This window comes from Rothia sp. HMSC072B03 (genome assembly GCF_001809565.1).
Taxonomy (GTDB): Bacteria; Actinomycetota; Actinomycetes; order Actinomycetales; family Micrococcaceae; genus Rothia; species Rothia mucilaginosa_A.
The window spans coordinates 385,570-431,492 of the sequence record NZ_KV797970.1 but is presented as its reverse complement, the minus strand read 5'-3'; the positions used below and the strand labels follow the sequence as shown (position 1 = coordinate 431,492).

Here is a 45,923-nt window from a genome sequence, read left to right as displayed (position 1 = left end):
CCGTCGCCGTACCCCTCCTGTATCCTTGAAGGCGTGGAATGGATTCAAGCGATTATTTTGGGCTTCGTTCAGGGCCTGACAGAGTTTCTGCCGATTTCGTCATCGGCGCATCTGAACATTGTTGGCCAGATCCTGCCGGAGAAGGCCGACCCGGGCGCCGCGTTTACCGCAATCACCCAGCTGGGTACTGAGACCGCGGTTCTGATCTTCTTCTGGCGCGATATTGTGCGCATTGTGAAGGCGTGGTTTGGTGCTCTTGCCGGCCGCGTGCCGCGTAACGATCCGGACGCCCGCATGGGTTGGCTGATTATTATCGGCTCTCTGCCTATCGGCATTTTGGGTCTGCTGCTGGAGGACTACATCGACACGCAGTTCCGTAGCCTGTGGATTGTAGCGACCATGCTGATTGTGTTCGCCGTGTTCCTGGGTCTTGCGGACCGTTTTGGCCGCGAGCAGCGTGAGCTGAAGGACCTGACGTTCCGTCACGGCCTGCTGTACGGTTGCGCGCAGGCGCTGGCGCTGATCCCGGGTGTTTCCCGTTCGGGCGGTACGATTACCGCGGGTCTGTTCATGGGTTACACCCGTGAGGCCGCGGCGCGTTACTCGTTCCTGCTGGCCATGCCCGCCGTGTTCATGTCCGGTCTGTACAAGACCTTCAAGGTGGTCACCGGTGAGGAGGCCACCGGCTTCTACGGTATTCCCTCGACCATCGTGGCTACTCTGGTCGCGTTTGTGGTGGGTTACCTGATGATTGGCTGGTTCCTGAAGTACGTGTCGTCGAAGTCCTACGGCATCTTCATCTGGTACCGCATTGCCCTGGGTATCCTGATTTTTGTGGGTCTGGGTACCGGCGTGCTGAACGCAACTTCTTCGGCCTTCTAAGGCTTTAGCCCTCAGCGTGATATGACATACCCGTCCGTGAGTTTCTCACGGGCGGGTATTCTTATTGGAGTAGATTTTTTGGCACCCGCATGCCTTGAGGTTGGGCGGCGGGTGTGGCGCGTCCACCGGTTGTGGGCGTTTTTACGGAAAGGAAACCCATGCGAGCTTGGGATGCCCCCGCCTCTGTGACTCTGCCCGGTCAGGCCTCGTTGCCGCGTATTTTTGATACTTCTGCCGGTGAGATTGTTCAGGTTCAGGAGGATAAGGCGGCGAGCCTGTACGTTTGCGGTATCACCCCGTACGACGCGACGCATATGGGTCATGCCTCCACCTATGTTGCTTTTGACTTGCTGCACCGCGCCTGGCTGGATGCGGGCGTGCCGGTGACGTACGTTCAGAACGTGACCGATGTGGACGACCCGCTGCTTGAGCGTGCGACCGCGACGAACGTTGATTGGCGTGAGCTGGCTGAGGATCAGACTGAGCTGTTCCGCACCGACATGAAGGCACTGAACGTGATTCCGCCGGCGCACTATGTGGGTGTCGTGGAGTCCATTGAGTGGCTGTTCCCGCTGATTGAGGATTTGCTGCGCCGCGGCCTGGCGTACCGCGTGCCCGGTTTCACGGATGAGCAGGGTGTGGTGCATCCTGACGGTGACGTGTACCTGGATTTGAAGGCTGTGCGTGAGCTGCCCGCGAACGCTGAGGGCTACTCGTGGGCACCGGGCGAGGTCTGCCACTTGACCCGTGATGAGATGCTGGAGATTTTCGCTGAGCGCGGCGGCGACCCGAACCGTGCCGGTAAGCGTGACGCACTGGATCCGCTGCTGTGGCGTGTTGAGCGTGAGGGCGAGCCGAGCTGGGATGCCGGCGAGCTGGGCGCAGGCCGCCCGGGCTGGCATATTGAGTGCACGATGATTGCCCGCCGTTTTGTGGATGGTTCGCTGACCGTTCAGGCTGGCGGTAACGACCTGACGTTCCCGCACCATGATTTGGGTGCGGGCCATTCGTGGGCTGTGTCTGCACGCCCGCACGCTAAGCATTACGCGCACACCGGCATGGTCGGTTTGGACGGCCACAAGATGAGCAAGTCCCGCGGTAACCTGGTGCTGGTTTCGCGTCTGCGTGCGGCCGGTGAGGATGCGAACGCGGTGCGCCTGGCGATTATGGGTCAGCATTACCGTTCGGATTGGTTCTGGACCGACGAGCTACTCGAGCACGCGAAGGCCCGCCTGGACACCTACCGTCATGCGGTGTCGGTGGCTGAGGGCCGTGAGGGTTCCGAAGGCGTCACCGATGAGGCGGCTGTTGAGCTGCTGGCCGCTGTGCGTGAGGCGCTCAGCGAGGACCTGAACGCACCGGCGGCACTGGCTGCCGTGGATGCGTGGGCCGTGAAGGCTCTGGCGGACACCACCGTCGGCGGTGGCGCGCTGGTGCGTGACATCCTGGCGGCACGCCTGGGCGTGGTCCTCTAAGATGGCTTCTATAGCAACGCCCGGCTAGGACGAGACAGCGCGGGGGGGGGCGGCGCTACGGCATACGGCCGTGGCGCCGCCCCTCGCGCTTTTCTGTGTTCACTCCGTGCACGCCGTAACCTCCGGTAGAATGAGTAGAGATTTTTTGCTGGAAACGCTCTCCCCGCCGAGAGGACCCAGCCCGTCAGCACAGACCCACCCGAGGAGAACCACCCCGTGAGCAGCGGCACCCCCATCCCCACCGGCGCAATCAACCGCCGCGGCCCCTTCCGCCCCGGCGAGCGCGTCCAGATTACCGACGAACGCGGCCGCATCACCACCATCACCCTCGCCGAAGGCGGCGAATACCACTCCCACAAGGGCTTCCTCAAGCACGACGACCTCATCGGCGCACCCGAAGGCACCGTCATCGCCAATACTCACGGCATCCTCTACCAGGCACTGCGCCCCCTCTACAAGGACTTCGTTCTCTCCATGCCGCGCGGCGCAGCCGTCGTCTACCCCAAGGACGCCGCCCAGATCATCGTCAAGGCAGACATCTTCCCCGGCGCGCGCGTCGTCGAGGCCGGCGTTGGCTCCGGTGCACTGTCCATCGCCCTACTGCGTGCGGTCGGCGACTACGGATGCGTGCACTCCTTCGAGCGTCGTGAAGAGTTCGCCGACGTCGCCCGCGGCAACATTGAAACCATGTTCGGTGGCCCCCACCCGGCATGGAAGCTGAGCATCGGCGACCTGCAGGACACCCTGCCGCAGGTCGAAGAGCCCGGCAGCGTCGACCGCGTTGTGCTCGACATGCTCGCGCCCTGGGAGTGCCTGGACGCCGTGGCGGAGGCGCTCGCACCCGGCGGCGTGCTCATCTGCTATGTTGCGACCGTGACCCAGATGTCGCGCCTGGTTGAGGGCCTGCGCCTGGACGGCCGCTTTACCGAACCCGAGTGCGACGAGACCATTGTGCGCGGCTGGCACGTGGAGGGCCTGGCGGTCCGCCCCGACCACCGCATGGTGGCGCACACCGCGTTCCTGATTGTGGCTCGCCGCCTGGCCGACGGTGCGGTGCGCCTGGCGCCGAAGCGTCGCGCCTCCAAGACGGACTTCTCCGAGGATGATATGAACGCGTGGATTCCCATGAACGTGGGTGAGCGCGAGGTGACCGATAAGAAGATTCGCCGCGCCGCACGCGATGCGAAGAACCTTGCCGCGCACGCCGCCCGCGCGAACGAGATTGCGCTGGAGCAGAACGGTACCGCGCAAAACGGCCTGGAGCCTGAGAAGACCGCCGAGGCTACGCAGAGCACTGAGGCCGCGCAGGATGTCGAGGCCGCTGAATAATTCATACGGGCACGCGGGGGCACGGGTATCAGCCGGTGCCCCCGCGGAGCGCCCGCAGGTTTTGTTCTCGAGCCGCCGCGCACGCCGCCCCCGGCCAACCCTCTGAACATTGAAACGCCGGGGCATGAGCCCCGAACCGCCGGAAAAATCTAAAACCGCCGGGATGAGCGGGGAATAGCTGAGAACTGCTGGGTCAGCATGTGAGCCCGCAGAGAATTTGGCGCCCCGAACCCCGGCCGAGCCGCGCGTTCTCGATAGACTGAAAGTACCAACCCCGTCCTCGATGCGGCCCTGACGGAGCCCGCGCATCGAGGCAGCCGAAGGGCCCGCCAGCAACAGCCCGACCCGCCCGGACACGCATAGGAGAGACCGTGACCCCCCACGAATCCGCAGACCGCAACGGAACCCCGCAGCACGGCACCGCGCACAGTGCCGCATCCGCCGCGCCGCACTACTCCGCCGCGTTCGGTTCGACCTCCCTGCCCGGTTCCCAGCCGGTCAGCGCGCAGGAGTACGACGCCGTGTTGCGCCGCCTCACCGCCGCCGAGGCAACCCGCGATAATATGAGCCGCCAGATTCGCGGCGCGGGGGAGAAGAACCGCAAGCTCGTCGAGGCCATCACCAGCATGCGCTACCAGGTGGAGCGTCTGCGCGCCTCCCTCTCGCAGAACGTCATGCCGCCGCTGAACTCGGCGATTGTGCTGGCCGTGCACGAGGGCCAGACCATGACCTACGAGCAGGTTGCCGACGATAAGACCCCCGCCGAGATTGACACCTACCTGGACGTGCAGGTTGGCGGCCGCCTCATGCGTATTCCGGTGTCCCCGCTGATTGACCTGTCCACCCTCACCCCCGGCATGACGGTGCTCCTCAACGACAAGTCCGAGGCCGTGGTCGCCCTGGACACCGAGCCCTTCGGCGACGTGGTGACCGTGCGCGAGGTGCTCGACGGCGAGCGCGTGCTGGTCGATACCTCCTCGGGCGCCCAGCAGGTGGCGCGAGTGGCTGGCTCTCTCGACGTTGAGCAGCTGCGCACCGGCGACGCGGTGACCCTCGATACGCGCACCCGCATGATTACCTCGCAGGTGCCCGCCTCCCGCTCGCAGGAGCTCGTGCTTGAGGAAATCCCGGACGTCACCTACAGCCAAATCGGTGGCCTGGGCGCGCAGATCGAGCAGATTCGCGACGCGGTGGAGCTGCCCTACCTGCACCCCGAGATTTTCGAGCGCTACCACCTGGCACCGCCCAAGGGTATTCTGCTCTACGGCCCTCCCGGTAACGGTAAGACCATGATTGCTAAGGCCGTGGCGAACTCCCTGGCCGCCCGCGCCGCCGCACTGAACCCGGGGTCGAATACCCGCGGCTACTTCCTGAACATTAAGGGCCCCGAGCTGCTCGATAAGTTCGTGGGCGAGACCGAGCGCCAGATTCGCGATATTTTCGTGGCCGCCCGCGAGAAGGCTGAGGCTGGACACCCGGTCGTCGTGTTCTTTGACGAGATGGAGTCGCTGTTCCGTATGCGCGGTTCGGGTCGTTCCTCCGATATCGAGACGACCATCGTGCCGCAGCTGCTGGCCGAAATTGACGGCGTGGAGTCACTGCAGAACGTCATCGTGATTGGCGCGACCAACCGTGAGGACCTCATCGACGCCGCCGTGATGCGCCCTGGCCGCCTGGACCTGAAGATTCGCATTAACCGCCCGGACGCCGCCGGTGCCGCCGAAATCTTCGGCCTGTACCTGACCGAGGACCTGCCGCTAGACGCTGCAGAGGTGGCCGCCGCCGGATCCGTCCGCGCCGCCCTGACCTCGATGATTGCCGCCGCAACGGGCCAGCTGTACGCGCGTACCCCCTCCACCGCGTACGCCGTGGCGACCGTGGATTCCTCCATGATTGTGGGCTCTTCGAACGCCGCGACCGGCCACCTCTCCACGCACACGCTCTACCGCGGCGACTTCGCCTCGGGTGCGGTGATTCGCAATATTGTGGACCGCGCGAAGAAGGCCGCGATTAAGGAGCAGCTGCAGGCGCTGACCGCCGCCGGTGCTTCCGGTGCGGCCGAGGTAAACGGCGCGGCGGGTGTGGGTATTGGCACCCGCCACCTGCTGGAGGCGGTACGCGCCGAGTTTGAGGATCAGGTGGATTTGCCGCCTCTGCCCGATATCGAGGATGCGCTCACCGTCGCCGGTGTGCGCGGCCGCCTCGTGTCGGTGGAACCGGCCCGCTAAACCGCCTTTACACGCATGAGCCGGGTCGCGCTCATCCGGCACTCACCGAGCGCTTATCCCGCGACACAACCGGCATTACCGCAGGTCCAGAATTTATATAGGAACCCTTCAGGAGAACCCCATGAACTCCACACCCAGCTACGGCGTGCACCGCATCATGGGCGCCGAAACCGAATACGGCGTCATCGCACCCTCCGCGCCGGGCACCAACCCGACCGTGCTGTCGGCGCTGGTGGTCAACACCTACGCCAAGCTCGCCTTCCGCCGCGGCGAGGCCTTCCGCGAGCAGCTGCAGCGCCGCGCCCTGGCCGCCGAGCTCGTCGCCGAGGAGGCCCGCCAGGCCGAGAACTACTCGACCGAACCCAGCGCCCCCGCTGCACCCGAGGGCCAGTGGCTGGGGGAGTCCGAGTCGCCCCTGCGCGACGCCTTCGGCCGGGTTCAGGACGCCTCCACCGCCCACTCGAGCCAGATGACGCACACCCGCACCGAGCTGACCAGCCAGGACATCGCCCTGGAGATTATGCGCGAGGCGGGTGTGCAGGCACCGGGTGAGCCGGCCGAGCCGCGCAGCGCCCTGGATGCGCTCGCCGGCGTGCACGGCCGCGGCGGTTTCCCGGAGCGTCTGGACTGGGACCGCGTGACCATGAACGCGATTCTGCCCAATGGTGCGCGCCTGTATGTGGATCATGCGCATCCGGAGTACTCGTCGCCGGAGGTTCTGACCCCCGCCGATGCGGTGCTCTATGACGCTGCCGGTGACGCGCTGGCGTACGAGTCGCTGGTGGAGCTGGGCAATCACGCGCAGGATTTGCCGCAGGTGAAGCTGTACAAGAACAACACCGATTCGAAGGGTCAGTCCTACGGCGCGCACGAGAACTACCTGATTAGCCGCGAGGTTCCGTTTGAGCAGGTGGCGGATGCGCTCCTGCCGTTCTTCGCCACGCGCGCGATTTTCACGGGTGCGGGCCGCGTGGGTATCGGCACGCACGGTGAGGTTCCTGGCTTCCAGATTAGTTCGCGCGCCGATTTCTTTGAGCGCACGATTGGCCTGGAGACCACGATTCGCCGTCCGATTGTGAATACGCGCGATGAGCCGCATGCGGATGAGTCGAAGTACCGCCGCCTGCACGTGATTCCGGCGGATGCGAACCTCTCGCACTACTCGAACCTGTTGAAGTTCGGCACGGCGGCGCTGGTTATGAACCTGATTGAGTCGCACAGCGAGCAGCACCCGGTGCTGCCGGGTGTGCGTCTGTCCGACCCGGTGGCGGCGATGCACGCGGTCAGCCACGATTTGTCGCTGTCGGTTCAGCTGCCGCTGGCTCCTTCTTCGGCGACCCTGCCGAACCCGGTGTCGACGAGCGGTTCGGCGAGCGCCCTGCAGATTCAGCGCGCCTACTACGAGGCGTCCCGCGTGCACGAGGAGTCGAACCCGGCGGGTGTGGATGCGGCGACCGCGCAGATTCTCGACCTGTGGGGCGAGGTGCTGGATGCCCTGGAGACCAACCCGCTCTCGCTGGCGGACCGTCTGGATTGGGTGGCGAAGTACGCGCTGGTGCGCGGCTACGTTGAGAAGGGCGTGGATTACGCGAACCCGAAGCTGAAGGCGCTGGATTTGCAGTACGCTGATATTGATCCGTCGAAGAGCCTGTACCATCGTCTGGTGGCGCGCGGGCGCATGCGCACGCTGTTCTCTGCGGAGCAGGTGGAGCGTGCGGTGTCTGAGCCGCCGCGTGAGACGCGCGCGTTTTTGCGCGGCACACTGATGTCCCGCTGGCCCGAGGAGATTCTGGGTATTAACTGGGATACGGTTTCGTGCCGTGGCCGCTATTCGAAGGAGCCGACCCGCTTTACGATGATGGAGCCGACCCGCTACGGTGCCGCCGAGGTGGAGCCGCTGCTGGAGGAGGCAAACCATTCGGATGCGCTGCTGAACGGCCTGCGCTAGGGCGCGGGGCAGTGTCGGGGTTTGGGCCCGCCGCGGGGCGTTTCAGCCCCCAAACCCACATGAACTCACATTCCGTCCCGGGGCTGATACCTCCATTCGGAAGGATGAAAACCACAAAACCCACAAAACCCACAAAACCCACTGAGGCGGTGCATCTGGTGCACCCGCAAACCGGTGGCGCAACCCGCGCCGACCGGCACCACCGCCACAGACCAACTAACCAAACTAACTAACCTAACCAACCTCAAGGAGAGAACCATGAGCCGCGAACGCATTAACGCGCAGCAGACCGAAACCACCGCCGCCGAGCAGGAGCAGGAACTGACCCTCGCCGCCTCCCACGTGGTTTCTGACGTGAGCGAGGTCGACGACCTGCTCGACGAAATCGACGGCCTGCTGGCCGAGAACGCTGAGGACTTCGTGACCGGCTTCGTCCAGAAGGGCGGCGAGTAACCGACGCACCCCGCGCCGGGTCATCATCATGGAACACCGCATTTTCGGCATTGAGAGCGAATTCGGGCTCAGCTACGTCCCGCACGGCATGGGCCGGCTGAGCATCGAAGAATCCGCCGCCGCCCTCTTCAAGCCCGTACTGGACCAGTGGCGTTCGACGAACGTCTTCCTGCCCAACGGCGGCCGCCTCTACCTGGACGTCGGCTCGCACCCCGAATACGCCTCCGCCGAATGTAGCAGCATCGACGAGCTGCTCGCACAGGAACGCGCCGGCGAGCTGCTCTTCGCCGACCTGGCGCGCACCGCCCGCAAGCGCCTGCTCGCCGGTTCCGAGGGCCGCCCCCTCGACGGTGAACTGTACCTGTTCAAGAACAACGTGGATTCGGCGGGCAACTCCTACGGAAGCCACGAGAACTACCTGATTAGCCGCAAGCTACAGTTCAACGACCTGATTGCCCAGCTCGTGCCGTTCCTGGTGACCCGCCAGATTCTGGTCGGCGCCGGTAAGACCCACCCGCAGGGCGGCCCGGTGCCCGGTTCGACCGACCCGGCCTCCAGCACGGGCGTGCCCTCGTACTCGTTCTCGCAGCGTGCCGACCACATTTGGGAGGCGGCATCCACCTCAACCTCGCGCGCTCGCCCGCTCATTAACACCCGTGACGAGCCGCACGCCGACGCCTCGAAGTTCCGTCGCATGCACGTCATCAACGGCGACTCAAACATGGCCGAGCCGACCGTGCTGCTGAAGATTGCCAGCACCGACCTGGTGCTGCGCATGCTCGAGGACCGCTTCCCGGTCACGAGCCTGGATATTGTGTCCGTCCCGGCGGCCCTGCGCGCCATCAGCCACGATCTGACCGGCACCGCGACCTTCCAGACCACCGACGGGCAGTACTACACGGCCCTGAGCGTGCAGCGCCACTACCTGGATGCGGCCCGCCAGTACGTGCAGCAGTACGGCGCGCACCACCGCCACGTGGACTACGCCCTGGACCTGTGGCAGCGCACCCTGGACGCCATCGAGTCCGGCGACTACAGCGGCATCGACACCGAAATCGACTGGGCCATCAAGAAGAAGCTTCTGGATGCGTACATCGCCCGCGCCCGCGCGGCAGGCCAGCCCGCCGACTACGGTAGCCCCCGCATCCGCCAGCTGGATTTGGCTTACCACGACATCGATCCGGACCGTAGCGTCTTCCACGCCCTGGTTCGCCGCGGTGCGGTCAAGCGCATCCTGCCCGAGGGTGCCGCAGAGGCCGCGAAGACCGAGCCGCCGGCAACCCGCGCCACCCAGCGCTCGCGCTTCATTAACGCGGCGGTTGCGGCGGGGGAGCAGTTCACCGTGGATTGGGTGCATCTGAAGCTCAACGCGTACCCGCAGCACACGCTGGTGTGCAAGGACCCGTTCGCGACCGACAGCGAGGGCCTGCAGGAGGTGCTGAGCCTTCTGGAAGGCAAGGCGCGTCAGCACCGCGAGGCGGCTTTCCCGCCGCCCTGCTAGGCAAGCCCTGTTAGGCGAACTCTGCTCGGGAAATACGTGAGGGGGCGTTTGCTCCGGCGAACGCCCCCAACCCCGCAGACACGCTTCAACCCTGCGGATACTCCGTCCGCGCACAGCCTGCCCACAGCCGCGGACGGTAGCATGAGACCGCCCAAACCCCGTACCTGTAAACTATTCTGAAGGCGCGCGCATTATCCGGCGCGCACACAACCAGAGGATATATCATGACCAAACGCTCACCCCTAACCTATATCGGCGTCGGAGGCGTCGCCCTTGCGCTCGCTCTCAGCGCATGCGCCCCCAAGGCCGGTCCCAACGACGACCTCTCCGGCGTCAAGTACACCCTCAAGAGCGCCACCGCGGAGCCCGAGGTGTCCTTCGCGACCCCCTTCGCCGCATCCACCCCCACCGCGCACGTGATTGAGACCGGTAACGGCGACTCCATTAACGATGGCGATTTCGTGCTCGTCGAGGCGGCCGTGTTCAACGGTGCTAACGGCAAGGTGGCCGGTTCCACCTACTCCAGCGAACCGATTCTGCTGCCCATCAACGACCAGCTCAAGCAGGCAGCCCCCGAGGTGTACGAGAAGCTCAAGGAGATCAAGGTTGGCGGCTCCTTCTCCTACAGCACCAACATCCTGCAGCAGCGCACCGCCTCCGGCACGCCCACCGCCTCGACCGCGTCCCCGGGTACCGCAACCAACGTTGAGGTGTACACCGTCAAGGCTAAGCTACCCAAGTACGCCACCGGCACCGCTCAGCCCGCCGACCCGTCCCTGCCCTCCTTCACCCTGGACGAGTCCACCGGCAAGGCTGAAATCAAGCTGCCCGACACCAAGCAGGACGTCACCGAGCTGACCGCTAAGACCCTCATCGAGGGCACCGGCCCCGAGGTGAAGGCTACCGACACCATCTACGTGCGCTACCTCGGTGTGCAGTACTCCGACGGCAAGGTCTTCGACGGCAACTACGAGAAGATCCCCGCGGCGCTGTCCCTGCAGGGCGTTATTAAGGGCTGGACCGCCGGCCTGACCGGCAAGAAGGTCGGCTCCCGCGTTGAGCTGATTATCCCGGCAGACCAGGCGTACGGCAACGAGTCCGCCAACGGTTCCACCCCGACCGGCACCCTCGTGTTCGTCGTGGATATCCTGGGCGCCGAGGAGAACCCGCAGACCCTGCAACGGGCTCAGGCCGCTTCCGCCGCCGCTGCCTCCGCATCGGCTTCGGGCGCCTCCACAGATGCGGCCACCGCAACCCCGGCGCCCTCGGCTACCGCGCAGTAAACCAGGGAACGCTACCCACGTTTTCAACCGCGCTCGCCGCCCACATGAGATGGGCGGCGAGCGCACCCCACCATTTCGAATCACTTCGAATCAATCAAAGGAGACCACCATGTCTTTCGGCCAGCGTAATCTCGACCGCGAAAAGCCCGAAATCGATTTCCCCGAGGGCGACGCCCCCACCGAGCTGGTCATCACCGACCTGATTGAGGGCACCGGCGCCGAGGTCGTTCCCGGTTCCCGCGTGCTCACCCACTACGTCGGCGTGGCCTTCTCTACCGGCGAGGAGTTCGACGCGTCCTGGAACCGCGGCGAGCCGCTGCCGTTCCAGGTGGGCGTTGGCCAGGTCATCCGCGGCTGGGATGAAGGTCTGCTCGGCATGAAGGTCGGCGGCCGTCGTCGCCTGGAGATTCCCGCCGACATGGCCTACGGTGACCGTGGCGCGGGTTCGGTCATTAAGCCCGGCGAGTCCCTGATTTTCGTGGTGGACCTGCTCGACGTTCGCTAAGGACTAGCCAGGTTCTCACGTTTCTCGCGTAAGAGATACTCGGCCCGGCGCCTCACCCTCGACGGGGGAGAGGCGCCGGGCTTTTGCGCACCGGGGATGCGTGTTGATGGCGCGCGCCGGTGGGCTTTCTATACCGGCTCGCCCTTCCTACGGCTCTTCCGTATCCCTCCCGTAACCGTCCCGCAGCCGTCCCGCAGCCGTCCCGCACGCTCAACGAGTGCCGCGGAACACACACGGTATGATGGAACCATGTCCACCGCAGCTCAGCTTTTCATGACCCTGAACCGCCTCGCCACCGTCGCCGAGGCGCCCGACGAAGCCACCCGTCGCAACGGCATCAGCCGCGACGAGTTCCTCAGCCTCCTGGGCATCAAGACCTCCGCCCCCGGGGCCGCGCTCTCCGAGGCGAGCGAACGCGCCTTCGAACGCGCCAAGCAGACCCTGCGCGACGCCGGCGCGCGCATCACCCACTTCACCACCGACACCTCCGGACGCTACCGCCTCAACGCAGAAGCCCCCGACTCGCTGACCGCGTGGAACCCCACCGCCGAAGAATTCCGCCTCCTCAACGCCGAGCTGCGCGGCTGGGAAGGCACCGAACTGCAGGACGAGGCCTACCGCATCCTGCGCAAGATTGCGCTCACGAGCGAACACCTCACCGACGAGGCGCTCACCGCGGCTAACGTCACCCGAATCGAAGAGATCAAACGGGACAACCAGCCGCCCCTCACCAAAACCGTCAAGCAGCGCGCCCGCGACCTGCACGCCTACCGCGAGCACATCCAGCGCCTGCACTTCAGCGACGACCCGCACCTCTACGAGCTCTTCACCGCCTACGCCCAGCGCAAGACCCTCAACTTCACCTATCAGGGCAGCGGTGGAGACATCAAAACCTACGAGAAGGTCAGCGTTGCCGGCCTCATCTACAGCTACGGGTCTTGGTACCTCGTCGCGCACTTTCCCCTCGGCGACAAAACCCCCGAAGAGCGCAAGACCTACACTTACCGCACCGACCGCATCCGAAGCCTCGACGTGTTCTCAAGCATCGACCCCGCACCCATCAACCCCGCCTACGAGGCCCGCACCCGCCTCAAGAAAATCAGCGGCTACGAAGAGACTCTCGCCGTCCTCGATCCCAACCCCGGCGCCGAGGACCCCGCCGCACCCTTCACCGTGCCCTCCTATGGCGCCGTAGACAGCGCCATCGACGCCACCTGCGCCGGCTGGCTCATCCAGCCGCACCACGACGCGAACCCCGCATCCGGCAAGACCCTGACCGGCCGCCAGCAGGACAGCCACGCCGCCCAGCGGGAACTTTTGCGTGAGCTCATCGCCCTGCACACCGGCGAACCCGAAACCCCCGCCAAGTGGTTCCCCACAACCCAGCGTTCCCGCAACGACGCCCTCGACGATCTCGACGACCTCATCCTCGCGCTGCACCGCGCCGAACGCTGGGCCGACGTCCACGGCGAGACGCCCATGCCCCTCAACAAGCTCAACCCCCTCTACCGCGTCGACAACAACAACGCAGCCAAGCTCGACAAAATTATCAACGCCATCTACGAAGACTTCGACGAGGTACCCTTCTACTCTGAGGCTAAGGATCCCGACGCAGCCAACCCTGCCCGTCTCAACCTGCTCCCCGAATTCAGCGATGGCGCCGCGTCCCTCACCCTGCTCAACTACGCCCGCCTCACCGACACCGAGCTGGCAATCCTCGTCTTCACGCTCTCCGCAGCCGACCTGATGTACTCGGGTGACCCGCGATCGGCCGCGATTCTCGCCGCGCTCGCGGAGGCCTACCCGCGCACCACCGACTACGCGAAGCACCTGCTCTTCGCACCCGAGGACCCCCTGTTGCAGGAGGCGCGCGCCGCCCTCGCCAGCGGACGCGCCCTCACCATCACCTACGGCACCCGCGCCGCGGAACGCGTCGTCGACCCGGTAGCGCTCACCCTGCACCGTGACCGCCTCTACCTGCACGCGTGGTGCCGCGCCAGCGAGGCACGCCACCTCGCTACGCTGTCTGAGGACGCCGCCGCAGAGAGCCCTGCCGCCGAGGAGGCAAAGCCCGCGAGCGCGGCGGGGGAGAGCGCCTCCACCAATTCCACCAGCGCCGAGCCCACCCCCGTCGAACCCGTCTTCTGGCGCAACTTCCGCCTCACCCGTATCAGCAGCTACGCGCCCGCAGGCGAAGCACAGCCGCACTACATCGGCCCCAACCACGACAGCACCGTCAACGACTGGCACGCCAAGCAGCACAAAACCACCACCAACCCCAGCGTCGATCTGCGCATCCACCCCACCGACCACACCCCCGGCGGCGAAACCCTCGAAAACCTCACCGCAACCTACAAGCGCCGCAGCGCCGAGCACGCCCGAAAAGGCACCAAAACCACCCACGTCCGCGTGCACTACAACAACATCGCTGGCGCCGGGGATAAGAACATCATCGACACCGTCATTGCACACCGCGGATCCCTCGAAATCACCGGGCCCGCGCACCTGCGCGCCGCCCTCCTCGAGCACCTCACCGCCCTCGCCAACGCCAACCCCGCTTCGCCCAGAGAAAACTAGACCCTACACCCATCCGCAAAAACACGACTAAAACCCCCAGAACACATCAACACCCCACCAAAACAACACCTCAAAACTTGTATAATGGTGCCCATGTCTTGGTGGTTCTGGATTTTGCTATGGGGCGCGCTCATCATCTGCTCGCTCCTCTACTTGGCATGGTTCACCTACAAAGCACTCACTCGCGGTTTCACGCTACTCGACGAAACCGTTACCTGGGTCGAGTCAATCGAGGGACAATTCGACACCGCGCAAGCAAACGCCACTCGAAAACTCCCGCGAGACACCACCCTCGGGGTATTCACACCCATCACCGAGGCATACAATAACTACGAACAAGGCAAACAGACACGCAGGTCTGAGCGGATCAAGCGACGGGTCTCCCGACGAGATCGACTCGGCCAACCTCAAAACATCGGAGACCTGCTCTAACCAGAAAGGCACACCATGGGCCAGATTTTCAGCCACCCCGCGACCATCATCGTCGTCATCCTCCTCGTCGTCCTGCTCTTCGGCGCCCCCAAGCTCCCCGGCATGGCACGTAGCCTCGGCCAGTCCATGCGCATCTTCAAGACCGAGGTCGAAGGCCTCAAGAACGACGCCAAGAGCGACCCCAAGAAGGACGCCACCAAGGCAGAGAACGGTGAAGAGGTCGTCACCGGCGAGGTCGTAGACAACGGCAAGACCGAAACCAAGTAACCAACGGTCTCAACACACCACGCCCCAAACCCGTGCCCGCCCACCGGCCGGCACGGGTTTTGCGGCACCGCCCCCAAACCCCTCAGCCAACCATAGGCACAGACACCCAGAGGACACCCCGTGGCAACACCCGACCAGGACGTGCGCAACCGCAAACTCAACCCTGAAGCGCGCATGGAACTCAAGGAACACCTACGCGAATTTCGCGACCGCTTCATCAAGGCGGCTATCGCGACCATCATCGCGGCCATCATCGGCACGGTCTTCCTCTACCAGCCCTTCATCGAAATGATCTCCGCACCCCTGCAGCAGATCAACGCAGAAACCGGCCGCAACGCCAACCTCAACTACGGTTCCGTTGCATCCCCCTTCGACCAGCTGCTCAAGGTCGGCATGTACATCGGCATGGTGATTGCATCCCCCGTCTGGCTCTACCAGGCGCTGCGATTCCTACTGCCGGCGCTACACACCAAGGAAAAGAAGTATCTCTTCGGCTTCCTCACCGCAGCCATCTTCGCCTTCGGCTGCGGCGTGGCCATCTCGTACTTCACCCTCCCCGGCGTCGTCTACGCACTGCTGAAGTTCACCCCCGTCAACGAAAGTAACTACATTGACGCGGGCGTGTACATCTCCTTCATCCTGAAGTTCGTCGTCACCTTCTCCTGCGCCTTCATCATCCCCGTGATTCTGGTCGGCATTAACATGCTGGGCCTGATTCGCGGTAAGACCATCCTGAAATCTTGGCGCTGGGTCGTCGTCCTCGTCGCAGTCATCGCGGCACTGACCGCACCCGGCAGCGACATCATGATGATGTTCGTCCTCATGGCGCCGCTGCTCATCTTCTTCTTCGCGGCCATCGGCATCTGCATGTTCAACGACAAGCGCCGCGACCGCAAGCTCGCCAAGTTGGCAGAAGGCGCAGACGAAGCAACCCTGAACACCGCAACCAGCGCCGACGACCTGGCCAAGATGGGCTACTTCGACGAAGAAAAAACCTCCTAAACGTTCCTGACGGAACACCACATCACGGGTACTCGCCGAAAGGGCGGGGCACAGATTCACCTTCTGCGCCCCGCCCTTTCCGCATACCCGCCCCCGGACGGCCCCAAAGCCCAGAAGGCGCGCCGGATGCGCTCGCGGTCGGGCTCGAGCCGCCGCGTGCCACCCGTGTTTTCACCCGTGTGTTCGCCCGTACCTGATATCTGCCGGAAGCCGCCGCTTCGAGCCGAGCGCCGGCAGGCCAGCCGCTACACTGGATGTACCATGACTAAGCACCACGCACAGCACACTTCTGACGCACACACTTCTACCGCTTCTAACGAGCAGACCGGCACCGACTACGCCGCCGCCTACGCCGCATCCCGAGAGCGCTCCGCATACGCCAAGAGCGCCCTGGGCGCGTTTGAGGCCTCCCTGGATTTCCCGCTGGACGACTTTCAGCGTCAGGCGTGTGCCGCTGTGGAGGCGGACCGCTCCGTCCTCGTGGCCGCCCCCACGGGCGCGGGTAAGACCATCGTGGGCGAGTTCGGCATCTACCTGGCGCTACGCCGCGGCATGAAGGCGTTCTACACGACCCCGATCAAGGCGCTGAGCAACCAGAAGTACCACGATTTCGTGCGCGCGTACGGCGAGGACTACGTGGGCCTGCTGACCGGCGACACGAGCATCAACACCGAAGCCCCCGTGGTCGTGATGACCACCGAGGTGCTACGCAACATGCTCTACGCCAACTCCACCACCCTGAACGGCCTGGGGTACGTGGTCATGGACGAGGTGCACTACCTGGCGGACCGTTTCCGCGGCGCGGTGTGGGAAGAGGCCATCATCCACCTGCCCGAGCACGTGAACGTCATTTCCCTGTCGGCTACGGTGTCGAACGTTGAGGAGTTCGGAGCCTGGCTGGACACGGTGCGCGGCGGCACGGACGTTATTGTCTCCGAGCACCGCCCGGTACCCCTGTGGCAGCACATGATGGTCGGCCACCGCGTGGTAGACCTCTTCGTGCCCGAGGACAACTCGGCACACGGCAAAAACGGCAAAAACCAGGAGCCGGAGGAGCAGCTCTCCCGCAAACAGGCAAAGAAGGCGCAGAAGGCCAAGCAGCGCGGCGCATCCGTAGAGGCGGGCGCCAACCCTCTGCTGGCCGGCCTGCGCCTGAACCCGCAGCTGAAGGCACTACGCCCCGGCTTCCGTTCCGGCCCGGGACGCGGCCGCTACGGCGGCAAGCGTGAACGCTTCCGCCACCGCCGCGAAGGCTGGCTCAACGAAACCTTCAGCAGCGGCGAGCGCGGCCGCTCAGACCGCACGCGCCGCTACTCAGACGGTGAGCGCGGCGAACAGGCACCGCTGCGCCCCCAGCGCATCACCCGCCCCGAAATGGTCCGCGCCCTCGACAAGCAGGGTCTACTGCCCGCCATCTGCTTCATCTTCTCCCGCGCCGGATGCGACGGCGCGGTCAGCCAGTGCGTGGCAGCCGACATTACGCTCACCACCCCCGAACAGCAGCAGACCATCCGCGCCTACATTGCGGAGGCCACGGCACACCTGGACACCCGCGACCTGAACACCCTCGGCTACTACGAATGGCGCGACGGCCTGATTCGCGGTATCGCGGCACACCACGCCGGCCTGCTACCCCTGTTCAAGGAGGTCGTGGAGGCTCTCTTCACCCAGGGACTGGTCAAGCTGGTCTTCGCTACCGAAACCCTCGCGCTGGGCATCAACATGCCCGCCCGCACCGTCATCCTGGAAAAGCTCACCAAGTACAACGGCGAATCCCACGTAGACATCACCCCCGGCGAATACACCCAGCTGACCGGACGCGCCGGCCGCCGCGGCATCGACATCGAAGGCCACGCGGTCGTCATGTGGCGCCCCGGCCTGTCCCCGGAGCATGTGGCGACCCTCGCCTCAACCCGCACCTACCCGCTGAACTCCTCATTCCGCCCCACCTACAACATGGCGTCAAACCTCATCGCCTCCTACGGCGCCGAACGCACCCGCAAAATCCTGGAATCCTCCTTCGCACAGTTCCAGGCAGACAAGTCGGTCGTGGGCATCGCCTCCCGCGTACGCAAAAACGAAAACGCCCTGGAAGGCTACCGCGAAGCCATGGCCTGCCACCTCGGCGACTTCACCGAATACGTACAGCTCAGCCGCCACATCGCCGAACTGGAAAAGAAAGCCTCCAAGAGCAACGAACGCCACGCCCGCGCGCAAGCACACCACAGCATCCAGCAGCTGTTGCCCGGCGACATCATCTACATCCCGCACGGCCGCTCCCGCGGCTACGCAGTTGTCATCACCCGCTCCGATTCGCACGCCGACCCCCGCATCGGCATCGTCACCGAGGACGCGCACCAGCGCACCGCCTCAACCCGCGACTTCGAGGGCGCCGTCGAACCGGTCTCACGCATCAAAATCCCCAAGCGCCTGAGCCTCAAAACCCCCAAGGAACGCCGCGACACCGCAAGCCGCATGCGTCAGGCACTCTACGACGGCCGCGCCCCGCGTGCGCTCGCACAGCAGAACATCCCGGCACGCCAAAACAGCATCGACGCGCAGCTGGAGGCTCTACAGGCGCAGCTACGCAACCACCCGTGCCACGGCTGCTCCGACCGCGCAAACCACATGCGCTGGGCCGAACGCTGGCAGAAACTCAACTCCGAAACCGAAGGGTTGCGCCGCCAAATCGCCCGCCGCACCAACACAATCGCCCAGGTCTTCAACCGCATCGCACGCCTGCTGGAAAGCTACGGCTACGTCGAACGCACCGAGGACGGTGAACTGTCGCTAACCACCGGCGGCCAGGCCCTACGCCGCATCTACGGCGAACGCGACCTACTCACCGCCCTGTGCCTAGACGCGCACTTCCTCGACGGCCTGGAACCCGCCGCCATCGCCGCAACCGTCGCCGCCCTAACCTACCAGGGCAAACGCGACGCGGTAGAGTACCTGGCGCACTACCCGCATCCCTCCCTGCGCGCACCCATCGCCACCATCACGCAGCGCCTCGCCGACCTCAACGCTTCAGAAGAACAGTTCAAGGTCGACCTGACCCCGGCCTGCGACTTCGGCCTGGTCGAACCCATGTACGCCTGGGCAAACGGCGCCCACCTCGCAAAAGCCATCGAGGACACCGGCCTCGCCGCCGGCGACTTCGTCCGCTGGGCCAAACAGGTACTGGACGCCCTAGACCAGATCGCGCACATCCGCTCCCTGGACCCGGTCATCCGCGCTCGCTGTGAGGAGGCTATCGAGGCGGTGCGCCGCGGCGTTGTGGCGCTGGACGTCTAACGCGCTCGCGGCGTGCCTCTTGCGGGGGCTGGGGTGCTCCCCGCCGCCATCGCCGTTCCATCATTCGATACCCCCGGAGGGCGCGGGTCATTCTTTGTCGTGAAAGGATGCACATACTACCGCAGCCCCCGGGGGGCTTTTATACTCGGACTAGGGCCTGTTGGGGTGTTCCGCCGCGTTGGCGGATGCGCCCCGGCCCGAGTTGCAGCGTTCCGCTCAATGGCGAAAGGATTAACAATGGCCACCCGTATTTTTGTGGACGGTAGCGTGTACAGCCCCGTCGACCCCTATGCCACGGCTCTTTTGACGGAGGACGGCGTCGTCCGCTGGGTTGGTTCTGATGCGGGTGCTCATTCGATTGCCGATGAGTCCACCGAGGTGGTGGAGCTCGATGGGGCCCTGCTGACGCCCGCTTTTGCTCGCGCCCTGGCGCCGGTGGGCGGTAAGGAGCCCGTCGAGATTTTCGAGTACCTGGACGTCTACCGCGCCGTGGGTTACCACACCCATACCCTGCTGGCTTCCATGGATGATGCGGCGGATCTGGTGTCGGCCCTGCGCCACAACATCGAGGAGCACGGCCCGGCGGATATCCGTCTGATTCTTGATGCTTCGGGCCCGCGGGTTGAGGGCCGTGAGCGGGCGGGCGTCGACCTTGAGGAGCTGGTGAGCGCAATTAAGGCGCTGCGTCCGCTGACCGAGGGCCCGCGCGCGTTGCCGGGTCTGTCGCTGACGGGTATCCACGTTCCCGCGGGGCTGGCGGAGCGCTACGCCCAGGTGGCTGAGGACGCCGCGCTGGTTCTGTCGATTGACGCTTCCGCAGGTTTTGCTGCCGCCGCTGAGGCCGCCCTGTCGATTCGTGGGGAGCGTCCGTGGCTTCCGATTCGCCTGGACGCAGCGTACAGCACGGCTCAGAATCCCATTAGCGATGAGTGGTTGCAGAAGCTGGCCGAGGGCCGCGTGCACCTGGGTTTGAGTGTGTGCGAGCCGGAGTCTGACGAGGACGATGAGGCTGTGCAGGCGCTGGCCACGCTGGCCGCCGGGGGAGAGGGCCAGGAGTCGGTGGCTTCGGTTGCGCGCCGCGCGAACGCTGCGGGCACCTCGATTGCGTTGGGTTCCGATACCCAGCTGTTTGCGCCGGGTGCGTGGGCCCTGGTGCGCGCGCTGGTGAACGATGAGCACGGCGTGTCTGCACGTAGCGCGTTCGCGGCGCTGACCCGCGGCGTATACCGTCTGGCGCATGAGGAGAACCCGTTTATGGGCCAGCTGGCGCCGGATACCCTGGCCTTCGTGACGCGTTGGCGTGTGGAGGCGCTGATGGTTCAGGCTCCGGATTCGCGCGTTGCCTCGTGGAGCACCGATCCGCGCGCCCGGATTCCGCTGCTTCCGGTCCTGGAGGACGACTCGCCCCTACCCATTCTTGAATCTATTTACACTGAAAGTAAATAATTTTTTCGGCTAGTCCACCACCTTTTACAGGAAATGAAATACCCAGATACCCCATTGCGTACCGTCGCTCACATAGTTAACCGGTATACTGGGAATCTACACTGCCCGTTTTATATGCACACGTGAGAGAGTATTATGCGCGTTCTGACTGTCATCCCGACGTATAACGAAAAGGAGAACCTACCGGTTGTGGTGGAGCGTCTTCGCAAGGCAGCTCCCGAGGTAGACATTCTCGTGGTGGATGATAACAGCCCCGACGGCACCGGCCAGATCGCTGATGAGCTGTCGGCCAAGGACCCTCAGATTCACGTTCTGCACCGCACCGTTAAGGACGGCCTGGGCGGCGCCTACCTGGCGGGCTTTGACTGGGGTCTGGAGGCGGGCTACGAGATTCTGATTGAGATGGACGCTGACTGCTCCCACCAGCCCGAGCAGCTGCCCTCCCTGGTGCGCGCCGTTGAGGCGGGCGCCGATCTGGCCATCGGTTCGCGTTACGTGCCGGGTGGCAAGACGAAGAATTGGCCGGCTCACCGCCAGATTCTCTCGCGCGGCGCTAACCTGTACACCCGTATGGTACTGGGCACCTCCATCAAGGACATCACCGCAGGTTTCCGCGCGTACCGCCGCGAGGCCCTGCAGCGTCTGAACCTGGACGGCATCGATTCGAAGGGCTACGTGTTCCAGGTGGATTTGGCGTGGCGTTCGGAGCAGGCCGGCCTGAAGATTGTCGAGGTTCCGATTACCTTCGTTGAGCGCGAGGTGGGCGCCTCAAAGATGGACGGCAACATCATCTTCGATTCGATGTCGAAGGTGACCCGCTGGGGCCTGAAGAGCCACGCGGAGAAGCTGAAGAAGGCCCTGGGCAAGAAGTAGTCCCGGGTCATAACCCAACCTCATATGAGGGGCCGGGTCGGATGCGCATTACGAGCATCCGCCCCGGCCCCTTTCTGTTGGAATCCTCTGAGAGCCCCTAACGCCTCTCGCACATGACGGGCAGGAAGGCATCCGGGGTACACAAAAGGGGCCTTTCGGCGGCTCACATGCCGCTGAAAGGCCCCTTAACGTATCTAGACGTTCCTTAGACCGCGAAGTGGTTGCGGTAGTACTCCAGGCGCTCCTCCAGGGTCTTCTCCAGCTCTTCAATGCTGCGACGCTCCATGAGCATGTCCCAGTGGGTACGTGCAGGCTTCTCATCCTCGGCGTTGGCGGTGGAATCACCGTTGACCAGGAAGGCCTCCTTGCCGGACTTTGCGGTCCAGACCGGGGGAATCTCTGCCTCGGCCGCGAAAGTCACGAAAACACGGTCACCGTCTGCGGTGCGGTACTCGACGCGCTGGCGGGGTGCCGGCTGCACGTTCGATTCGGTTTCCATCGACTGGGAACCCAGGCGCATACCGCGCAGGCTACGATCGCTCATTTTTCCTCCAGTGTCCGTCGTGTGCGCCGGGCGGCGCTTCAGGTATAACGTTGGGCGGGGGAGAGCTATTCCCTCGAACGTTTACAAAACATCCATTATATCGGTAATAGTCTCCGCCCGCCCACTGTGCAGGGGTTGAACCCTATGAATTTTTTAGGTGCCTGCTAGCCGTTGATGCCGTAGCTCTGACCCTCGGCCTTCGGGGCGGAGGACTTTGCGGGTGCATCCGCCAGGTTGGATGCGGGCAGGGTGCCGAACGCGTTGCCCAGGCCTCGCAGTGCATCGCCGAGCTCGGTCGGGATGAACCAGAGCTTGTTGGCGTCGCCTTCGGCGAGCTTGGGCAGGGTCTGCAGGTACTGGTAGGTGAGAAGCTGCTGGCTGGGGTTGGCCTCGTGGATGGCGGCGAAGACCTTCTGCACGGCCTCGGCCTCACCGTTTGCGCGCAGGATGGCGGACTGTGCGTCACCCTCTGCACGCAGAATCTGTGCCTGCTTTTCACCCTCAGCACGCAGGATGGCGGCGCGGGATTCACCCTCGGCGGTCAGAATGTCAGACTGCTTCTGGCCTTCTGCGGTGAGGATTGCCGCGCGGCGGTCACGCTCAGCGCGCATCTGCTTCTCCATGGAGTCCTGGATGGACACGGGAGGCTGAATTTCCTTGATGTCCACGCGGGAGACGCGCAGGCCCCAGCGGCCGGTGGTGGAGTCGAGCACGCCGCGCAGCTCCGCGTTAATCTGGTCGCGGGAGGTGAGGGTCTGCTCCAGGTTCAGGCCGCCAACGACGTTACGCAGGGTTGCGCTGGTCAGCTCGTCCACGGCGCGAATGTAGTTGGTGATTTCGTAGGTTGCGGCCTGGGGGTCGGTGACCTGGAAGTACACGACGGTGTCGATGCCGACCACGAGGTTATCTTCGGGGTAATCACGGACTGCGAGGGGAAGGACACCACCTGTTCGCGCAGGTCGATGAGGGGTAGCACGCGGTCAATCACGGGGATGACGATGTGCAGGCCGGGCTTGAGAACGGCGCGGAACTTACCCAGTCGCTCGACGATGCCGGCTCGTCCCTGCGGAATGACGCGCACGGTCTTGGCCAGCATCGTCAGCACGAAGAGGATGAGTAGGACCGTCAGAATAAGGCTGATAGGCATTATTTCTCCTTATCGGTGTGTTATATGGCGTGTTTTTGGGTATCTGAATCTGCTTCTAGAGCCGGTATTCAGGTGGGTATTAACTGTGGGGGAGAGGCTCTACGATTGCGGTGGCACCATCAATGGACCTGACCTTCGCGAGGCTTCCCGCGGGGAGCGTTCCGGATACGGTACGCGCCGTCCATGTATCGCCGGCCAGTACAACCAAACCGCTTTCACTAGTCACATCTTGAGTGATGCGCACCTCAGACCCGATGAGTGCCTCGACATTGGTGGCGGTGTTACCGGCCGACCGGTTGAGCTTCTTGAGCAGCGGCGGGCGCAGGCCAAGAACCAGAATCAGGCAGATCACTACGAAAATAACGGTTCGGATGAGCATGTTATCCACGAAGGGCGATATTGCCGCGGTAATGCCTGCACTGATCGCCAGCATGAGAAAGAACAGGTCGAGGCTGAGCATCTCAATAACGGCGAAGGCGAGGGCGAGAACAACCCAGAGCGTCCAGGGTGTCTCGAAGAGCCAATCCATGTTTCCTCCTTCGGAGTTTCGGAATGTGTGCCGCGCGGGTGCGAGCTCAACACGTCTCGGACGTACCGGGTTCTGAGTCATCAATGTCTCGGCGGCCTACGCCCATTATGTCAGGTGGGGCGCCTGCGGGGATGGGTTATGACGGAAAATGCGGGTGAATACATCGAGTGTTAAGACGGCGTTCAACAAGGCAGAATCAAGTATTCATCAATCTCCCTAAAAAGCCGATAATATACATTATGTAAAGTAGACCTATTTTTCACTACCCCACCGGATGCTCACCGGTGCTTTCTACGCTCTGGCTGGCACGGGTCGAACCTGTGCTCCTCGTAGTGCGACTGTTGCGACTGCGCTCTTCCGTCCATGTCTCTGAGCTCCGTGCACCTCGCACCTTTCTCTGAGCTCCGCGCATCTCATCTAGCCGTACGCTCACATGCCCCGACCCTTCGGGTTCCTCAACGCCTCCCGTTAAACGACAAACACCCGAGACGAGTTCACACCATTCGGTGCGCCCCATCTCGGGTGCCTATCATCAGCTACTGAGTTTCTTTATTCTGCGCGCTTGGAGCTGAACTCTACCCAGGCATTGAGCACGCGCTCTGCTGCACCGGATGCAATGGACTCGCGTGCATCAGCCAACGCCTGCGTGAAGCGAGCCTCAAAGCTTTCGCCGTTGGTCGGGCGGTACGCCACCAGACCAGCCGCAGCGTTCATCACCACAGCGTCGTGAATGGCGCGCAGCGGGCTCTTCGGGGCCTCGCCCTCCCCCGCCAAAATGGCGCGGAACACACCCGCGTTGTACTCGGCGTCGCCGCCACGCAACTGCTCCAGCGGTGCGTTCTGCAGACCGTACTCGGTCGGGTCAAAACGGTACTCGGTCAGTTCGCCGTCTACAGCCTCCCACAGGCGGCTCGTGGTGGCGATGGTCAGCTCATCCAGGCCGTCATCGCCGCGGAAAATCAGGGCGTGATCGCCGCGCTCCGCGAAGACGTGAGCCATCTTCTCAGCCATGACCGGGTTCGCAACGCCGATAGCCGAGGACTTCACGCGAGCCGGGTTCGTCATGGGGCCCAGGTAGTTGAACGCGGTCGGAATGCCCAGCAGGCGGCGGGTCGGGCCCACGTGGCGCATTGCCGGGTGGAAGGTCATCGCAAACAGGAACGTGATGCCGGTCTCGCGAGCGCATTCGGCGACTGCGGGAATGGGCATGTCGAGGCGGATTCCGAGGGCTTCGAGGACGTCTGCGGAGCCGGATTTGGAGGTGGAGGCGCGGTTGCCGTGTTTGACGACGGTGGCGCCGGTGCCTGCGATGACGAGGGCTGCCATGGTGGAGATGTTGACGGTGCTTTGCTGGTCGCCGCCGGTGCCGACGATGTCTACGGCGTGGGGGTCGATGTCGACGGTTTCGGCTTTGGCGATCATGCCGGCTGCGAGTGCGCCGAGTTCTTCGGGGGTTTCGCCTTTGGAGTGGAGGGCGGTGAGGAAGGACGCGAGGATCGGCTGTTCGGTTTGGCCGGTCATGATTTGGTCCATGGCCCAGGCGACTTCGGTGTCGGTGAGGTTTTGGTGTTTGATGAGCTGGTTGAGGATGTATTTCCAGGTGATTTCGTGCGTAGTCATGTTTTAAGTGTAAAACCCCCGTCGCGTATCTGCACGGTTGGGTGCAGTATGCGAGACGGGGGTTTGTTAGGCGTGTCGCGCTTTAGTGGTGGGTGCCTTCGGTTTAGTGGAAGGAGTCACCGCATGCGCAGGAGCCTGCTGCGTTGGGGTTGTCGATGGAGAAGCCCTGCTTTTCGATGGTGTCTTCGAAGTCGATGGTGGAGCCGTCGAGGTAGGGTGCGCTCATCTTGTCGACGATAACTTCTACGCCGTCGAAGTTGCGGACTGCGTCGCCGTCGAGGACACGCTCGTCGAAGTAGAGCTGGTAGATGAGGCCGGAGCAGCCGCCGGGCTGGACGGCGATGCGCAGGCGCAGGTCGGTGCGGCCTTCCTGTTCGAGGAGGGTGTGGACCTTGGTCTGTGCTACTTCGGTGAGGTTGACGCCGTGGGTCGGCAGTTCGATGGTGGTTTCACTCATTGGTGTTGTCCTTTTGTTTGGTTGGTTGCCCGTGTGCGCCGCGTGTGGTGCGTGCGGGTGTTTTATCCTTCACGATACGCGCCCGAGTGTTTGATGCACAACCTAGGGTGTGCATAGTTCGCCGGGGGCGTGAGTTTTGGTGTGGGGCTTAACAATTAATTCTGCTTCTAGGATACCGAAAAAGTGGGGGTTGGGGTTTGTGACCCTTCTCCCCCACTTTTTGTGGATGTTTCTCCCCCGCGCTTCTTGAAGCTTTCTAGCCGAGTGGGTGCTGGTCAGCGAGCGCGTTTAGCGAGCGCCGAGTGCGCTGAGCAGCAGTGCCTCCGCCAGGATTGCGTTCTTGAAGTCCGGGATGTACAGGGACTCGTTGGCGCTGTGGGCGCGGGTGTCGGGGTCTTCCACACCGGTGACCAGAATCTGTGCCTGCGGGAAGGTCTGCTTCAGGTCGGCGATGAACGGAATGGAGCCGCCCATGCCGGTCTGTACGGGTTCCAGGTCCCAGGCGGCGCGCATGGCGTCCAGAGCGGTCTGCGCACCGTCTGCGTCCACCTCGGTCGAGAAGGGCATGCCGGAATCCACGGCGGTGTAGCTGACCTCAGCGCCGTGGGGTGCGTGGGCCTTGATGTGCTCGGCGAGCGCGCGGTGTGCGTTTTCGGGGGTGTCGCCGGGTGCGAGACGGGTGCTGATGCGTGCTCGGGAGAGGACTGCCAGGGTGTTGGAGGAGGTCGCGATGGAGGGGATGTCCATGCCGATGACGGAGATGGCCGGCTGGGTCCACAGGCGGGAGGCGACGGTTCCGGTGCCTGCGAGGGGTACTGAGTCGAGGATGCCGGAGTCGTTGCGGAAGTCTGCTTCGGCGTATTCGAGTTCGGGTTCGGGGGCTCGGTGTAGGCCTTCGACGGCTACGGCGCCGGTGGCGTCGTGCAGGGTTGCGAGGAGCTGTGCCATGAGGGTGTGTGCGTCGAGCATGGGGCCGCCGAACATGCCGGAGTGGATGGCGTGGCTGCCGACGCGTACTTCGATGTCGCCGGATGCGACGCCGCGCAGGCTGGTGGTGAGTGCGGGTACGCCGGCGCGCCAGTTGGCGGAGTCTGCGACGATGATGTAGTCGGCGGATAGTTCGTCGCGGTAGGTGTTGAGGAAGGAGACGAAGGAGGGTGAGCCTGCTTCTTCTTCGCCTTCGATGAAGAGTTTCACGCCGAGTTTGAAGTCATCGCCGAGGGTTTCGTTGATGGCTGCGAGCGCGGCGAGGTGTACGAGGATGCCTGCTTTGTCGTCTGCTGCGCCGCGGCCGTAGAGGCGGTCGCCCTTGCGGGTGGCGACGAAGGGTTCGGTGTCCCAGAGGTCGAGGTTGCCGGCGGGCTGTACGTCGTGGTGGGCGTAGAGCAGGATGGTCGGGTAGCCTTCGGCGGCGGGGCGGGAGGCGATGACGGCGGGCATGCCCTGCTTTTCGGTGCCGTCGGCAGTGGTGTAGGTGGCGCGTTCGATGCGTGCGTTGTCGAAGCCTGCCTTGCGGGCGAGTGCGGCGACTGCTTCTGCACTGCGGTCGACCTGGGTGAGGTCGTGGGATTCCCAGGCGATGGAGGGAATGGCGACGAGGTCGGTGAGGGTTTGTAGGGTGGCTTCGAATCGTTCGTTGATTGCGTCGTTGAGGGCGCTGTGGTGGGTGAATTCAGTAGTCATGTTTCTACCTTACATCGCGGGGTGTGGGGGTGTGTTATTCGGGGTCTTGCGGTGGGGTGGGGCTGTGGTGTTTCAGGCTCTGATGTGGTTTTGTTGTGGAGGGGGTGTATCTGTGTGTGTCGGGTATGATGGGAGGGTGTTTGGTCGTAAGAATAAGAAGGCTGAGACTGAAGCTGCTCAGCCGCAGGTTGTAGAGGAGCCGCAGGCTCCGGTTGATCCGAAGTTTACCCCGAAGAAGGGCCGTCCGACTCCTTCGCGTAAGGAGCGGGAGGCGGCTCGTCATAGGCCTCTGGTGGGCGGCGGTGATCGTGCGCTTGCGAATGATCGTGAGGCGCGTGCTGAGCTTCGTCGTCGTGAGCGTGAGGATAACGCTAAGCTTCGTGCTCGTCAGAATGAGGCGTTGCATGGCGGCGATCAGCGTTTCTTGCCTCTTGTGGATCAGGGTCCGCAGCGTCGTTACATCCGTGATTATGTGGATGCGCGCCGTAACCTGGGCGATTTCATGCTGATTGTTCTGTTGGTTCTGCTGGTTGGCGGCTGGATCGGTCAGGGTGTTTCGGGTTCGTCCGAGGTTGGCGTTTCGATTTATTACGGTTCTGTGTACGCGATGTATGCCGCGATGTTGCTGTGGGTGATTGATTATTTCATTCTGTGGCGTGGCCTGAAGAAGAAGCTGATTGCTAAGTTCGGCGAGGTTCAGCGCGGTGGTGGTATGTACACCTTTAACCGTGTGATGATGGTTCGTCGTTGGCGCCGTCCGGTTCCGATGGTGAAGTACGGCGAGTACCCGCGCTAATCGTTAGTACCCTGTGGCGCGGCCCCGTGTTGGGGTTGCGTTTGTGGGGTGTGTGGAGAGGTCCTGATTGTTTGGGCCTCTCCCCTATTTTTATGCCCGCTAATCCTTACCCTCTTACGCGGCGAATGTATCGCTTAGACGTCGATTTGGGAGTAGAGGATCTGCCATCTGCCGTCGCGGTGTTCGAGGGCGAAGGTGTAGATTTCTTCTTCCTTGTCGCTGCTCCAGGTTTCTTGGCGACCATCTGGTTCCACGTCGGTTTCTTTGTCCCATTCGTGGCGGGTTTTCAGGCGGTAGGTTTGATCGTCCTCGGTCCAGGGCTCGCCTACGGGCTTGAAGTATTGGATGCCGTCGATGACCCAGCCGCCGCGCCGGTAGAGTGCTTCTATTTCCCGGTAGATTTTGAGTTCTCCGTCGTTTGTCGAGGAGAGGAATTCGCGTGCTTTGCTGTAGTCGCCGGTTTGGATGCCGTAGTTAATCCACTGGTTCCAGGCGTCCATGGTTTTGCGGATGCCGTCGGGGGTCTTGGCGCGGTATCCGTTTTCGGGGGCGTTGGGTTTGGGAACGTTCTGGGCGGGGCCTTTTGCGTCTGCTTTGCGGTATTCGCCGGCGCTGTTGCCGGTGCTTGAGCTGCTGTTGGTGGCAGGTGTGCCGGAGGCGGTGGATCCGTCTCCTGCAGTTGTGATGTCGTGCGGCACGCAGGCGGCGAGTAGGGTGCCGAGGCTGATGAGGGTGCCTCCGGTCAGCATTGAGCGGCGGTTCAGCGCGTTGGGGGTCATGGGTGGTCCTCCACATCGTTGTAGTGCATGATTTCCCGTCTATCTCCATTATGCGGGGGTGCGCGCCTAGAACCCGTTATTGGTCTATTCTCATCGTCCGGTTGTTGCCCGGTTGTTGTCCGCGGTGGTTCGTCCGATTACGCGAGCTGTTTGCCCGCGCAGAAACGCAAAAGGGGCACCGCATCCACCCCAACGGGTAGAGAACGGTGCCCCCTCAGCACGCCGGGAGCGTGAGGCTCCCTCCCCCGCCAGTCACCCGGCGGGGCGTAAACCTTTTAGCGGCGAGCGCGGCGCAGCTTCACCAGGCCACGGTTAATGTGTGCCGCCCAGAGCGGGCCCTCGTACAGGAAGGCGGTGTAGCCCTGCACCAGGTCGGCGCCAGCGTCCAGGCGTTCCTGCACGTCCTCGGCGGTGGTCACGCCGCCGACGGAGATGATGGCCAGGTCGTCGCCGATTTCGCGCTTGAGCAGGCGCAGCACCTCGAGGGAGCGGGGCTTCAGCGGCGCGCCGGAGAGGCCGCCGGCACCGATTTCCTTGACCTTGGTCATATCGCTGGTCAGGCCCAGGCCTTCGCGGGCGATGGTGGTGTTGGTGGCGATGATGCCGTCCAGCTTCAGCTCCTTGGCCAGGGCCGCCACCTCGATGATGTCCTCGTCGACCAGGTCGGGTGCGATCTTGACGGTGAGGGGTACGTGGCGGTTGGGGCTGACGCGGTTTGCCTCCTCGCGCACGGCGGTGAGCAGCGGGCGCAGCGACTCGATAGCCTGCAGGGTGCGCAGACCCGGAGTGTTCGGGGAGGAGACGTTGACGACCAGGTAGTCTGCCTGCGGTGCCAGGGTGCGGGTAGAGATCAGGTAGTCCTCGATAGCGTTCTCGAGCTCCACGACCTTGGTCTTGCCGATGTTCACGCCGATGATGGGGCGTACGACGCCGCGGTATTCGGTTTCGAGGTCTGCGCGGGCGGCGGCTACGCGCGGGCCTGCCGCTGCGGCGCCGTCATTGTTGAAGCCCATGCGGTTGATGACGGCCTTGTCTTCGACGAGGCGGAAGAGGCGCGGCTGCGGGTTGCCGGGCTGCGCCTGGCCGGTGATGGTGCCGATCTCGACGTGGCCGAAGCCGATACCAGCCAGCGCGGCGATGCCCTTGCCGCCCTTGTCGAAGCCCGCGGCCAGGCCGAAGGGCGAGGGGAAGGTGATGCCCATGACGGTGGTTGCCAGTTCGGGTGCGGGCTGGAAGTACTTGCGCAGCGCGCGGGTGATGCCGACGTTACGCAGGGTCTGCACGCCCCAGAAGCCGATGTGGTGTGCCTTCTCGGGGTCCATGCCCTTGAAGAAGATGTTGAAGAAGGTCGGGTAGATGCGCATTTGTTCTCCCTAGTGTTGGAGGTGTGGGTGGTTTGTGGGCGGCGAACCGGGTCGCCACGTTGGGGCGCTAACGCCTGGGCTTAGTGGTCGGCCTACTCGGCGGCGATGGCGTCGACTGCGCCCCCGTAGCGGCGGTCGCGGCGCGCGTACTCTTCGACGGCTTCCCAGAGGGTGCGGCGGTCGACGTCGGGCCAGAGCACGTTCATGAAGACGAACTCGGCGTAGGCGCTCTGCCACAGCAGGAAGTTTGAGATGCGCTGCTCACCGGAGGAACGCAGGAACAGGTCAACGTCGGGCAGGTCGGGTTCGTCCAGGTACTTTTGGATGGTCTTTTCGGTGATGCTGCCGGGCTTGAGCTTGCCCGCGGCAACGTCTGCCGCGATGGCTGCGGCCGCGTCGGCGATTTCTGCGCGGCCGCCGTAGTTCACGCACATGGTGAGGGTGCAGACGGTGTTGTCGATGGTTTCGCGCTCGCAGAGCTCGAGCTCTTCGATGACGCTCTTCCACAGCTTGGGTCGGCGACCGGCCCAGCGGATGCGCACGCCCCAGGTCTTGAGGGTTGCCAGCTGGCGCTGCAGCACCTCGGTGGAGAAACGCATGATGAATGCAACCTCGCTGGGCGAGCGCTTCCAGTTTTCGGTGGAGAAGGCGTAGGCGGTCACGTACGGGATGCCCATTTCGATGGCGCCCGCGACGACATCCAGCAGGGCGGCCTCGCCGGCGCGGTGGCCCTCGGTGCGGGGCAGGCCGCGTTCGTTGGCCCAGCGCCCGTTGCCGTCCATGACGACGGCGACGTGCTGGGGGATGAACTTCTTCGGGATGGGAGGCGGGGTTGCCCCGGTGGGGTGCGGGGGCGGGGGTACGGGCTGGGTGCGTGCCATGTGTGCCTTTCTTCCCTGGCGGGTTCTCCCCCGGGGTCGTTTGCCTAGATATGCGCCAGATATAAACCTGGCGTGCTGTTAGCTATTTTACCGTGGCACGGCGCGCATGGGCGGGCGCTTCGGGTGTTATTTTGCGGGGGTTTCCGCCTCGAGCGCCCCGAAGGTTTTGAGGGGGTGTTCCAGCAGATTTTGGGTGGTGGCGAGGTAGAGTTTGAGGATTTTATCGGCGGTTCCGCGGGGTGCGGCGTCGATGGTTTCCCAGGCGCTCGGGTTGGGGCTGGCGGCGGCGAGCGCGTAGGCCAGGTCTTCGGCCGTGAGAGCGGTGAGGGGCGCATCAGTGGCGGGGGCGCACTTCGGGCAGAGGACGGTGTACTGGCCGTAGGTGTGGGCAGTGTGGAAGGCAAGGTATCGGCCCGGGGCTTCCGCCGTGCCCTCCCGAGCCGTGGCTTCGGGCGTAAGTGGGGTGCCGCATCGGGTGCATCGCTCGCCGATGAGGGGCCAGCCGGAGCGGTCCATGGCGCGGGCCAGGTAGCGGGTGAGCACGCGCTGGGGGGTGTGCTGCGCGTGGGCTAGGGTTGCGAATGCCCCGTGGGTGAGCGTGTACAGTTCGGTGGTTCCGGCGTTGTTTTGGGTGAGGTCTTCGGCGAGTTCGGCGATGGTGGAGGCGCAGGTGTACGCGGCGTAGTCGGCCATGATGGGGCCGGTGTAGGCGTGCAGGGTTGCGGCCTGGGTGATGGTGTGCAGGTTGGTGCGGCCGCGGCTGAAGGAAAGGTCGGTGTGCATGAACGGTTCGAGTCGTCCGCCGAACTTGGAGGTGGGTTTGCGCACGGCCTTGGCGACGGCGTGGGTGATTCCGCCGTCGCGGGTGAGCATGATGATGATGCGGTCGGTTTCGCCGAGTTTTTGAGTGCGGAGGATGAGGGCGGCATCGCGCCAGGTGCGGGGTTCGCTCACGGGTGTCTCCGTTCTCGAGAGTTGTTCGCTGACTGTCGTTCTGCGGGTTCTGACGGATGCGCGGTGGTTCCCCCGCGGGGTGCGTGCGACATCTGCGGCTGCGGTATCTGCGGTGTTCGTCGCGCCGCATGCGGGTGCACCGGGTACGGTTCGACCCCTGCCGCATCACCCCGCGTGGGGGTGGCGATCAGGGGTCGGAACGTATGGTGAGGTGTATTAGTCCTCGTACTCGATATCGTCGTCGTCGATGTCGTCTTCGTCGTCGAGGATTTCCTCGAGATCGTCTTCCTCATCATCACCGTACACGCTCAGGGGGGTGACCTCTTCGTAGGCCTCGAAGAGGGCGTCTTCGTAAGCCTCGAAGGCGTTGGCAATTTCTACGTAGGCCTCATCGATGGCGGGGTCGTGCTCGCCGTTGCGTTCAATCACGGCGGACAGGTGGGCCTCCAGCGCGTCGAGGAGGCGGGTGAGTTCGGTGCGAGGATCAGTGCTCATGCTCTTTATTCTACTACCTACGGGAGCGTGGCGTGTTTTCGCCCGTCATACGTTACGACCCCATAGACTGAGCCCGCCGCATCCAGTCATGTACTGTGACGGATGCGGCGGGCTCTCATGGGGCGCTGGCCCCGGGTCTAGCTGTTAGAAGCCCAGCGATGCGGCCGAGGCGCGGATTGCCTCAGCGGATGCCTTCAGCTGTGCCATCTCAGCCTCGTTCATGGGAACCGGCAGAACGCGCTGGATACCCTCGCGGTTGACGATGGTGGGCAGGGACAGTGCAACGTCCTTGAAGCCGTAGAGCTCGCCTGCGATGGTGGTGGAGACGGGCAGCACTGCGTTCTGGCCGCCGAGGAATGCCTCGGCGATACGTGCACCGGAGATACCGATGGCGTAGTTGGTGGAGCCCTTACCCTCGATAACCTTGTAGGCTGCGCGCATAGCCTCGGTGGCCAGCTCGGTGCGGACCTCTTCGGTGAAGAGCTGCTTGCCGTCCTGCTCCCACTCGGTCAGGGGGACCATGCCGATGTTGGCTGCGGACCAGACGGGGAACTCGGAGTCGCCGTGCTCACCAACGACGTTCGCGTGAACGCTCTTGATGGAGACGCCGGCCTTGTTTGCGATCAGCCAGCGCAGACGGGAGGAGTCGAGCACGGTACCGGAGGAGAGCACGCGGTTGGCGGGCAGGCCGGTAATCTTCTGGGCCACGACGGTCAGCACGTCGCAGGGGTTGGTGACGAGCATGATGATGGCGTTGGGGGCCACGGAAAGCACGTTCGGCAGCAGCTTCTCGAGGATGGCAACGTTTGCGCCGGCCAGTTCGAGGCGGGGCTGGCCCGGCTTCTGACGGGCACCTGCGGTGATGATAATCATGTCGCAATCGCGCAGCAGCTCGATATCGTCGCCGCCGGTGACGGTTGCCTCGTGAGCGAACATTGCGCCGTGGGCGATGTCGAGTGCCTCTGCGTGAGCGCGCTTGCCGTCGATGTCGTACAGGACGATTTCATCGGCGGAACCGCGAACCATTGCTGCGTATGCGGTTGCGCTACCGACGCCGCCTGCACCGATGACGCCGAGCTTGGTGGGGGTGTTGACACCGTTCATTGCTGTATGCCCTCTTTCGTGAGAGTTATCTGTGCTGTGCGAGTGTTTTCTCGCGGGATGGCGAAGCGGGGTGTGTGCCTCGGGTTTCTGTTGCACCGCGCACAGTGCGGGGTGCACGTGTGGCCGAGGTGAGGTGTTTCCCGGTGCCTCGCTTCGTTATGTTCTATTATGCCGAAGAATTTGCGTTTTGTGTGGGGTTAATTTGTCTTTTCTGATGGGTCATGGTGACTTTATGAGCGTGCAGGGATGTTTTTCGCTCATAAAACCAAATAATGCGGTTCTGACCTTTTGAGCAATCTCACATCTGCCGGTTGGGGCACTTGGGTATCTTGCCCCCGAGCGGTGCGAGCGCGAACCCCGACAAACCCGCGGGGGCCGGAAACCCCAATACGGCCCCGAAGACCACGGCACGCGACTACTACCCGGCGAAGTAGCCCTCCACATCCACGGCGCCGCCGGCCTCCTCAAAATGGGTGCGCACCGCGCGGGCCAGCTCGTCGTCCACCAGGTAATCCACCACCACAAACGCCAGGCCGAAGGCGGCATCCAGTGCGCCGGCCACAGCCTCCGGGGTGTTGGCCGCGACCGCGAACTGCTCGGTGTGCATGCCGGTGCCTTCCGGCGCGATGCCGATGAGCGGGTGAATACCGGGCACGCGCAGGCTCACGTTACCGAAATCCGTAGAGGCCGCCAGGGTATCGCTCACGGTCCCGGGCGGATACGGGTGCCGACCCACGGCACGTTGGGAGGCCACCCACCGCTTCAGTAGCGGCCCGTTGGTACGCACGGGCATGGTCATGGGCGAGCCATCCCAGGTCACCTCAGCGGAAACCCCGGCCATGAGGGCGGCACCGCGCAGTACCTCCTCCACGCGGCGCGAGAGCGCTCGCAGGGTGGGGGCGTGCTTGGAGCGGATATTAATGTGTAGGCTCGCGGTGGCGGGAATCAGGTTCGGTGCTTCTCCCCCGCGGTCAATAATCGCGTGGATGCGGTCGGACCCGGGAATCTGCTGGCGCAGCAGGCCGAGCCCCTGGTAGGCGAGGCTGGCCGCATCCAGCGCGTTGCGTCCCATGAAGGGATGCGAGGAGGCGTGCGCGCTCACGCCGGTGTAGGTGACGCGACATTCGCGGCGGCCCAGCCACGCCTGGTCCGCCACGTCCATGAAGTAGGGGTGCACCATGATTGCGGCATCCACAGAGTCGAAGGCACCGGCGCGGGCCATGAGCTCCTTGCCGGCTTCGGACTCCTCGGCGGGAGTGCCGTAGTAGAGTACCCGCCCGCTGAAGGCATCCGGGGTAGCCGCGAGCGTATCCGCCAGGGCGAGGAACGCTCCGAGGCCGGCGGTGGCGATAACATTGTGGCCACAGCCGTGCCCGATGCCCGGTAGCGCGTCGTACTCGGAGAGAATCGCAATGGTGCGGTGCTTTTCGGGGTCGTAGTCGGCGCTGGTCAGCTCGACCGCGAAGGCGGTGTCGATTCCGAAGGCGGGGTGGGTGACGGTGAGGTCCGGGTGTGCGGTGCGCACTGCCTCGACGAGCGTGGATGAGGCGAAGCGCTCGCGGTAGGCGGTTTCGGGATGCGCGTGGATCGCCCGAAGAATTTCGGTGAGATCGCTGGCGCGGTTGGCGATGGAGTCCGCGAGGGCACGGCGGGTATCGTCCAGGCCGCAGTCGTGGTCGAGGCGATGACCGAAAGGTTTGCCGTGGCGATTGCTCGGGCGTTTCTTGGGGTGCGGGCCGGGCAGAGAGCCTCCGCCGTCGGGTTCTCCGTGGTGACCGGCGTGGTGTTTGCCTCTGCCGATGCGGCGGTCGGCGGCGTTCTTGCGCTGTTGCGTCTCGTAGGCGAGCACCTCGGCGTACTCGCTGCCGCGCTGACGGTCGGCGTCCGGTGCGGCGTAGCGGTGCACGGTGGGGGCTGGCTGTTCGGGGCGAGAGGGTTCCGCTCCAAGCGTAGTTTTTGCCTCGGGTGCGACAGGATTTTCGGGAGTGCTTGCGGGGTTCGTGCTCATGGACTCTACGCTACCGTGCGCGCATCACCTACGCTAGCCAACCCGCACATGAAGGGTCGAAGTAACCCTATTTGGTAGGTCAAGATAACTTTATGAAGAAATGTGCGTCACATAAAAGATTTTTTGTATGTCGCCTAGTTTTCTGCGCTTCACAGGAGTAGCGTTAAGCAGTGAGAGCGGTAATCCTACCGTCCTCCTACAACCGGCGTCGCGATGAGCATGTCGGCAGGAAAGTTCACTATCTCGGTGAACGCATCCGCAAGGTTGCTTCCCTTTTCAACCTCGCGAGCGCGCACCGTCATTCTACCGCTCACCACGGCAGAACCCGATGGTAACTACCTGGCAGATGCACACCGCCGTGAGACGCCACAACCACGTTTTAATACGTTTAAGGAGCTCCATCCCATGAAGGCAGCACGCTTCTACGACCGTAACGACATCCGCATTGAAGACATCCCCGCACCCGAAGCCGCTGCGGGCGAGGTTCTGATTAAGGTCGCATGGTGCGGCATTTGCGGTACCGACCTGCACGAATACCTGGACGGCCCCATCTTCTGCCCCAAGCATGGCCACCCCCACCCGATTTCCGGTGAGGACTCCCCCGTGACCCTCGGCCACGAATTCTCCGGTGTCGTTGAGGCCCTGGGCGAGGGTGTTGACGACCTGAAGGTCGGCGACCACGTCGTCGTCGAGCCCTACATCATTGCTGATGACGTCTACACCGGCCCCGAGTCCAAGGACTACCACCTGTCCAAGGACATGAACTTCATCGGTCTGGCAGGTCGCGGTGGCGGCCTGTCCGAGAAGGTTGCTGTCAAGCGCCGCTGGGTTCACAAGATTCCTAACAACATTCCCCTGGACGAGGCTGCACTGATTGAGCCCCTGAGCGTTGGTTACCACGCTGTTGAGCGTGCCGGCGAGTTCAAGGAAGGCGCATACGCACTGGTCACCGGTGCCGGCCCCATCGGTCTGCTGACCTCCGCCGTGCTGAAGGCTAAGGGTGCTAAGGTCATCATCTCCGAGCTGTCCTCCCTGCGCCGCCAGAAGGCTCTGGACTCCGGCGTTGCCGACTACGCTTTCTCCCCCGCTGAGACCGACGTTCTGGCCGAGATTCACAAGCTGACCGACGGTCGTGGCGCCGACATCGCTTTCGAGTGCACCTCCGTTCAGCCCGCACTGGACCTGATTCTGGATGCCCTCAAGCCCACCGGTAAGGTCGTCATCGTCTCTATTTGGGGTAAGCCTGCTTCCCTGGATGTTCAGAAGATTGTGCTCAAGGAGATCGATATCCGCGGCACCATCGCTTACGTGAACTCCCACCCCGAGACCATCAAGCTGGTTGAGTCCGGCAAGATCGACCTCAAGCCCTTCATCACCGGCAAGATTGCTGTGGAGGACCTGATTGACAAGGGCTTCGACACCCTGATTCACCACAACGAGACCGCTGTGAAGATTCTGGTCACCACCGACCCGGAGCGCCTGGCCGAGTAATACGGTTCGCTCAGCGAGTTTCTAGCCCTGCACTAGCGGGGTGAACTAGATAGCGGGGCGGGGTTCCTCATGGAGCCTCGCCCCGCTACTTTTTTGTGTACTTTTTACCGGGCATACAAAAATCCCCGGTTCCGAAGAACCGGGGATTATCTGTGCGCGAGGGGGGACTTGAACCCCCACCCTCTAAATGCGAGGACTAGCACCTCAAGCTAGCGCGTCTGCCTATTCCGCCACCCGCGCAGGTGACTCTCGAACGTTTTCCTTGCGGTGCCGTTCGAAGCAACACGTAATACTATACGGACTTTCGGGGATCTCCGCAAATCAGGAAAGCATGTTATGCATCACACTATTGTGCGGAAGGTTCGCGAGTGATTAGGAGCCGTGCGCATCCGCCAGAATACCCTCACGTCCCCTACTCCGCGGAGGTTATATGACGGGAACGGCCCGCAAACTCCCAGATTTCTTTCAGGAACGATTAGAATAAGGAACTATGAACAACGAGAACCTCTCCCGCGAAGAAGCCGCAGAACGTTCGGCTCTTATCAGCGTTGATAGCTACGACGTACACGTCGACCTGACGAACGCCAAGGACCCCGAATTCGAGTCCTACCCCACCGCAGCCACCGTCCGTTTCTCCTGCAACACCCCCGGCGCAGAAACCTTCATCGACTACATTCACCACAGCATTGACTCCGTCAAGCTCAACGGTGTCGAGCTGAAGCTGGACGAAGTCGTTGACGGCGCACGCATCCGTCTGGCCAACCTGAAGGCCGAGAACGTGCTGACCATCCACGGCCGCTCCTACTACTCCCGCTCCGGCGAGGGCCTGCACCGCTACTTCGACCCCTCCGACGGTCGCGTGTACCTGTACACCCAGTACGAGCCCTCCGACTGCCGCCGCGTCTTCCCCAACTTCGAGCAGCCCGACCTGAAGGCCGTCTTCAACTTCCGCATTACCGCACCCAAGGACTGGGTCGTTAGCTCCAACGCCGTGCTCGAGTCGCAGGTGACCGACCCCTCCGACGACTCCATCTCCAAGCGCGTCTTCGCCCCCACCGCCAAGATTTCCACCTACATCACCGCAATCCTGGCCGGCGAGTACTTCACCGCAACCACCACCTACAAGCCCAAGAGCAAGGTCAACAGCGGTGACATTCCCCTGGTCGCCTACTGCCGCCAGTCCCTGAAGCCGCACTTCGACTACGACCACATCTTCAAGGTCACCGAGAACGGCCTGGACTTCTTCCAGGACCTCTTCGACTACCCCTACCCGTACCCCAAGTACGAGCAGGCCTTCGTGCCCGAATACAATATCGGCGCCATGGAGAACCCCGGTCTGGTCACCTTCACCGAGGACTACATCTTCGTTTCCGGCGCGACCGAGGACGACCTGGAGGGTCGCACCAACACCATCTGCCACGAGATGGCGCACATGTGGTTCGGCGACCTGGTCACCATGAAGTGGTGGGACGACCTGTGGCTCAAGGAGTCCTTCGCAGACTTCATGGGTACCCTGGGTGCCAAGGAAGCTAACCACTTCGAGGATGCGTGGGTCACCTTCGCTAACAACCGCAAGGCCTGGGCCTACATGCAGGACCAGCTGCCCACCACCCACCCCATCGTGGCTGACATCCCCCATCTGGAGGCCGCAGCACAGAACTTCGACGGCATCACCTACGCCAAGGGCGCCTCGGTCCTCAAGCAGCTGGTCGCCTACGTCGGCTTCGACACCTTCATTGAAGCAGCACGCGTGTACTTCAAGCGCTTCGAATGGGGCAACACCTCCCTGAACGACTTCCTGCAGGTACTCAACGAAGTCTCCGGCCGCGACATGCAGGCCTGGGCCGATGCCTGGCTGCAGACCTCCGGCGTGTCCGCACTGGGCACCAAGCGCGTCTACGGCGAAGACGGTCAGCTCACCGACCTGATCCTCACCCAGGAACTGCCCGCACAGCAGCCCGCAGGTCTGGGCCGCCCCCACGTGGCAAAGCTGGAAACCTTCGCGCTGACCGACGGCAAGCTCATCTCCACCGGTGTGCTCTCCCTCGAGTACCCGGCAGAGCCCATCTCCGAGTACCGTGTGGAGCTGACCGATGAGCAGAAGAAGCTCGTGGGCGAGGCCGACCTGCTCATGCTCAACGCCGAGGACCACACCTACGCCAAGGTCGCCCTGACCGACGAAGACGGCCTGCAGGCCGCCATCGAGGGCGTCTCCACCCTCGAATCCGCGCTCTCCCGCGGCCTCATCTGGGGATCCCTCTGGGAGAACGTCCGCGACGCCCGCCTGCCCGTCACCACCTACGTGGATGCGGTTGTCCGCAATGTCTCCAAGGAACCCAGCGCATCCCTGCTGGGCACCATGGTCAACAACTCGCAGGTCGCCATCGCCACCTTCTCGGCACCCACCGGCCGCGAACGCCTCTACGACGCCCTCTACGACGCCTTCTCCGCCGCCCTGGCTCAGGCTAAGCCCGGTTCGGACGAGCAGCTGATCCTGCTGCGCGGCCTGATCTCGGTCTCGACCAACGCTACCAAGGGCGAGGAGCTCTGCCGCGACATTGCCCGCGGTGCGTTCGAGGACACCACCGGCGATATCGCAGATGCGACCGGCATCCCCTACGACCAGAACCTGGGTTGGAGCGCCCTGGGTGCGCTCGCAAGCCGCAACCTGGTCACCGTGGAGGAGCTGGAGCGTGCCTCCAAGTACAGCCCCTCCTCGATTTCCTCGAACGGTTACGCGTACGCAATGGCCGCTCTGCCGAACGCCGAGCGCAAGGCTGCCGCGTACAAGACCATCATGGACGACGAGTCGCTGTCGAACGATGCTCTGGCCTCGACCATTAATGGTTACGTGCGCGGCCCGGTGGAGTTGCGCGAGCAGTACTACGGCCCCTACTTTGAGGCCCTGCTGGGCGTGTGGGAGTCCCGATCGATTGGTATGGCTTCGCGTATTGTGCGCGGCCTGTACCCGAAGGCTCCGTACAACACCGGTTCGACCGAGGGCCTCGGCGTGGACGACAACCCGTCGGTCAAGCTGGCTCAGCAGTGGCTGGAGGCAAACCCCGAGGCTCCCTCGGCTCTGCGCCGCCTGGTTCTGGAGGCTCAGGATCACGGCCACCGTTCGATTGTGGCTCAGAAGTTCAACGCCTCCCTGCAGGCTAAGTAGTAGCCAAGCTAAGCGCTTACGCTTAGGATGCGGGTCATAGCGTCCCGCAATGATGAACCGCCGCTCGGCACGCTCCCGGTAGATTTCCGGGAACGTGCCGAGCGGCGTCTTGCGCGTCCCGGTGCAGAGCGTGCGCAGAGAAGGTTACCCGGCAGGGATGCCGCACCGCGCCGACCGGATGAGTGCCGGAAGAAAAGACAGATAAACGTCACCCGCATATGTGAGCTGTGCGCCCGTAAACCATGAGAGAATGGACTAGGTATCAGCTCATTTAGACACGGATCAGAAGGAGTTTTCAGTGGTCGACTACGCACTCGGTGATCGCGGTAGCGTCGAAATTGTCACCGACGATTACTATGAAGCGGAAACCCTCCAAGTTTTTGAGGAACTGCACATCGACCGTGAACGCATCTGGTACGGTGAGGCGCGACTCGTCCCCGAGCCTGATAACCCCTACGAGCCGAATAGCATTGCCGTCTATATTGACGAGTTCAAGGTCGGTCGCATGAGCGCTGCCGATTCGGCGGCCTATTGGGAGCCCATCACCCGCGTGGTTGCCTCCGGGTACGAGCCGATTGCGCATCTGCAGCTTTCCGCCGTGGCCGTTCGCACCGAGAACGGTGACATGCGCGTGAAGAGCTCCGGTGTACTCTCCCTGTCCGCACCCGGTTCACTGTTCCCCCTCAACGATGCGCCCACCCGTGCCACCCTGCTCCCCCAGGGACCGTCCATGAAGGTTCTGGACGAGAAGGAGCACTCCGAATACCTGCACAGCATTTTGCCGCCCAGCGGTGAGGGTCGCGTGATTCTGACCCTGGAGGCTAACCAGCTGAAGACCTCCGACGGTCGTGTGGTCGATAGCGTGGAGGTGCGTCACGATCGCAAGCTGGTGGGTCGCCTGAGCACCCAGATGTCTGAACAGCTGGCCCCCGTGATTCGCTATGCCTTTGAGCACGATCGCCTCACAAGCGCCTGGGGTACGATTCGTGGTAACACTCTGGAGCTGTCGCTGACCGTTCAGGCTGCACGCCCGGTCGACATTCCGCAGGAATGGTACGAGACTCTGCCCAATAATGTTCCGGCTCTGCTGCCGGCCGGTGAAGAGTACGAGGTGCCCGCAGCCTACGTGCCGAGCGAGGGTGAGCGACACCGCGCCGAGACTGCGGCTCAGGCGCCGAAGAAGCGCCGTGGGTTTATCAGCTCCCTGACCGGTGGTTCCTCAGCATCCGAGCCGTCTGCTGATGAGCCGGTCGCCGAGAAGCCGGTGATTGAGTACACTCTGGAGGAAGAGGAGTACTACGAGCCCTCGGAACGTGAGCGACTGCTGAACCTGGTCAAGGGTGCTGGCCTGGCGGTTCTGCTGGCCGGCCTAATTTCGATGCTCTGGACCCCGATTCTCGGTATCCTGATTGCAATCATGGGTGGTGCCGTGGCTGCGGTGGCCTTCTACTTCGGTCGCCGGGCCGACGAGTACGACATTTACGAGGACGAAGAGTACATCGAAGAGGAGGCGGACGAGGAGGAGTACGAATCCGCGCAGGACTCCTCCACCACCTCGGTGTAGTCCTCCCCCCGTTTAAGAGAGCGTCAGAGAACGGCACGCCGCCGGGCTCTGACGCTCTCTTTGTGTGTTCAACTTTCCAGAAGAATCTTCCACTCCATCCGCGGTGGGTGCACTATCGGGAAACCCACGAAACGGTTCAGCTCGGGTATAGCAGAGGGCGGCCCCCTCACCCCTTTCGGTGAGGGGGCCGCCCTCGTTCCTACACCCGCACCGGGTGAGGAGGGATACTAGTCCTGGCCGTAGGTAGCCATGAACTGATCCATCGTATCGTGCTGCAGCGCGTTTGCCAGCTGAGCATTTGCCGCCTGGTTAACCAGAACGATGGACTGGCCATCGTACGACCAACCCGGACCGGCGTTCGGCAGGGTCGTCATGTGCATCGAGGTGTCACCGCTGGTCAGCACCGGAGCCGCAAGCTGAGCAATCTGCATTGCGTTCAGTCCCTGGTCCACGCGTACGTATCCCGCGACGGACTCCACGGCGGACTGGAAGGAAGCCACGTTGTTCAACGCGCCCTTGGCCTTCATCGTGCTGTACAGTCCGCGCAGGAATGCGCGCTGGTTACGCACACGCTGGTAGTCACCGTCAGCGAACTGGTAGCGGGCACGCACGAAGGCCAGCGCAGCGCCACCATCCATGTGCTGCGTACCCTGGCGGAACGACCAGGCGTTAATGTCGAAGTCGAAGGGGACCTGCACATCCACGCCACCCACGGAGTTCACGAGTGACTTGAATCCCTCGAACTCCATCTCGGCCACGTGATCGATCTTCACACCCACAAGGTTCTCAATCGTGGCCACCTGCAGAGAGATACCACCGTAGTTCAGCGCGGCGTTAATCTTTGCGGGACCGTAGCCGGGGATGTTCACCCAGGTATCACGCATAATCGAGACCAGATACACGCCCTTGCCGTCGGCGGGAATGTGCATCAGCATGATGGTGTCGGCACGGGAGCCGCTCACCATAGCCGCCTCGGAACCGGAGCGGGTGTCGCTACCCAGCAGCAGAATATTCTGGCCCGGTCCCTTGACGGTGTCGTAGCTGTAGCCGTCATCGAGAATACCGTCGCCGTTCTTATCATGCTCGCTCGCGTTAGCGGCCAGCGCGGCCTCGGCACCCTCTCCAGAGGAAGAGCCATTCTGGTTGGTGACCTTCGGTGCCTGCAGCTCGGAAATGTTCAGTGGCTTTGCCTCGCCAAGCTTCTCTTTAATCTTGGCTTGGTCTTCATCCACCTTGGTGATGGAATCAAATTTCTCGGTCTGGCTATCCCAGGTATGGCCGGCACGCCATAGGAAGAAGCCAACGCCAAGGGCGATAACCAGCAGAAGAATCAGCAGAATCAGCAGGGTACGCTTAATCCATTTCTTCTTCTGCGACGGTTCAGAGTGTTCGTCGCTCATTATTATCCTTTGTTTGAAGTGGTGATAGGCGAGAAGGCAACGCCCATTTCGCCGTAATTCCCCGGTGATGTGGTAGCCGGAGCATCATCGGTGCTAGTGAAGGGCGGTGTGTGCACACCTCGCAAAATACTTTCCCATTGTAGCGCTGTCAGCTGTGTAGCGGGCACCCTATCCCGCCCGTGGCAGTACAGCGTTCCTCACGTTCTAGCGAAAAACCCCGCCCCCCTTGAAAGCCAAGGGAAGCGGGGCCTTTAAAACGCTATACGGCGCAATCTTTCGGGAAGAATTAAGCCTTCTTGCCGAAGTTTGCAAAGCGTGCGTTGAAGCGCTCGACGCGACCTGCGGAGTCCATGATGCGCTGCTTACCGGTGTAGAACGGGTGCGACTCAGACGAGATTTCAACCTCGATGATCGGGTACTCGTTGCCGTCTTCCCACTTCTCAACCTTGTCAGAGGTGCGGGTGGAACGGGTCAGGAAGACCTTGCCGGATGCGAGGTCGCGGAACAGAACCGGCTTGTATTCCGGGTGGATATCTGCCTTCATTGATTTACCTTCTTCTGCTACTGGATTTTGCCAGTAGCCCTTATATAGATGGAGTAGGTTTTTCGATGTGCGGCTGTCGAGAAAACTTGAGAGCGCATCACCATTGCGCCCGCATGGGCGAGCACAACCCGTTAAGGGTACCACCTTTACGGTTTAAATCCCAGCGCCGCGGCCAATCACATAGCGATTCCCCGGCGCGCTCGGCCGGTCCCTAGCGCGGGCGCGTCTCCCAGAAGGCGACGGCGCTCGCCGCGGCCACATTCAGCGAATCCACGCCGTGGGACATGGGAATCATCACGGTATCGTTGCAGGCCGCCAGGGTGCGCGGCGAAAGACCGTGACCCTCGGTGCCCAGGATGAGCGCAAGCTTTTCATCGCCGCGGGCGGCCAGCTCATCCAGGCTCAGGGAGTCCTCCTCCAGGGCCATGGCGGCGCTTCTGAAACCCAGCTCGTGCAGGGTCTGCAGGTCGGTCGGCCAGGACTGCAGCCGGGCCCACGGAACCTGGAATACGGTACCCATCGACACGCGAATCGACCTGCGGTACAGCGGGTCGGCGCATCGAGGGGTAACCAGCACGGCATCCACATCCAGGGCCGCCGCCGAACGGAAAATCGCGCCCACGTTCGTATGGTCCACGATGTCTTCCAGAATGGCCACGCGACGCGCCCCGTTCAGTAGCTCCTGCAGGGGCTGAGGCGCCGGGCGGGCCATTGCCGCCAGGGCGCCGCGGTGCAGGTGAAAGCCGGTCACCTGCTCCAGCTGCTCCTCACTACCCACGTAGGCGGGGGTGCCCGGGTGTTCCCGCAGGACGTCCGCCAGGTCATCAGCCCATTTCTCACTCATGAGGAAGGAGACAGGCTGATGACCGGCCGCGAGCGCCCGACGAATCACCTTGGAGGATTCGGCAATGTAAATCCCCCACTGCGGTTCCAGGGCGCTACGCAGCTTCACATCGGTCAGCTGCGTGTAGTACCGCAGCTGCTGCTCGGGGGCCTGATCCAGGGGCGTGACCGACTCGATTGCGTAGACGCGTTCGGCGCGCTCGGCAATCTGCTCGGCGGTCAGCTGCTTGGGGCCTCGACTCATGCGCGCTTGAAGGCCGAGAAGCGACCCGACGAGGTCACGGTCAGGGCCAGGTCCATGTCGTAGGTTGCGGCGAGGTTGGCCTCGGTGATGGTGGAGAGAATCGGGCCGGCCGCAACCACGCCGCCGTCGCGGATCATCAGGGCGTGGGTGAAGCCGGAGGGAATCTCCTCGAGGTGGTGGGTAATGAGCACGGTGGCCGGTGCGTAGGGGTCAGCGGCCAGGGCGGTCAGTCGCTCCACGAGGTCCTCGCGGCCGGAGATGTCCATGCCCGAGCCGGGCTCGTCCAGCAGCAGCAGTTCGGGGTCGGTCATGAGGGCGCGGGCGATGAGGGCGCGCTTGCGCTCGCCGTCGGAGAGGGAGCCGAAGGTGCGGTCGGCAAGGGTGTCGACGCCCCACTCGGCCAGCAGCTCGGTGGCGCGCTCGTCGTCCATGACGTCGTATTCTTCGTTCCAGCGGCCGGAAACGGCGTATGCGGCGGTGACGACTACGTCGGAGACCTTCTCGGTGGCGGGAATCTGGGTTGCGGAGGCGCCGGAGGACAGGCCGATGCGCGGACGCAGTTCGAAAACGTCGACCGCTCCGAGGGTCTCGTCAAGAATCTCAACCTCGCCGCTGGTGGGGTGCAGGCGGGCCGCCGCGACGGAGAGCAGGGTGGACTTACCGGCGCCGTTGGGGCCCAGCACGACCCAGCGTTCACCTTCGTTCACGGTCCAGGAAACGTCGTTGAGGATCTTGCGGCCGCCGCGGACGACGGAAACGTTCTGCAGGTTGAGTACGGTGCTCATGGTTCTTCTTCCAGTGAATTGGCGGGTGGG

General features: G+C 63.4%; 35 protein-coding genes, 1 tRNA gene and 1 pseudogene. 19 read left to right on the top strand and 18 right to left on the bottom strand.

Annotation, left to right across the window (positions count from 1 at the left end; all coding sequences use genetic code 11):
• Window positions 1-33: 33 nt before the first annotated feature.
• From HMPREF2630_RS08365 to HMPREF2630_RS08290, 15 genes are all read left to right on the top strand, one after another.
• Window positions 34-882, top strand: a complete 849-nt coding sequence (locus tag HMPREF2630_RS08365; RefSeq protein ID WP_049343292.1) for an undecaprenyl-diphosphate phosphatase — start codon at window positions 34-36, stop codon at window positions 880-882.
• A gap of 158 nt (window positions 883-1,040) precedes the next feature.
• A complete protein-coding gene (gene mshC, locus HMPREF2630_RS08360; RefSeq protein ID WP_070484430.1) occupies window positions 1,041-2,357 on the top strand; it encodes a cysteine--1-D-myo-inosityl 2-amino-2-deoxy-alpha-D-glucopyranoside ligase in 1,317 nt (438 codons plus the stop codon).
• Window positions 2,358-2,573: 216 nt separating this feature from the next.
• Entirely contained in the window at window positions 2,574-3,686 is a 1,113-nt protein-coding gene (locus HMPREF2630_RS08355) for a tRNA (adenine-N1)-methyltransferase (protein WP_070484425.1), read from the top strand.
• 371 nt (window positions 3,687-4,057) lie between these two features.
• Window positions 4,058-5,914, top strand: a complete 1,857-nt coding sequence (arc, locus tag HMPREF2630_RS08350) for a proteasome ATPase (protein ID WP_070484421.1) — start codon at window positions 4,058-4,060, stop codon at window positions 5,912-5,914.
• 121 nt (window positions 5,915-6,035) lie between these two features.
• The gene (dop, locus tag HMPREF2630_RS08345; protein WP_070484416.1) at window positions 6,036-7,862 is read left to right on the top strand and encodes a depupylase/deamidase Dop; all 1,827 of its coding nucleotides are present in this window, start codon (window positions 6,036-6,038) and stop codon (window positions 7,860-7,862) included.
• Window positions 7,863-8,120: 258 nt separating this feature from the next.
• Complete coding sequence (locus HMPREF2630_RS08340; RefSeq protein WP_049334195.1) at window positions 8,121-8,315, top strand: ubiquitin-like protein Pup; 195 nt, start codon at window positions 8,121-8,123, stop codon at window positions 8,313-8,315.
• A 28-nt stretch (window positions 8,316-8,343) separates the two neighbouring features.
• Window positions 8,344-9,816: a Pup--protein ligase gene (gene pafA, locus HMPREF2630_RS08335; RefSeq protein WP_070484414.1), complete on the top strand. Its 1,473-nt coding sequence runs from the start codon at window positions 8,344-8,346 to the stop codon at window positions 9,814-9,816.
• A gap of 224 nt (window positions 9,817-10,040) precedes the next feature.
• Complete coding sequence (locus HMPREF2630_RS08330) at window positions 10,041-11,099, top strand: FKBP-type peptidyl-prolyl cis-trans isomerase (protein WP_049334193.1); 1,059 nt, start codon at window positions 10,041-10,043, stop codon at window positions 11,097-11,099.
• A gap of 109 nt (window positions 11,100-11,208) precedes the next feature.
• Complete coding sequence (locus HMPREF2630_RS08325) at window positions 11,209-11,604, top strand: FKBP-type peptidyl-prolyl cis-trans isomerase (protein WP_070484411.1); 396 nt, start codon at window positions 11,209-11,211, stop codon at window positions 11,602-11,604.
• A 249-nt stretch (window positions 11,605-11,853) separates the two neighbouring features.
• A complete protein-coding gene (locus HMPREF2630_RS08320) occupies window positions 11,854-14,181 on the top strand; it encodes a helix-turn-helix transcriptional regulator (RefSeq protein ID WP_070484408.1) in 2,328 nt (775 codons plus the stop codon).
• 447 nt (window positions 14,182-14,628) lie between these two features.
• Window positions 14,629-14,880, top strand: a complete 252-nt coding sequence (gene tatA, locus HMPREF2630_RS08310; RefSeq protein WP_049334189.1) for a Sec-independent protein translocase subunit TatA — start codon at window positions 14,629-14,631, stop codon at window positions 14,878-14,880.
• 120 nt (window positions 14,881-15,000) lie between these two features.
• The gene (tatC, locus tag HMPREF2630_RS08305; RefSeq protein ID WP_070484405.1) at window positions 15,001-15,882 is read left to right on the top strand and encodes a twin-arginine translocase subunit TatC; all 882 of its coding nucleotides are present in this window, start codon (window positions 15,001-15,003) and stop codon (window positions 15,880-15,882) included.
• A 261-nt stretch (window positions 15,883-16,143) separates the two neighbouring features.
• Complete coding sequence (locus tag HMPREF2630_RS08300) at window positions 16,144-19,176, top strand: DEAD/DEAH box helicase (protein ID WP_070484402.1); 3,033 nt, start codon at window positions 16,144-16,146, stop codon at window positions 19,174-19,176.
• Window positions 19,177-19,413: 237 nt separating this feature from the next.
• Window positions 19,414-20,622 carry an amidohydrolase gene (locus tag HMPREF2630_RS08295; RefSeq protein ID WP_070484399.1) on the top strand — a complete coding sequence of 403 codons (1,209 nt, stop codon included), beginning with the start codon at window positions 19,414-19,416 and terminating at the stop codon, window positions 20,620-20,622.
• A 135-nt stretch (window positions 20,623-20,757) separates the two neighbouring features.
• A complete protein-coding gene (locus tag HMPREF2630_RS08290) occupies window positions 20,758-21,495 on the top strand; it encodes a polyprenol monophosphomannose synthase (protein ID WP_070484396.1) in 738 nt (245 codons plus the stop codon).
• 205 nt (window positions 21,496-21,700) lie between these two features.
• Here the strand turns inward: HMPREF2630_RS08290 and HMPREF2630_RS08285 are convergent, their stop codons facing one another.
• From HMPREF2630_RS08285 to HMPREF2630_RS08260, 6 genes and pseudogenes are all read right to left on the bottom strand, one after another.
• Window positions 21,701-22,039 (bottom strand): RNA polymerase-binding protein RbpA, encoded by a 339-nt coding sequence (locus HMPREF2630_RS08285; protein WP_049334184.1) that lies wholly within the window; start codon window positions 22,037-22,039, stop codon window positions 21,701-21,703.
• 164 nt (window positions 22,040-22,203) lie between these two features.
• Window positions 22,204-23,186, bottom strand: a pseudogene (locus HMPREF2630_RS08280) (SPFH domain-containing protein).
• A 79-nt stretch (window positions 23,187-23,265) separates the two neighbouring features.
• On the bottom strand, window positions 23,266-23,715 hold the full coding sequence (locus HMPREF2630_RS08275) for an NfeD family protein (protein WP_049334182.1): 450 nt from the start codon (window positions 23,713-23,715) through the stop codon (window positions 23,266-23,268).
• A 549-nt stretch (window positions 23,716-24,264) separates the two neighbouring features.
• Complete coding sequence (gene trpD, locus HMPREF2630_RS08270) at window positions 24,265-25,335, bottom strand: anthranilate phosphoribosyltransferase (RefSeq protein ID WP_070484393.1); 1,071 nt, start codon at window positions 25,333-25,335, stop codon at window positions 24,265-24,267.
• 103 nt (window positions 25,336-25,438) lie between these two features.
• Window positions 25,439-25,792 (bottom strand): HesB/IscA family protein, encoded by a 354-nt coding sequence (locus HMPREF2630_RS08265; protein WP_070484390.1) that lies wholly within the window; start codon window positions 25,790-25,792, stop codon window positions 25,439-25,441.
• A gap of 288 nt (window positions 25,793-26,080) precedes the next feature.
• The gene (locus tag HMPREF2630_RS08260; RefSeq protein ID WP_070484388.1) at window positions 26,081-27,475 is read right to left on the bottom strand and encodes a M20/M25/M40 family metallo-hydrolase; all 1,395 of its coding nucleotides are present in this window, start codon (window positions 27,473-27,475) and stop codon (window positions 26,081-26,083) included.
• 136 nt (window positions 27,476-27,611) lie between these two features.
• Here HMPREF2630_RS08260 and HMPREF2630_RS08255 point away from each other — a divergent pair, with 136 nt between their 5' ends.
• Window positions 27,612-28,271 (top strand): DUF3043 domain-containing protein, encoded by a 660-nt coding sequence (locus HMPREF2630_RS08255; protein ID WP_070484386.1) that lies wholly within the window; start codon window positions 27,612-27,614, stop codon window positions 28,269-28,271.
• A gap of 134 nt (window positions 28,272-28,405) precedes the next feature.
• Here the strand turns inward: HMPREF2630_RS08255 and HMPREF2630_RS08250 are convergent, their stop codons facing one another.
• The 7 genes from HMPREF2630_RS08250 to HMPREF2630_RS08220 all read right to left on the bottom strand — a co-directional run bounded on the left by HMPREF2630_RS08250 (window position 28,406) and on the right by HMPREF2630_RS08220 (window position 35,856).
• On the bottom strand, window positions 28,406-29,050 hold the full coding sequence (locus HMPREF2630_RS08250) for a DUF6318 family protein (protein WP_070484383.1): 645 nt from the start codon (window positions 29,048-29,050) through the stop codon (window positions 28,406-28,408).
• Window positions 29,051-29,325: 275 nt separating this feature from the next.
• Window positions 29,326-30,414 (bottom strand): quinone-dependent dihydroorotate dehydrogenase, encoded by a 1,089-nt coding sequence (locus tag HMPREF2630_RS08245; RefSeq protein WP_070484381.1) that lies wholly within the window; start codon window positions 30,412-30,414, stop codon window positions 29,326-29,328.
• Between the two features lie 92 nt (window positions 30,415-30,506).
• Complete coding sequence (locus tag HMPREF2630_RS08240; protein ID WP_049345287.1) at window positions 30,507-31,295, bottom strand: isoprenyl transferase; 789 nt, start codon at window positions 31,293-31,295, stop codon at window positions 30,507-30,509.
• Between the two features lie 126 nt (window positions 31,296-31,421).
• Window positions 31,422-32,249: a DNA repair protein RecO gene (gene recO / locus HMPREF2630_RS08235; protein WP_070484378.1), complete on the bottom strand. Its 828-nt coding sequence runs from the start codon at window positions 32,247-32,249 to the stop codon at window positions 31,422-31,424.
• A gap of 216 nt (window positions 32,250-32,465) precedes the next feature.
• Complete coding sequence (locus HMPREF2630_RS08230) at window positions 32,466-32,744, bottom strand: hypothetical protein (protein ID WP_049334173.1); 279 nt, start codon at window positions 32,742-32,744, stop codon at window positions 32,466-32,468.
• A 144-nt stretch (window positions 32,745-32,888) separates the two neighbouring features.
• Window positions 32,889-33,848, bottom strand: coding sequence for an L-lactate dehydrogenase (locus HMPREF2630_RS08225; RefSeq protein ID WP_049343314.1), 960 nt, complete (start codon window positions 33,846-33,848; stop codon window positions 32,889-32,891).
• A 418-nt stretch (window positions 33,849-34,266) separates the two neighbouring features.
• A complete protein-coding gene (locus tag HMPREF2630_RS08220; RefSeq protein WP_083298917.1) occupies window positions 34,267-35,856 on the bottom strand; it encodes an amidohydrolase in 1,590 nt (529 codons plus the stop codon).
• Window positions 35,857-36,261: 405 nt separating this feature from the next.
• Here HMPREF2630_RS08220 and HMPREF2630_RS08215 point away from each other — a divergent pair, with 405 nt between their 5' ends.
• Window positions 36,262-37,347, top strand: a complete 1,086-nt coding sequence (locus tag HMPREF2630_RS08215) for a 2,3-butanediol dehydrogenase (protein WP_049343316.1) — start codon at window positions 36,262-36,264, stop codon at window positions 37,345-37,347.
• Window positions 37,348-37,500: 153 nt separating this feature from the next.
• Here the strand turns inward: HMPREF2630_RS08215 and HMPREF2630_RS08210 are convergent.
• Window positions 37,501-37,587: transfer RNA gene (locus HMPREF2630_RS08210), tRNA-Leu, on the bottom strand.
• 250 nt (window positions 37,588-37,837) lie between these two features.
• Between HMPREF2630_RS08210 and pepN the strand changes: the two genes are divergently transcribed.
• The gene (gene pepN / locus HMPREF2630_RS08205) at window positions 37,838-40,513 is read left to right on the top strand and encodes an aminopeptidase N (RefSeq protein ID WP_070484375.1); all 2,676 of its coding nucleotides are present in this window, start codon (window positions 37,838-37,840) and stop codon (window positions 40,511-40,513) included.
• Window positions 40,514-40,811: 298 nt separating this feature from the next.
• Window positions 40,812-42,077, top strand: a complete 1,266-nt coding sequence (locus HMPREF2630_RS08200; protein WP_049334168.1) for an HIRAN domain-containing protein — start codon at window positions 40,812-40,814, stop codon at window positions 42,075-42,077.
• A gap of 227 nt (window positions 42,078-42,304) precedes the next feature.
• Here HMPREF2630_RS08200 and HMPREF2630_RS08195 read toward each other — a convergent pair whose 3' ends face one another.
• The 4 genes from HMPREF2630_RS08195 to HMPREF2630_RS08180 all read right to left on the bottom strand — a co-directional run bounded on the left by HMPREF2630_RS08195 (window position 42,305) and on the right by HMPREF2630_RS08180 (window position 45,893).
• Complete coding sequence (locus HMPREF2630_RS08195) at window positions 42,305-43,477, bottom strand: LCP family protein (protein WP_070484372.1); 1,173 nt, start codon at window positions 43,475-43,477, stop codon at window positions 42,305-42,307.
• Window positions 43,478-43,763: 286 nt separating this feature from the next.
• Window positions 43,764-44,021 carry a type B 50S ribosomal protein L31 gene (locus HMPREF2630_RS08190; RefSeq protein ID WP_049334166.1) on the bottom strand — a complete coding sequence of 86 codons (258 nt, stop codon included), beginning with the start codon at window positions 44,019-44,021 and terminating at the stop codon, window positions 43,764-43,766.
• Between the two features lie 211 nt (window positions 44,022-44,232).
• Entirely contained in the window at window positions 44,233-45,108 is an 876-nt protein-coding gene (locus tag HMPREF2630_RS08185; protein ID WP_070484370.1) for a TrmH family RNA methyltransferase, read from the bottom strand.
• A complete protein-coding gene (locus HMPREF2630_RS08180) occupies window positions 45,105-45,893 on the bottom strand; it encodes an ABC transporter ATP-binding protein (RefSeq protein WP_049334164.1) in 789 nt (262 codons plus the stop codon). The genes HMPREF2630_RS08185 and HMPREF2630_RS08180 overlap by 4 nt, the downstream gene beginning before the upstream one ends.
• Window positions 45,894-45,923: the final 30 nt, after the last annotated feature.

What these genes read in the sequence shown, in the direction of transcription:
- HMPREF2630_RS08320 (WP_070484408.1), top strand. Translation starts at nt 11,854, where the DNA reads ATGTCCACCGCAGCTCAGCTTTTCATGACCCTGAACCGCCTCGCCACC.
- HMPREF2630_RS08290 (WP_070484396.1), top strand. Translation starts at nt 20,758, where the DNA reads ATGCGCGTTCTGACTGTCATCCCGACGTATAACGAAAAGGAGAACCTA.
- HMPREF2630_RS08245 (WP_070484381.1), bottom strand. Translation starts at nt 30,414, where the DNA reads ATGCGCATCTACCCGACCTTCTTCAACATCTTCTTCAAGGGCATGGAC.
- HMPREF2630_RS08260 (WP_070484388.1), bottom strand. Translation starts at nt 27,475, where the DNA reads ATGACTACTGAATTCACCCACCACAGCGCCCTCAACGACGCAATCAAC.
- HMPREF2630_RS08325 (WP_070484411.1), top strand. Translation starts at nt 11,209, where the DNA reads ATGTCTTTCGGCCAGCGTAATCTCGACCGCGAAAAGCCCGAAATCGAT.
- pafA (WP_070484414.1), top strand. Translation starts at nt 8,344, where the DNA reads ATGGAACACCGCATTTTCGGCATTGAGAGCGAATTCGGGCTCAGCTAC.
- HMPREF2630_RS08285 (WP_049334184.1), bottom strand. Translation starts at nt 22,039, where the DNA reads ATGAGCGATCGTAGCCTGCGCGGTATGCGCCTGGGTTCCCAGTCGATG.
- tatA (WP_049334189.1), top strand. Translation starts at nt 14,629, where the DNA reads ATGGGCCAGATTTTCAGCCACCCCGCGACCATCATCGTCGTCATCCTC.
- HMPREF2630_RS08220 (WP_083298917.1), bottom strand. Translation starts at nt 35,856, where the DNA reads ATGAGCACGAACCCCGCAAGCACTCCCGAAAATCCTGTCGCACCCGAG.
- HMPREF2630_RS08225 (WP_049343314.1), bottom strand. Translation starts at nt 33,848, where the DNA reads ATGAACGGTGTCAACACCCCCACCAAGCTCGGCGTCATCGGTGCAGGC.
- mshC (WP_070484430.1), top strand. Translation starts at nt 1,041, where the DNA reads ATGCGAGCTTGGGATGCCCCCGCCTCTGTGACTCTGCCCGGTCAGGCC.
- HMPREF2630_RS08300 (WP_070484402.1), top strand. Translation starts at nt 16,144, where the DNA reads ATGACTAAGCACCACGCACAGCACACTTCTGACGCACACACTTCTACC.
- pepN (WP_070484375.1), top strand. Translation starts at nt 37,838, where the DNA reads ATGAACAACGAGAACCTCTCCCGCGAAGAAGCCGCAGAACGTTCGGCT.
- HMPREF2630_RS08340 (WP_049334195.1), top strand. Translation starts at nt 8,121, where the DNA reads ATGAGCCGCGAACGCATTAACGCGCAGCAGACCGAAACCACCGCCGCC.
- HMPREF2630_RS08295 (WP_070484399.1), top strand. Translation starts at nt 19,414, where the DNA reads ATGGCCACCCGTATTTTTGTGGACGGTAGCGTGTACAGCCCCGTCGAC.
- HMPREF2630_RS08230 (WP_049334173.1), bottom strand. Translation starts at nt 32,744, where the DNA reads ATGAGCACTGATCCTCGCACCGAACTCACCCGCCTCCTCGACGCGCTG.
- HMPREF2630_RS08265 (WP_070484390.1), bottom strand. Translation starts at nt 25,792, where the DNA reads ATGAGTGAAACCACCATCGAACTGCCGACCCACGGCGTCAACCTCACC.
- HMPREF2630_RS08275 (WP_049334182.1), bottom strand. Translation starts at nt 23,715, where the DNA reads ATGGATTGGCTCTTCGAGACACCCTGGACGCTCTGGGTTGTTCTCGCC.
- HMPREF2630_RS08195 (WP_070484372.1), bottom strand. Translation starts at nt 43,477, where the DNA reads ATGAGCGACGAACACTCTGAACCGTCGCAGAAGAAGAAATGGATTAAG.
- HMPREF2630_RS08250 (WP_070484383.1), bottom strand. Translation starts at nt 29,050, where the DNA reads ATGACCCCCAACGCGCTGAACCGCCGCTCAATGCTGACCGGAGGCACC.
- dop (WP_070484416.1), top strand. Translation starts at nt 6,036, where the DNA reads ATGAACTCCACACCCAGCTACGGCGTGCACCGCATCATGGGCGCCGAA.
- HMPREF2630_RS08190 (WP_049334166.1), bottom strand. Translation starts at nt 44,021, where the DNA reads ATGAAGGCAGATATCCACCCGGAATACAAGCCGGTTCTGTTCCGCGAC.
- HMPREF2630_RS08215 (WP_049343316.1), top strand. Translation starts at nt 36,262, where the DNA reads ATGAAGGCAGCACGCTTCTACGACCGTAACGACATCCGCATTGAAGAC.
- HMPREF2630_RS08185 (WP_070484370.1), bottom strand. Translation starts at nt 45,108, where the DNA reads ATGAGTCGAGGCCCCAAGCAGCTGACCGCCGAGCAGATTGCCGAGCGC.
- HMPREF2630_RS08240 (WP_049345287.1), bottom strand. Translation starts at nt 31,295, where the DNA reads ATGGCACGCACCCAGCCCGTACCCCCGCCCCCGCACCCCACCGGGGCA.
- HMPREF2630_RS08330 (WP_049334193.1), top strand. Translation starts at nt 10,041, where the DNA reads ATGACCAAACGCTCACCCCTAACCTATATCGGCGTCGGAGGCGTCGCC.
- trpD (WP_070484393.1), bottom strand. Translation starts at nt 25,335, where the DNA reads ATGACTACGCACGAAATCACCTGGAAATACATCCTCAACCAGCTCATC.
- HMPREF2630_RS08180 (WP_049334164.1), bottom strand. Translation starts at nt 45,893, where the DNA reads ATGAGCACCGTACTCAACCTGCAGAACGTTTCCGTCGTCCGCGGCGGC.